The organism is Streptomyces sp. WG7, from assembly GCF_049975785.1.
GTDB lineage: Bacteria > Actinomycetota > Actinomycetes > Streptomycetales > Streptomycetaceae > Streptomyces.
Window position 1 is genome coordinate 56,115 of the sequence record NZ_JBNGGE010000018.1, and the last position, 56,780, is coordinate 112,894.

Genomic DNA, 56,780 nt, shown 5'->3' on the forward strand with positions numbered 1-56,780 from the left:
CATGGCGTGCTGGAGCCGCGCCGAACGGGCCCGCAGGCCCTCGGGGTCGCCGCCCTCCCCGCAGTAGAGCACGAGGTAGGCGTCGACGCAGTCCAGGGTCCGGGCGAGCGCTTCGGGGTCGGTGCAGTGCGAGTCGACGAGCGCCGCGCCGACCGCCCTGGCCTCCTCGGCGTCGAGGCTCCGCGCCCGCAGCACCTCGCTCAGCCGGCGGGCCAGCGGCAGCAGTTCCTCCTCGAACTCGGGCCGGGTCGACGACGTCGAGGTCACCGGGAACACCGCTCGGCTCCAGATCGTCGCGAACCGGCGCAGTCTGCCCTCCGGCCCGTCCGGCTCCGCGATCACGCCGTACGCCCCACGCCGGCGAACCCCGAGAACGCATACGGGTCCTCGTCCTCCGGCACCCCTTCGGGCCGCCAGCGCGGCATCGGAACCAGTCCGGGTTCCACCATGTCGTACCCCTCGAAGAACCGCGCGATCTCGTCGCGCGAACGCATGATCAGCGGATGGCGGATGCCCTTGTACACGTCCACCGCGCCCCCGGCCCGCTCGGCGGGCAGGGGGATTCCCTCGTACGAGGCGTGCGTGAGGACCAGCAGGCTGCCGGGCGCGAGCGCGTCGCTCAGCTCGGCCACCGCCGCGTACGGGTCGTCCGCGTCTTCCACGAAGTGCAGTATGGCAACCAACAGCAGGGCCACCGGCCGATTCAGGTCGATCAGCCGCTCCACCTGCGGGCTGGAGAGGATCTCCCGCGGCTTGAGGAGGTCGGCGGCGACGACGTCCGCGTCGTCGTGGCCCGCCAGGACGGCCTCGCTGTGCGCGACCGCCACCGGGTCGTGGTCGACGTACACGACACGGGCACCGGGGCGGCTGCGCCCGGCCACCTCGTGGACGTTGCCGAAGGTGGGGATGCCGGAGCCGATGTCGAGGAACTGGTCGATGCCCTCGGCGGCCGCGAAGCGCACGGCGCGGCGCATGAACGCCCGGTTCGCCTGCATGATCTTGGGGAGTCCCGGCAGGAACTCCATGGCCTTGCGGGCCGCTTCCCGGTCGACCTCGAAGTTGTGCGAACCGCCCAGGTAGAAGTCGTAGATCCGGGACACGCTGGGCACCGAGATGTCGATGCTGCGGGGGGCCCAGGCGGGACGCTCCATCTAGCTCTCCAAGGCATAGGCGATCCGGTGTTCGAGGTGAGGCTACTGATCGTCCGGCAAAGGGGCGAGCCCAAACGGAAATTGACAGTCCGTTCCCGGTCACTGCCCGGGGCACGTGCCGCGCGCCAAGACACACCAAAGCACGCGAACGGGGCCGCTCCCTCCGCCTTGGTACGGAGGGAGCGGCCCGCTGTCCGCGCTGGGGGCGTCTCCGACGCCCACGGGTCGGTCCGGGGACCGCCCGCGGCGCCGGCCGACGCCAGGTCCTACTTCCTCGGCGCGCCGACCGGCTTCCCGTCGGGCGCGACGGCGTACCAGGTGCCGCCGACGCCCTGGCCGTTGGTGTCGCCGGCCTTCTTGTCACCGGCGAAGGTGTAGACCGGCCAGCAGTCCACCGTCTGCTGCTCGGCGCCGTCGGGCCGGGTGAACGTCATCAGGTCCTTCTTCACGACACCCTCGGTGTCATCGGGCTCCACGGGCGCCACGACCGGCCACTTCTCCAGGCAGGCGCCGGTGCACGCCGAGACCGGCTTCGGCCAGGCCTCGTCCTTCATGAAGCGGTAGACGGTCATGCCGTTCCCGTCGACGACGATCTCGCCGAGCTCCGGATCGTCGCGGGTGGACAGTCCGGGCCGGTCGGCCGCCTCGGCCTTCCCGCCGTCGGCGGCGAGGGCGTACCACGTGCCGCCCACGCCCTGGCCCTTGACGTCCCCGGCGGCGGCGTCCTTGGCGTAGCGGTACGCCGGCCAGCCGCCGATGGTCAGCTGCCGGGTGCCGTCGGGCCGGGTGACCTCGCCGAGCAGCGCCTTGTCGATGCCCTCGCCGGCGAGGGCGTCGTCCGCGGCCACGGGGGGCCATGCGGTGGCGCAGTCGGCCTCGCACGTGGTTTTGGGCGGCTTGGCGGTGTCCTCGTCGAAGCGGTAGAGGGTGCGGCCCGCTCCGTCGGTCACCAGCTCGCCGATCTCGGCGTTCGTGGAGACGGACAGCTTGCCCGCGGGCTGCGGCGGGCTCGCCGGCGCCTGTGCGCCGTCCGTGCCGGTCCCGAGTCCGTCGCCGGCGCCGATGGTGCCGACATCGCCGGGCGCGGCCGTGGCACCCACGTTCTGGCTGCCGGTGGCGCTGCCGCCGTCCTGGCCGCACGCCGTCGTCAGCGCCAGCACCACCGCGGCGCTCGCCACGAGTGAGGCGCTCCGCCAGGAGGTCTTCATCGTCAATCCCCGATCATCACGAAGGTGTTGGGACGGCCGCTGCGCCGCCGCACGACACTGGGTACGCACGGGAGAGCGGGTCGTGTTCAACGGGGCGCGGTTTTCCTTCCGGGGCCTCCCCGGCCCGCTGCCGCGCCCGGTACACCCGGTACGCCCGCTCGTACGCGGGTGCGAGCCGCGGCGCGAGCGGGTGTGCGCCGGTCAAACCGCCAGGTGGCCCGTGTACCTCCTTCGGGTCAATCGTCCGGTAATCGGGCGTGGCCCCGCGCGTCAGGCTTGATGATCTGCGTCGTGCATGGACTCGAACCGACCCGACCCGCCTCTGCCGGACGGGTGCTGGCCCTGGTGACACTGACGTTCACGCTCGTCGGTGCCCCCATCGGCCCGGCGCAGGCCGACGCCTGCGCGTACGTGTCGACCGGACCGGGCGGCATCGACGTGGTGGCGGTCGCCGGAAGCGGCTCCTGGCCGACCTTCCCGCCGTGCCCCGAGCCCTCACCGCCGCCCCCACCCACCCCGACTCCAACTCCGCCGCCCCCACCACCACCGCCTCCCCCTCCCCCTCCGTCTCCGTCACCGTCTCCGCCGAAGCCCACGCCCCCGCCCCCGCCCCCGCCGAAGCCCGAACCGCCGGCGCCGCCCACTCCGAAGCCCGAGCCTCCGCCCGCCCCGCGGCCGGTGCCGGCCCGGCCGACGCCGGCCCCGACGCCCAGCCCCACCCCGACGCCGGTCCGTCCCGCGGCTCCCGCGCCCGCCCCGTCGGCCACGCCCACGCCCCGGCCTTCGCTCAGCCCGGTGCACTACCCGCGCTACCGCGCCGCACGCCAGCAACAGCGCCCCTCACGCGGTGCCACGTCGCCGCTCGTCTTCGTCCTGCTCATCACGGTGCCCGCGGTGGTCGCCGTCGCCGCGCTCCGTGCGCGCTGATCCCTGGAGGCCCTCTTGCCGGAATGGCTTGTTCTCACCCTCGCGATGCTGTCCGCCTGCGTCGTGGTCGTCATCATCACCGTCGTACGGCACCGCAGGGCGTCCGACGACGAGGACATCACCGAGACCCCGGACGTCATCGAGTACATGACGATGTGGATCGGCGTGGTGTACGCCATCGTCCTGGGTCTGGCCATCGCCGGGGTCTGGGAGGCACGCAGCGCCGCACAGGACCACGTACAGGCGGAGGCGGTCGCGCTGCACGAGATCTCGGAACGCGTCCGGGTCTATCCGCCCGACGTCCGTGACCGCATCCGGGAGGATGTCAACGCCTATGTCGGACACGTCGTCACCACCGAGTGGAAGGCCATGGCCGACCGCGGCGAGGTGACCGAACGCGGCACCGAGCTCCTCGACCGCGTCCGCGCGGACGTCACCGACTACGAGCCGAGGTCCGACTTCGAGGCCCAGGCGTACCAGCCGCTCGTCGACCAGGTGACCGCCGCGGACCAGGCCCGCATCGCCCGGGCGGAGTCGACCGGGGCGACCATGCCGGGTGTGGTGTGGTTCGGGCTCGTGACGGGAGGCGTCGTCACGGTCGGCATGGTCTTCGCCCTGCAGATCCGGCGTACGACACGCGAACTGGTGCTCGCCGGGCTGTTCTCGGCGCTGATCGCCTTCCTGCTCTTCCTGATCTGGGATTTCGACGCACCGTTCAGCCGCGGCGTCGCGGCGTCCACGGATCCGTTCCTGAGCCTCTTCCCCGGGGCCGAGGGCTGACGCACCCACCCGTGCGTCCCCCGGCGGCCCCTGCACCGGGAAGCCGCCGGGGGATGCCCGACACACCGTCACGGTCCCCTGAGCGGCCCACACGTTTGCCCCATTCGCGCGACTGCGATCGCGCCGACGCGCACGGCTTCCTAGCGTTTCGGGCATCGAGGTGCATTTCTGGCGCGAGCGGAACAGGTCCGCCGCCGCTCCTCGGGGACCCGGAGGATTCACCATGCGCGCGATACCCGTCGCCTCGGTCGCACTGCTGGGCGCCGCCGCCCTCGCCGCCTGCGTACCGGCCGGGGCGGCCACAGGCGGCAGCCCGACGTTCGGCTTCCTCGTCCACCCCGCCACCGTCGCGCCGGGAGGCGAGGTCACGCTGGGGGTGGGCCGCGGTGCCGACGGCTGCCGGGGACGCGTGACGGTCTCGTCGCCGGTGTTCGACACGGTCACCATCCCGCGGCACGAGTCGTCGGCGACGACGCGGGTCGACCGGGACGCCAGGCGCGGTACGGTCCACCCGGTGAGGTTCGCCTGTGACAGGCGGACCGGGACCGTGAACCTGACCATCGCGGGCGGCCACTCGCACCGCCCGCCCGCCGAATCCCGCCATCCCAAGGGCGTGCACGCCGGCGAGGGCGGCAGCACCGCCGGGTTCGACGTGCGGGAGACCGGGCTCGGCGCCCTGTTCATCGCGGGCTCGGTCGGGGCGGCGTACCACCTCTCGCGCCGGCGCTCCGGCGAGGACGGCGCCTGATCTCCCCGCCCCGCGCGCCGGCACGGCTTCGCCCCGGATCCTCGACGGGTCTGGGGCGAAGCCGTGCCGGCGCGCGACGCGCGGTCCGGCCGTGCGACGCGGGCGCGCGATCGGCAGGGGCCGGACGGGCCCGCCCCCGAAGGGCAGAGCCCGTACGGTGACTGGCCGAAGACGGAAGGGGACCGGGGGCGGCGGGGAACGGGTCAGATCCTCCGCTCGGCCCGGCGGCGCATCCAGAACAGTCCGCCACCGGCGACGGCCGCGGCGACGAGCCCGCCGCCGATCGCGATGTCGGCCGGGGTCGCCCCGCTGGAGCTGCTGCCGCCGAGGCCACCGCGGACACCGCCGATGACGGTGAAGGCGGCCGGACGCGTCAGTCGCCTGCCGGAGCAGTTGACGGTGATGTCGTACGAACCCGGCCGGGCGTCCTCCTTGATGGTGGCGGTGCCCTTGGACGTCTCGTTGGCACCCCTGACCGGGGTCAGGTGGGTCGTCCGGAACGCGTCCGAGGTCATCGTGCCACCCTGCGGGCAGCCGTCGACCGTGACGGTCATCTGCCCACCGCGGGCGATCACGCTGGGCAGGGCGACGATGTTGGACGGCTGGTTGTGGTCGCCGCCGGCGGTGGCCGTGGGGGCGGCCAGCCCGAGGACAGCGACCGCGGCGCCGGCTGCCGCGAGGGCACGAGTGTTACGCATGTGATCCTCCGCGGAAGACGCCCCGGGTCCCGTCCCCGGTCGATCGGCGAGAAAGCGCCTCCCAGAAAGACCCTCAGTTGCCTTGCGCCGCACCGCATTTCGGGAATGGTCCGTCCTGGTGAGGGGGCGTGCCGGGCGGGTGGCGCACGAGTGGATAACGCCGCAGGTCACGGACCGTCAGACAGGTCCTTCCGGGGAAATCCCGGATGGCTCACGGAAGGGCGTCCGCGCCACCCGTTCGCCGCCGCCCCGTCGCCGGTCGGGCGCACGGCGCTTAGCGTGCTCGTATGCGCACGAGACACGGCGACGGCCGGGTCGAGAGGGGATGACGAATGGATGCGTCCGAGTGGGCCGAAGAGGAGGAGCGGCAGAGGAAGCGCGCTCCCTGGGGCGTGATAGCGCTTGTTCTGCTGACCGGACTCGCGCTCATCCGGAACGGTTCGGGGGAGTTCGACGCGGGCCCGCCGCAGCCGGCGTCGGCCGCCGCCTCGAACACCCGCGTCGCCGGTGAGGACAGCGCCGCCGCGGGCATCGCGCCGCTGCCGTACGCCGTACCCGACCGGGTCTCCGTCCCCGCCATCCACGTCGACGCGCCGATCACGCCGGTCGGTCTCGACGCGGACGGCTGGATCGACGCGCCGCCGCCCGAGGACCCGAATCTGGCCGGCTGGTTCACCGGCGCGGTCTCCCCCGGGGAAAAGGGCACCGCGGTCGTCGTCGGCCACGTGGACAACCAGCAGGGGCCTGCTGTCTTCTACGGACTCGGCGCCCTGGAAAAGGGAAACAAGGTGGAAGTGCACCGCCAGGACGGAAAGACGGCGGTCTTCGAGATCTACGGCATCGAAGTGTTCGAGAAGGACAACTTCCCCGGCGACCGGGTCTACGCGTCCAAAGGCAGCCCCGAACTGCGGGTGATCACCTGCGGCGGCGGTTTCTCGAAGCAGGACGGGTACCAGGGGAACGTCGTCGCCTTCGCCCGCATGACCGGGATTCGCTGAGCGCGTCCCGGCCCGGCGGGCGTGCCGGGCGTCAGACGTGGCGTCGCCGGGGGACGGTCAGGTGGTAACCGGAGTCCAGCAGCTCGGGCAGATAGACGCGCAGGGCGCGGACGCTCTGCGAGCGGTCGCCCCCGGCGTCGTGCGAGAGCACCACGACGCCGGGGGCGGCGCCGTCCTCGACCCGGTCGACGATGGTGCCGGTGCCGGGGGTGGTCCAGTCGAGGGTGTCCACCGTCCAGGCGAGCGGTTCCATGCCGAGTTCGGCACCGAGCTGGAAGGCGGCGCGGTTCCACGCTCCGTACGGGGCCCGGAACCAGCGGGGCGGCTCACCGTAGGCCTGTTCGACGACCTCGCTGGTCCGTTCCATCTCGGAGCGGATGCGGCGTCGGCCGAGGCGGGTCAGCAGCGGGTGGGACCACGTGTGGTTGCCGACGACGTGCCCCTCGTCGGCCATCCGGGAGAGCAGGTCCCGGTTGTAGGCCGCCATCTCGCCGCACACGAAGAACGTCGCGCGCACGCCGTACCTCGCCAGCGTGTCCAGGATGTCCGGGGTGTAGCGGGGGTCGGGTCCGTCGTCGAAGGTGAGCATCATGGTGCGTCCACGGCCCGACATGCGCAGGATAGGTTCGCTGCGCACCGGGGGACGCAGAGGTACGGCACGGGGCGCGCCGTATCCGGTCAAGGGCTGGAGGCGGTAGGCGGAGGGTCCCAGCGGCCGGTGCGCCGGAGGGCCCGGGGCGGGGGTGACCGGCCGGACCGGACCGTCCCCCGAGGTCACCGCGAGCGCACCGGCGGTGCCGGCCGCTCCCACGGCGGCGGCGCCGGCGAGCAGTGCGCGGCGCCGGGTGAGCAACTGATCCTTCTTCATGACCCATCAGTCGCCCGGCCGCGGTCCGGCGCACCTGAGCAACACCGGTGCGGCGGCACGGAACCACCCGCACGGCTCAGGACCGGGACGGACCGGATAGCCTCGCCGCGTGACGGAACAGCACTCCCAGCAGTTCGAACGGGGCACGGACGGGCCGAAGGTCATCGTCGCCGGGGTCGACGGCTCCGGCTCCTCGCTCCGGGCCGCGGCCTACGCCGGCGGTCTGGCGCGGCGGCAGCACGCGCTGCTCGCCGTGGTGTACGTGCAGCCGGTGCTGGCGGCGGGGGCGGCGCTGGGGGCGCCGGTGGCGGAGACGACGGACGAGATCGCCGAGGACCTGGTGGCTCAGATCAGGGAGGCGACCGAGCGCACCAGGGGGATATTCGACGTGCGCTGGGAGTTCCACACCTTCCGCGGTGACCCCTACAGCGGGCTGGTGAAGGCGGCCGACGAACTGAAGGCGGACGCCGTGGTCGTGGGCGCCTCGGAGCAGGCCGGGCACCGGTTCGTCGGCTCCGTCGCGGTGCGGCTGGTGAAGGCGGGGCGCTGGCCCGTGACAGTGGTGCCGTAGCGCCCTTCGGGTGGCGCGTTCGTCGTGGCTTCCGGCACGGGCGGGTGTGAGTCGTCATGATCCACCGTCAGTCGTTCGCCGTGCACGAAGAGGTGAGGCCCGTGGCCGGGTTCCGCGTGGGCGAGGGTGTTCTCCGCCGCAAACCCATCGAGCACATCGAGGACACCGAGGGCGGTGAGGGCGCCGGCCTGGTGCGGTCGCTCGGGCTGTGGCAGCTCACCGCGATCGGTGTGGGCGGCATCATCGGGGCGGGCATCTTCACCCTGGCCGGCACGGTCGCGGGCGGCACCGCGGGGCCGGCGGTCCTCGTCTCCTTCCTCGTCGCGGGCGTCGCGAGCGCGGCGGCCGCGCTGTCGTACGCCGAGTTCGCCGGGCTGATCCCGAAGGCGGGCTCCGCCTACACCTACGGCTACGCCGTCCTCGGTGAGCTGGTGGGGTGGTTCATCGGCTGGGACCTGCTGCTGGAGTACACGGCGATCGTGGCGGTGGTCGCGATCGGCATCTCCGGCTACTTCAGCTTCCTGGTCGGTGAGATGGGCGCCGACCTGCCGGACTGGATGCTGGGCGCGCCCGGCACCGGCGACGGCCACCGGGTCGACCTCTTCGCGGCGGTGCTGTGCCTGCTGATCGCGTACCTGCTGACTCTCGGCATCAGGAACGCGGCCCGCTTCGAGATGGTCGTGGTCGTGCTGAAGGTGCTGGTGGTGCTGCTGGTGATCGGGGTCGGCGTCTTCCACATCGACGCCTCGAACTACCACCCGTTCTTCCCGTTCGGGGTCGGCGGGGCGTTCACCGGCGCGGCGACGGTGTTCTTCGCAGTCTTCGGCTACGACGCCATGTCGACGGCGGCCGAGGAGTCGAAGGACGCCCAGCGGCACATGCCGAAGGCGATCGTCTACTCGCTGATCATCTCGATGGTGCTGTACGTGGCGGCCTGCCTGGTGCTGACCGGCATGCAGGACTACGAGGACATCGACCCGGAGAGCGGCTTCTCGACGGCGTTCAAGTCGGTGGGGCTGGGCTCGCTGGCCGACGTCATCGCGGTGGGCGCCATCATCGGCATCCTCACGGTGATGTTCACGTTCATGCTGGGCGTCACCCGGGTGTGGTTCAGCATGAGCCGGGACGGGCTGCTGCCCAGGTGGTTCGCCAAGACCCACCCCACGCGGCACGTGCCGACCCGGGTCACCTGGATCGTCGGGGTCGCCTCGGCCGCGCTCGCCGGGTTCCTGCCGATCGGCGAGGCGGCCGAGCTGACCAACATCGGCATCCTGCTGGCGTTCGTGGTGGTGTGCGCGGCGGTGATCGTGCTGCGTTACCGGCAGCCGGACCTGCCGCGCACCTTCCGTACGCCGTTCATGCCGGTCGTGCCGGCGGTGGGGATCGCCTTCTCGATCTGGCTGATCACGTTCCTGCAGTGGCAGACCTGGGCGCGGTTCGCCGTGTGGTTCGCGGTCGGCCTGGTGATCTACTTCGCGTACTCCTACCGCAAGTCGGAGCTGGCGCGCCGTTAGAGGCCGCGGAGGAAGCCGGCGACGATCTCGCCGAAGACCTCGGGCTTCTCCATGTTCGGGTAGTGCGCGGTGCCTTCGACGGTGACGGAGCGGCCGTCCGGGACCGTACGGGCGAGCCGTTCCGCCTCGGCGATCAGGTCGGGCGCGTCCAGGTCGCCGTTGACGGTGAGGACCGGAACGTCGATCTTCGGGACCCGGGCCCAGGTGTCGGTCAGGGGCACGTGGTGGTTCTCCTCGTCCGGGGTGTGCTTGGAGAGGGTGCCGAAGGCCATCTCCCGCAGCCGGCGCGGGATGTCCGGGTCGATGTCGCCGAGGGTGCGGGACTCCCCGGCCACGAAGCGCAGGAACGCGGTGAGCCAGCCCTCGACGTCGCCCGCGGCCAGTGCGTCGGCCTGCTCGGCCTGCACCCGGCGCACCCACGGGTCGGTGTACTCGAACTCGCTGGTGGCCGCGCCGACGGCCACCACCGCGCGGACCAGCTCCGGATACTCCAGCACCGTGTCGGTGGCGATGGCGCCGCCCATCGACACACCGACGAGCACCGCGGGGCCGGCGTCGAGGTGGCGCAGCAGGCCGGCCAGGTCGTCGGCCCACCGGAACGGCTCGGTCGCGTTGGCCGAGGCTCCGTGGCCGCGGACGTCGGGGGCGATCACGCGGTACCCGGCGGCGGCGAGGGTCGGAATCTGGGCGTCGAAGACCCGGTGGTCCGCGAACCCGGAGTGCAGCAGGACGACCAGGTCCCCGGCACCGGTGTCGCGGTAGGCGAGGTCGCCGTCGGCGGAGTGGAAGAAGCGCAGATCCGAAGCAGCAGTCATGACAACCAAGGTGTCATGACCGGTCGATTTTGGCAACCAGGGTGTCATGATGGCGGGATGAAGGACATCGACGCACCACTCCCCCCGGACGCTCTCGCCCGGCGCCTCACCGAGGTGTACGACCTGGTCGGCCCCCTCTACCGGCGCGCGCAGCGCAGCGTCGAGCAGGGCCTGACCACCGACGGCCTGTCCGTCGGCGTCCGGGCCGTGCTGACTCTGCTGCACCGCAACGGGCCGATGACCGTGCCGCAGATGGGCCGGGCACAGTCGATCAGCCGTCAGTTCGTGCAGCGGATGGTGAACGACGCCGCCGGCCGGAGCCTGGTGGAGAGCGTCCCGAACCCGGCGCACCGGCGGTCGTCGCTGATCCGGCTCACGGACGAGGGCCGGGCGGCGATCACCGGTGTCCTCGACCGGGAGCACCTGCTGTTGCGCGAGGTCGGCGGGAACCTCACGGACACCGACGTCGCCACGTGCCTGCGGGTGCTCGGGGCCATGCTGACGGCCCTCGACCACGTGGACGACGCCTGACCCGCGCGGACATCTCCCCGCCCGCGCGGATGCCACCCGACCCGCACAGACGCCTCCCGACCCCCACAGACGCCGCCCGCCCCACGCGGGCGCCACCCGACCCCCACAGACACCACCCGCCCCACGCGGACGCCACCCGGTCTACTCCCCCATCACCAGCCCGTCCTCGGCCGCGCCCCGGCTGAGTACGACGTCGCGGATGCGGTCGCGCACGGCCCGCACGTCGGCGCCCTCCTTCAGCGCGCGGTTGAGGTTCACCACCCGGCCGGCGTCGACGTCGAACAGCTGCGGGACGAACTCGGCCCTGGTCACCCGCCAGCGTTCGCCGGGCCGGGCGGGCGGGGCGAAGGTGAAGCGGCCGATGGTCGACTGGTTGCCGCGCGGATCGCGGACGCCCTCGTCGTTGATCATCTCGCCCGCGATCTGATCGCCCATCCCGTAGATCACCCAGGTGCCGTTGACCTTCTCGTACGCCTGCGGGACATGGGCGTGGGTGCCGAGGATCAGGTCGATGTCGGGACGGTCGCCGCTGCGTGCGGCGGTCAGGCTCCGGGCCAGGTCCAACTGGTCCCGGTCGGGCTCGTCCTGCCATTCCGTACCCCAGTGCAGGGACACGACGACGATGTCCGCGCCGGACTCCCGGGCGGCCCGGGAGTCCGTGACGATCCGCTCCTCGTCGATCATGCCGACCGCCCAGGGCTGCCCCTCGGGAATCGGGTGACCGTTGGTGTGGAGGGTATAGGCGAGGTGGGCGACCTCGGCCCGGCCCGCGCGCAGGACCGTCACGGTGCGCGCCTCGGCCTCGGTGCGCGCCGTCCCGGCGTGCCGTACGCCGGCGCGGTCGAGGGCGTCCAGGGTGCGGCGGATGCCGTCGGCGCCGTCGTCGACGCTGTGGTTGGAGGCGGTGGAGCAGCCGTCGTAGCCGGTGGCGGCCAGTGCCTCGGCCACCTCGGGCGGGGACTTGAAGAGGGGGTAGCCGCTGTAGTGGCCGGGCGCGCCGTACACGGTCTCCATGTGGCACAGGGCGAGGTCGGCGCGCGAGACGACGGGTTCGGCACCGGCGAGCATCGGGCGGAAGTCGTAGCCGGTGCCGCCCGCGTCGAAGCGCGCCCGCTCGATGATCGAGTCGTGCGGCAGTACGTCGCCGGAGGCGACCAGGGTGAAGACGCCGGTGTCCGCGGCGGACGGGGCCGGGGCCGGTCGTCTCGGCGGTTCGTGGTCGCGGGCCTGACAGGCGGCGCCCGCGGTGAGGAGGGCGGTCAGGGCCAGGGCCACCAGCCGACTGCGTGTGATCATCCGTTCACTCCGCTGTGGTCGCTCACACCAATGAAAAGTCACATTTACTTACAAATAGATAAGGAGGCCGTCTCGTCACGGACGGCTCCGACACGCTCATTAGCCCGTCCGGCGTGCGTGAAGGGGGCGCGCACACGGTTCGAACGGGGCGCGCCGGCAGTACGAACGGGGCGCGCCGCCGGTGCGTACGGGACGCGCCGACCGTTCGTCGAACCGTTCGTCGACGCGATCGACCGTCCGTCGCACGCCCGTGCGCGCGCCCTGTCCCCGGGCGGCGCCCTGGGGTGCCATACGGCCATGACGGCCGGAATCACCCTCATGGACAGGACGAACGGGACGACCGCCGAGCACGAGCTCGCCGCACTGCAGCGCGAGCACGGCCGGCCGCTCTTCGCGCTGCTGCTGCGGCTCAGCGACGGCGACCGGCAACGTGCCGAGGACCTCGTACAGGAGACCCTGGTCCGCGCCTGGCAGCACCCCGAGGCCCTGCGCGCCCACGACTTCGACTCGGTTCGGCCCTGGCTGCTCACCGTGGCCCGGCGCCTCGCGATCGACGCGCGCCGGGCCCGGCAGGCACGGCCCGCCGAGGTCGGTGACGCCGTACTGGAGAACGCCCGGGTCTGCGCCGATCACGCCGAACGGGCCGCCGCGGCCCTGGACGTGCGCGAGGCTGTGAAGACTCTCACTCCGGAGCACCGTGAAGTCCTGGTGCTGGTGTACTTCCAGGGGGCGAGTGTGGCGGAAGCCGCGGCAGCCCTGGGCATCCCGCCCGGTACCGTGAAGTCCCGCGCGTACTACGCGCTGCGCGCCCTGCGCAGGGTGCTACCGGGATACGCCGCCGACCTGCGGTGAAACCGAAGGCAGAGTCAAGCCTTCGCAAAGCGCCTTGCCCTGGACCCCGGTTGGGTAATCGGCTGTCCTCATCCGTGTTTCGGACGGGGGCCCATGACCCGGATCGGGCGACGCGCACGCACCGGAGGAAGGCAGGAAGGGATGCTGCACAGAGGTCAAGAGAGCACGGACGGCGCCGGAAGAGGCGAACTGGCCGTGCCGATGGCGTGGTTCTACGCCGAATACATCGCCGACGAGCTGCTGCGGACCGGTGACCTGATGCCGCCGACGTCCTTCGAGTTCCGCGCCGGACGCGACGCCCTGGCGCTGACCGTCTTCCTGTCCGACACCGACGACGAGCTCAGCGGCATCCGGGTCATCACCCATCTGGAGACCTGGCTGTCACTGACCGCCTACGACCAGCCGTGGCACGAGTGGGTGCGGGAGCGCCTGACCGAGGCCACGGCCGACGCGGTCGCCGCCGGCCGGCACTCGCCGGACCTGGAACTGGCACGGACGGCCTGGCGCTGGCTGGAGGAGACCGAGCTGCTCGCCCCGGACCTGAACGCGGTGCCCGGCGGTGCGCCGGTGACCGGGGAGGACGAGGGACCGAAGGTGTGGACGCCGGCCTGGCAGCTGGGGCTGCCCCTCGGCCATCTCGCCATTCACCTCTTCTAGCCGCCCCGGCCGGTCTCCCCCGGAGCCCGGCCGGTTCACGGACGGTTCCGCGACCGGACCGGTCCGCGGGCCCGGCCGCGTCGGCCCCTCGGTCTCGATTCTGTCCGTGGCTTGAGTGATTCGGCCGTCCGGTGCGTACGGGTGGGAGCAAGGAGCAGCCCCACCCGCACCCAACAGCACGAGGATTCGGCATGAGGTCCCTGGGAAGGCATCGTGACGTCGGCGCCTACGCGCTCGGCGTGCTGGACGAGGCGGACGCGTTCCGCTTCGAGGACCACCTCGTCGAGTGCCACCGGTGCGCGGCGCGGCTGACCGAATTCGGCCCCGCCGCCCGTCAGCTGATGCTGTACCGGCAGGCGACGCCCCGCCTCGTCCACCCCATGGCCGGGCCCGGCACCGGGCTCCTCGACCGGCTGCTGTCCGAGGTGGCGGCACGTCACCGGGCCGGCCGCAGACGGGTGCTGTACGCCGTGACCGCCGCGGTCGTGGGTGCCGTGGCCGGCCCCGGTGTCGTGATCCACGCGAGCCAGGCCGACACGGCGGTGCGGGTCGACGCGACCGACGTGCGCACCGGGGTGTGGGCGCAGGTCACGACCGAGGACGAGGCCTGGGGCACCGGCGTGGAGCTCGAGGTCAGGGACGGGGCGGGCCCGCGCTCCTGCCGGCTGGTCGCCGTCGGCCGCGACGGCACGGAGCAGACGGTCACCAGCTGGAACGTCCCCGGCCACGAGACCCGGCCGAGCATCATGCACGGCGGGGCCGCCCTGCGTCCCGACCAGATCGCCCGCTACGAGGTGCGGACCACGGACGGGAAGCGCCTCGTGACCCTGCCCACCGGATGACCGCTCGACGACCGACCGGCGGCCCGCCACCTGAGCAGCTACTTGAGCAGCCGGGACAGCCTCCGGTCCGCCAGCGGCTTGCCGCCGGTCTGGCAGGTCGGACAGTACTGGAGCGAGGAGTCGCTGAAGGACACCTCCCGCACGGTGTCGCCGCACACCGGGCAGGGTTCGCCGGTGCGGCCGTGGACGCGCAGGCCGCTCTTCTTCTCGGCCTTCAGCCGGCCGGCCGCGATGCCCCGCGAGCGTTCGACCGCCTCGGTGAGCGTCGTGCGCAGGGCCGCGTACAGCAGTGCGGTCTCCTCGTCGGTGAGCGACGCGGCCAGTTTGAACGGGGACATCTTCGCCGCGTGCAGAATCTCGTCACTGTAGGCGTTCCCCACGCCCGCGATGAGGCTCTGGTCGCGCAGGGCTCCCTTGAGCTGCCGTCGCTCGCCGTCGAGGAGGGCGGCGAAGCGCGCCTCGTCGAAGTCGTCGGCGAGCGGGTCGGGCCCGAGCCGGGCCACGCCCGGCACCTCCTGCGGGTCGGCCACGACGTACACGGCGAGCCGCTTCTGGGTGCCGGCCTCCGTCAGGTCGAAGCCGGCACCGGTCTCCAGGGCGACGCGCAGGGCCAGGGGCCCCTTGCCGGGGCGCGGAAGGCCGCCGGGGAGGGCGTCCCTCCAGTGCAGCCAGCCGGCTCGGGCCAGGTGGGTCACCAGGTGCGGGCCCCCGGCGGTCTCGACGTCGAGGAACTTGCCGTGGCGATGCACGGCGGCCACCTGGTGGCCCTCCAGGGCGGTGAGCGGAGGGTCGTACGTCTTCAGGACGCTGATCGCCACGGGCAGCACACGGACGATCTCGCGGCCGGCGAGATGCTCGGTCAGGAAGTCCCTGAGCGCCTCGACCTCGGGCAGTTCGGGCATACGTCCAGGGTGCCACCGGGGCTCCGGAGCGCCAGTGGGGTTCAGCCCGCCCGGTGGGACACCAGGAACTCGGACCACACGCACTTGCCGCCGCCGCGCGCCTCCACCCCCCACCCGTCGGCGAGCGCCTCGACCAGGAGCAGCCCCCGTCCGGAGACACCGGAGTCCCCGGCCTCGCGGCGGCGCGGCAGGGCGCTGGAGGTGTCCTCGACCTCGACCCGCAGCCGGCGGTCGGTGCCGGTGAGCAGCCGCAGGGTGACGATCGCGGAGCCCTCGGTGTGCATGAGGGCGTTGGTGACCAGCTCGTCGGCGACCAGTTCGATCTCGTCGCTCTGGTCCCCGGCGCCCCAGGACCGGACCGCGGCGCGGATCATGTGCCGGGCTTCGGTGAGGGCCTCGGGATCGCCCGGGGAGACATGCTGCTGGAGTCGGCCGAAGGTGCGGGGAGCGCCCGTCCCGTGGCGGTGCAGCAGGAGCAGCGCCACGTCGTCGTCGCCGCGGCGCTCCTCGGCCACGTCGATGAGCCGGTCGGCCAGGTCGCTCACGTCCTTCGGCCCGGAGGCGACCAGCCCCGTGAGGATCTCCGTTCCCTCGTCGAGGTCGGCGCCGGGCTGCTCGACCAGACCGTCGGTGCACAGCAGCAGGGTGCTGCCCGGGTCCAGCTCGACGGTGGCGACCGGGTAGGCGAGGCGCCCGAACTCGGCGGACAGGCCGAGCGGCAGCCCGCCCTCGACGGGGACGCGGCGGCAGGAGCCGTCGCCGTACCGCAGCAGTGGGTCGATGTGGCCGGCGCGGACCACCTGGACCACTCCGGTGGCCAGGTCGGCCTCCGCGTACAGGCAGGTCGCGAAGCGGTCGGTGTCGAGTTCGTGGAGGAAGACGGAGGCGCGCGCCATCACCGTGGCCGGGGGATGGCCCTCGGCGGCGTAGGCGCGCAGCACGATGCGCAGCTGGCCCATGACGGCGGCGGCGTGTGTGTCGTGGCCCTGGACGTCGCCGATGACGGCGCCGACACGTCCGCCGGGCAGTGGGATCACGTCGTACCAGTCGCCGCCGATGTCGCGGCCGAGGGCGCCGCCGATGGTGGCCGCGCGGTAGCGGACGGCGACGTCGCAGCCGGGCACGCTGGGGATGGTGCGCGGCAGCATGGCCTGCTGCAGGCCCTCGGCGAGGTCCATCTCCTGCTCGTAGAGCATGGCCCGCTGGAGGCTCTGCGCGATGCCGCTGCCGAGCGCGACGAGTACGTTGCGGTCCTCCGCGGAGAAGCCGTGCCGGTCGCTGTAGAGCAGCCCGATCGCGCCGATCGGGCGGGCCTGGGCGATCAGCGGCAGGTAGGCGGCCGCGGTGATGTTGAGGTGGGTGATGTCCTTCCACAGACGGGGGTAGCGCTCCGCGAACTCCTCCGGCGACTCGATGAAGCGGGGACTGAGGGTCCGTACGGCCTCGCTCATCGGGTACGGCTCGTCGATCCGGGTGACGCGGGTGCCGGGGACGAAACTGTTGTCGGGGCCGTCGGCGACCAGCCGGATGCGGTCGGCCTCGACCAGGCCCATGACGAGGCTGGCGGCGCCGAGCCGGGTGAGGCCGTGGGTGTCCCGCAGGACGTCGATGACGTCGTCCACGGTACGGGCGTGCGCGAGCGCGGCCGTGGCGAGCTGGACGACGTTGGTGAGCCGGCGGCGGGCCTCGTCCTGTGCGGCCTGCTCGCGGCGGGCCTCGATGTCCGCGACCTCCTGGGTGGCGTCGCGGACGATGCCGATGATGCGGCGCGGCCGGCCGGTCTCGTCGCGGCGGATGTAGCCCTGGGTGCGGGTCCAGCGCAGGGTGCCGTCGCGGCAGCGCAGGCGGAAGTAGGTGCCGTAGTTCTCGCTGCCGTCCTTCATGGCCTGGGCGACCAGGGCGTCCAGGCGGCTGCCCTCCGCCGCGGGAACGCGCGCCGACAGCGACTCGGGGCGCCCGTCGTACTCCTCGGGGCGCAGGTCGAACACCTCGTAGGCCTGGGCGTCCATGTGGAAGAGTCCCGTGTCCAGGTCCCAGTCGAAGCTGCCCATGCGGTTGAGCGCCAGGATGGGGTCCGGGTGGGCGGGCCAGTCGTCCGGGAGTGGCAGGGCACTCGCTCCCCGATCAGCCATGGGCCCCACCTTGCCAGGATTCGCCTGATTCTTCGACTGCTGGTCCGCCACCGGGCCCTGCCTCCGGGAAACCTCCGGCCGGCCGGGGTACACCGAGCGTTATCGTACGAGAGGAGCGCGGCCGTGGAGTGGTTCACCGCACCCGACTACTGGCTGAGCCGGCTGGTCTTCCAGCGGGCCCTGGCCGTCGTGTACCTGGTCGCGTTCCTGACGGCGGCCCTCCAGTTCCGTGCGCTGATGGGCGAGCGCGGCCTGACGCCCGTGCCCCGGTTCGTCGAGCGGGTGCCGTTCGGACGGGCGCCGAGCCTGTTCCAGCTGCGCTACTCGGACCGTCTCTTCGCGGCCGTGGCGTGGGCGGGCTGCGCGGTGTCGGCGGCGCTGGTGGCGGGGCTGGACTCGCTGCTGCCGCTGTGGGGCGCCATGCTGCTGTGGCTGGTGCCGTGGGTCCTGTATCTGTCGATCGTCAACGTCGGGCAGACCTGGTACTCCTTCGGCTGGGAGTCGCTGCTGCTGGAGACCGGCTTCGTCGCGGTGTTCCTCGGCAACGACGAGGTGGCGCCGCCGATCGTCGTGCTGTTCCTGCTGCGCTGGCTGCTGTTCCGGGTCGAGTTCGGAGCGGGGCTGATCAAGATGCGGGGTGACGAGTGCTGGCGGAAGCTGACCTGCCTGGACCACCACCACGAGACCCAGCCGATGCCGGGCCCGCTGAGCTGGTTCTTCCACCACCTCCCGCGGCCCGCGCACCGTGTCGAGGTGGCCGCGAACCATGTCACACAGCTAGTGGTGCCCTTCCTGCTCTTCACTCCGCAGCCCGTGGCGACGGCCGCCGCGGCGCTGATGATCGTGACCCAGCTGTGGCTGGTGCTGTCGGGCAACTTCTCCTGGCTGAACTGGATCACCATCGTGCTGGCCCTGTCGGCGGTGGAGTTCCCGGCCGATCCCCCGTCCGTGGCCGCCGCGCCGCTCTGGTACGAGGTGGTGGTCCTCGCGGTGGCGGCGCTGCTGGTGTTCCTGAGCCACCGGCCGGTCCGCAACATGCTCTCCCGCGGCCAGGTGATGAACCGCTCCTTCGACTCGCTCCACCTGGTCAACACCTACGGTGCCTTCGGAACCGTCAGCCGGGTCCGCTACGAGGTGGTGGTCGAGGGGACCGCCGACGAGGTGGCCCGCGAGGACGGGGACTGGCGGGAGTACGAGTTCAAGGGCAAGCCCGGGGACCCGCGGCGCTGGCCGCGCCAGTTCGCGCCGTACCACCTGCGCCTCGACTGGCTGATGTGGTTCGCCGCGCTGTCGCCCTCGTACGCCGGGTCGTGGTTCGGCACCTTCGTGGAACGGCTGCTGGAGAACGACCGGGCGACGCTGAGGCTGCTGCGCCGCTCCCCGTTCCCGCCCGACGCGCCGCCGCGTTTCGTCCGCGCCCGGCTGTTCCGCTACCGGTACACGACGTGGCGGGAGCTGCGGGAGACGGGCGCGTGCTGGGAGCGGACGTACGTGCGGGAGTATCTGCCGCCGACCCGGCTGGCGGGAACCGCTCGGCGACCATGACGAGGACCCGGCCCGGCCCGTCGGCCGGGCCGGGTCCTCGTCGAGGCGCTACGCGCGCGTCAGCCGCAGCGTCATCAGCTGGAACGGACGCAGTCGTACGGCGATCCGGTCGCCGTCTGCTTCCACCGCGGCCTCCTCCCCGGTGAGCGGGCGTTCCAGCAGGTCGGTGACCGCCACGCCCGCGACCGGGAAACCTGCCGTCAGGGTGGCCCTCGCCCGGCCGCCGTGGGCCTCGTGGAAGCGGACCACCACGTCGCCGCTGCCGTCGTCGGCCAGCTTGACGGCGGTGACCACGACCGCGTCCCGGTCGGCCGCGATCAGCGGCGCGACCTCGCCGGCGCCCGTCACGCGCCGCTCGGGCAGGTTGATCCGCCAGCCCTCGCGCACGGCGTCGCCGATGCCCGCGCCCGGCACCAGCGCGTGCCGGAACCGGTGCACGCCCTGGTCGGTCTCGGGATCCGGAAAACGCGGGGCGCGCAGCAGGGAGACGCGGACGGTGGTGGTCGTACCGGCGTCGCCGTCGGTGCGGACGGTGCGGGTCACGTCGTGGCCGTACGTCGAGTCGTTGACGACGGCGACTCCCCAGCCGGGCTCCTCGAGGTGGACGAAGCGGTGGTTGCAGGCTTCGAACTTGGTCGCCTCCCAGCTGGTGTTGGTGTGCGTGGGCCGGTGGAAGTGCCCGAACTGGGTCTCCGACGCGTACCGCTCGGCGTGTACGTCGAGCGGGAAGGCGAGCTTGAGGAACTTCTCCGTCTCGTGCCAGTCGACCTCGGTGTCCACCTCCAGCCGCCGTTCCCCCGGTGCGAGCGTCAGCACCTGGGTGACGCGGGAGGAGCCGAAGGAGCGGACGATCCGCACCGACGCGCCGTCGTCGCCGGGGACGGCCTCGTCCGCGTCGGTGAGGTCGGTGGCCGTGTTGCGGTAGAACGCGTCGACGTCCCAGGCGTCCCACTTGTTCGGGACGTCGGGGTGGAGCTGGAGCAGGTTGCCCGCACCGCCGGGCGCGATCGTCTCGCGGTCGGCGCCGATGTCGTACGCCGAGACGACCAGCCCCCGGTCGTCGATCCCGACGCGCAGCAGACCGTTGTCCAGGACGTACCCGCCGCCCGGGCGGGGGGTGAGGACGGTGCGGCCCTCGGTGGCGGGGGTCGCGGCGGCTCCCGCCCGGACACCGGCCCGGGTGTGCGGGGCGGCGTTGAAGACCAACGGGGTGTCGCCCTCGCCGGCCAGGGCGCGCTGGGCGGCGTCGATGATCCGGTTCAGCTCGGCGGCGATCCGGTCGTAGGTCGCGCGGGCCTCGCGGTGCACCCAGGCGATGGAGGAGCCCGGCAGGATGTCGTGGAACTGGTGCAGCAGCACTGTCTTCCAGATCCGGTCCAGGTCCTCGTACGGGTAGGGGAACCCGGTGCGCACGGCGGCCGTGGCCGCCCACAGCTCGGCCTCGCGCAGCAGGTGTTCGCTGCGGCGGTTGCCCTGTTTGGTCCTGGCCTGGCTGGTGAGGGTGGCGCGGTGCAGTTCGAGGTACAGCTCGCCGACCCAGACCGGCGGCTCGGGGTTCTCGGCCTCGGCCTTCTCGAAGAAGGCGTGCGGGGTCTCCCATTCGACCGTCGCCGAGCCTTCGAGGTCGCGCAGCCGGGCCGCCTTGGCGATCATCTCGCGGGTGGTGCCGCCCCCTCCGTCACCCCAGCCGGTGGGGGCGAGGGAGTGCCGGGCGACGCCCTTGTCCTTGAAGTTGCGGGCGGCGTGCGCGATCTCGCCGCCGTTCATGGAGCAGTTGTAGGTGTCGACCGGCGGGAAGTGCGTGAAGATCCGGGTGCCGTCGATGCCCTCCCAGCGGAAGGTGTGGTGCGGGAACTTGTTCGTCTGCGACCAGGAGATCTTCTGTGTCAGCAGGTACTTGGTGCCGGCCGCCTTGATGATCTGCGGCAGTCCGGCCGCGAAGCCGAAGGTGTCCGGGAGCCACGCCTCGTCGTTCTCGACGCCGAACTCGTCGAGGAAGAACCGCTTGCCGTGCACGAACTGCCGGGCCATCGCCTCCGAGCCGGGCATGTTGGTGTCCGACTCCACCCACATGCCGCCGGCCGGCACGAACCGGCCGTCCGCGACGGCCTTCTTCACCCCGGCCCACACCTCGGGCCGGTGGTCGCGGATCCACGCCCACTGCTGGGCCTGCGACATGGCGAAGACGAAGTCCGGCTCGTCCGCCAGGAGGGCGGTCATGTTGGAGGCGGTACGGGCCACCTTGCGCACGGTCTCGCGCAGCGGCCACAGCCACGCCGAGTCGATGTGCGCGTGGCCGACGGCGCTGAGGCGGTGCGCGGAGGGGACGGCGGGGGCGGACAGTACCTCGGTGAGGCGGGAACGGGCCTCCTCCGCCGTGCCGTTGACGTCCTGGAGGTCGATGGCGTCCAGTGCCTTGTCCACGGCCCGCAGGATCTCCCAGCGGCGCGGCGATTCCACGGGCAGTTCGGCCATCAGCTCGCCGAGCACCTCCAGGTCGAGCACGAGGTGCCACACCGTCTCGTCGAGGACGGCGAGGTCCATGCGGGTGAGCGTGTACTGCGGTTCGCTGCCCGCGGTGTCCTTGTCGCCGAGCGGCGTGGGCACGAAGGGGCGGTGGCCGAACACGACGGGGTTGGAGGCGGCTTCGATGTGCAGGCGCACCTGCTCGCCGCCCTCCGCGGGAGCGGCGATCCGCACCCACTGGTTGCGCGGGTTGAGGCCCTTCACCGGGGTGCCGTCGGGCCGGTAGACCAGGCCCTCGCACTGGAAGCCGGGCATGTTCTCGTCGAAGCCGAGGTCGAGGACGGCCTCCACCGTCCGGCCGGCCCATTCCTCGGGGACGGTTCCGGTGACGCGGAACCAGCTGGTGCCCCAGGGGGCTCCCCAGCGGGCTCCCACCTCGATGGGGCGGGGGTCGGCCGCGAGTCCCTCGGCGACCGGCACGGGTTCGTCGGGCGCGTGCCACACCGCCACGTCCAGCGGCACGGACTCGGGGTACACGGCAGGGCGGACGCGCTCGTCGAGAACGCGCTCGAGGCGGGCTTCGACCAGGTCGCGGTCGTCGTGCATGCGGGACGCTCCGTGGTTGAGGGGGCGGGTGAGGACGGGGGTGCGGGGGTTACCGGGTGTGTCACGGCGGCGGGTTCCGACGTGGTGTACAGCTCCCCCACCGCACGCGGTTCGAACCGTGCGGCGCGCTCGCTCCGCTCGGGGGAAAGCCGCCGGCGAACCAGGCACGCCGGCAACGGCAGAGCCGCCGAGGGCGCGGCGGGCGCCGGGCGGACGGACACGGTGGAGGGTGCGGTGGCGTACGTCGTCACCGTGCGCGTGGTTCCAGGGCGAAGCGCGGGTCGCCGGGGGCTCGCCGCGGTGATCCGCAGGACCGTGGGCGCGGCGGGTGCTGTCGTCCAGCCGGTGCGGACGGCGAGGCCGCCGGTCCGCCTGTGCGCGGGGCCGGGCCTCTCGGCCGCGGGGAGCCGCACGCCGATCGCGTGCAGAATGCCGGACAGGCCCGGGAGCGGTACGGTCACCGGCGAGGGCCGGGAGGCCGCGCCGGCGCCTGGCGCCGTTCCCGGCCGGGTACGACGTCCTGCCCACCCCGGCGCCGGCCCACCGCTCCCCCGGGGCGGGCCCTGGCACGAGCGGGGCCGGCGGGGGGAATGGCGGCCAACTCGGCGTACTCGCCCTGCACTCCGTCCTGGAACCTGACCGGCCGGCCCGCGACGGTGGTCCCGTTCGGTCGTGCGGCACCCTGCGCCTCGGGCCCGCGCCCCCGCGCCGTACGGCTGGTGGGGCTCCCGGGGCCGGAGGCCGCGCCGCCGGAGCGTGCGGGGCGGATCGAGGCGCCGCGTCCGTGGCGGCGGCCGGCCCCGCCGGCCTGAGGGTCCCTACAGCGCGCGGTGCATGACGTGCAGGCCGACCCGCCCGTGCCGCGGGTGGTCGAAGGCGTCCGGCACCGTGCCCAGGACGGTGAAACCGAGGGAGGTCCAGAGCTTCACGGCGGGGTTGGTCTCGACGACGGCGTTGAAGACCATGCCCCGGTACCCGTCGGCCCTGGCGGCGGCCAGGACGTGTTCGGCGAGGGCCCGGCCGGTGCCCCGTCCGGCCCGGTCGGGGTCGACCATGAATCCGGCGTTCGCGATGCGTGCGGCGGGGCCGCCGTAGTTGGGGGTGACGTAGGCGGAGGCGACGACGGTGCCGGTGTCGTCCTCCGTGACGTAGACGCGTTTGGCGGGGTTCATCCACAGGGCCCGGGCGTCCTCCTCGGACGTGTCCGGGTCCCAGGCGTAGGTCTCGCCGGCCGCGACGATGCGGTGCCAGAACGGCCAGATGTGCGGCCAGTCGTCGGCCGTCGCTTCCCTGATCAGCATGGGCGCGAGTCTCGCACGCCCATGCGTCCGGCACGTCCTGAGGGTGGTGGCGCGGGTCAGTCCACGCTGGGCAGGATGTGGGGCTCGGCGAGGTCCTCCTCGTATCCCGCGAGTCGGATCGGGGCGGACCGGGCCCACACGTCGAGGCTGCCGATCTCTCCGGGCCGGCGGACCGCGCGCTCGGTGCGTTCCTCGGGGCGTTGCTCTGGACTCGTCGTCGTCTCCGGTGTCACCGCGCACTCCTTATGTGTCGGGTCACCCTCGGGGCCTGTCGGCCAGTCTCCTGTCCGGCACCCGGCGCCCGCTCGGGTGTGGGTCGAATGCAGTTCGGACGCGGTGGCGCCGGCAACTCGTGCGAGAGCAGGCCGTTGTGAACCGGCTGCCCCATGACGGACCTTGGGTGTGGGTAGTGCCCTGGTACTGCCGTCCATCCGCTCCAGATTAACCAGATGAGCGGGGGTGCGCTCTATGGGGCTCAAAACATGAGAGAAGCATTGCCCTTCGTTCCGCGCACAGTTGGCCCCAGTTCGCCCCGGTTCACCCGCTTGTGCACCGCTCACAGCTCACCCGTTCGGCCCACATCATCGACCTGACCTTCGAATGCCGTCGGCGGCGGGTCGCGCAGTTAAGTTGCCGTTGGCTGCGGCGCAAGCTCGCCATGGTCTGCTGCTGGTCGGCAACGGCTGTCTCGTGGGAGGACCGAGGCATGGAACTGCGCAGCGTCGAGGAGCTGATGGACCTGCTGTACACCTGCCGGGGCGAACGGTCCTCGGCGGAGCACGGCAGCGAGCCCGTGGACCTGCACGGACACGCACTGCGGACCGCCGCGCTGCTGCGCCGGCGCCGCCCCGCCGACAAGGAACTCCAAGTGGCCGGCCTGGTGTCGCCCGTGGGCCGGCTGTTGTGGCCCGGCAACCCGGCCGGCCGGACGGCGGACGCGGTGCGGCCGCTGCTCGGCTCACGCGTCGCCCGCCTGGTGCGCCGGCACGCCCACCCGGACGCCTGGGCCCACGACGACGACCTGGCCAGCCTGCGCCAGGCCGACGAGGAGGCCCGCACCACCGTCTTCGACGCCGGGGTGCTGGAGGACTGGCGCACGATACTCGAGCTGACGGCGGCGCGGCACTCGCGGCTCGGCGCCGTCGACTTCAGACGCCCCTGAGGGTTCGCGCGCGAGCGCGCGAGGGGCGCCCGGGATCCCGGAGGCCATGCGGTGGCCCCGACGGGCCGCGGGCGCGCGGCGGGGTCTGTACGGGATCACGTCGCGCAGTACGCGTGACCGACGCGCCGGGCACACCGGCGTTCGCCCCGACGGTGGCCGGGGGCCCGGCTGGCGGCCTCCGGATCGGACACCGTCAGCCCGTCACCACGATCACCACGGGCCGGGTGGGTGGCCCTTCGTGATCACCACGGGCCGGGTGCGTGGTCCTTCGTGATCACCACGGGCCGGGTGGTGGTCCCCGGCGATCACCATCCGGGTGCGTCAGTCCCCCGCGGTCACCACTTGCCGGGTGCGTAGTCCTTGAGGAAGACGCCGTACAGGTCCTCGCCCGCCTCGCCGCGCACGATCGGGTCGTAGACGCGGGCCGCGCCGTCGACCAGGTCGAGCGGGGCGTGGAAACCGGCGTCGGCCAGGCGCAGCTTGTCGTAGTGGGGACGCTCGTCGGTGATCCAGCCGGTGTCGACCGAGGTCATCAGGATGCCGTCGGTGTCGAACATCTCCTGGGCACTGGTCCGGGTCACCATGTTCATCGCCGCCTTGGCCGCGTTGGTGTTCGGGTGGCCCGCGCCCTTGTAGCCGCGGGCGAACACGCCCTCCATCGCGGAGACGTTGACGACATAGGCGCGCCCCGCGGGCGCCTTGCGCGCGGCCTCGGCCATCGACGACCGCAGCGCGCTGATGAGGATGAACGGCGAGGTGTAGTTGCACAACTGCGTCTCGAGCAGTTCCACCGGGGAGATCTGCTCGATGGTCTGGACCCAGGTGTTGGTGTCGACGACGTCGGGGACCAGACCGCCCGCGTCGATGGCGGTGCCCTCCCGGTGCCGGACCACACTGGCGTTGCCGGCGACCAGGGCGAGGTCGGCCACCTGCTGCGCGTCGAGCCCCGTGACACCCGCGGGCAGCGCGGCCAGTCCGTCCACCGCACCGGAGTTGAAAGCGCCGATGACGTGGTGGGCGGGGAGCTCACCGGCCGGCAGCGGGGCGCTCTCGCCCTCGACGAGCGCGGCGTACGCGGAGGGCAGGCGGCGCACGGTCTGCGTCGCGTTGTTGATCAGGATGTCGAGCGGGCCCTGCTCGGTGACCTGCTCGGCGAGGGCCACGGCCTGGGCCGGGTCGCGCAGGTCGATGCCGACGACCTCCAGGCGGTGCATCCAGTCCGCGGAGTCCTCCATCGCCTTGAAGCGGCGGATGGCGTCCTTGGGGAAGCGGGTCGTGATCGTGGTGTGCGCGCCGTCGCGCAGCAGCCGCAGCGCGATGTACATGCCGATCTTGGCCCGGCCGCCGGTGAGCAGCGCCCGCTTGCCGGTGAGGTCGGCGCGGGCGTCGCGGCGGGCCCGGTTCTCGGCGGCGCAGCTCTGGCAGAGCTGGTGGTAGAAGTAGTCGACCTCGGTGTACCGCTGCTTGCAGATGTAGCAGGAGCGGGGACGCTGGAGTATCCCCGCGATGCTGCCCTCCTCGGTGCGGGAGGAGGGCAGGAGGCCTTCGGTCTCGTCGTCGATGCGTTCGGCGGAGCCGGTGGCGGTGGCCTCGGTCACCGCCTTGTCGTGCGCGGTCTTCGCGGCCCGGCGCTCCTGGCGCCGGCGCTGCTTGACCATCCGGTAGATGTGCGAGGTGGCCCGGCGGACCCGGACGGCGTCCGGGTGGTCGACGTCGAGTCCGTCGAGTTCCTCCAGCACACTCAGGCAGACGGCGAGCCGCTCCGGGTCGATACCGGGGCCGTACCCCGCCTCGTTCCCGGGCTCCTGCGCCACCTCGTCCGTGGTCGCCGAACCGTCCTGTGTCACCGTCATCGCCGCTGCCGTTCCCTGGTCACCGTCGCGGCGCTCCGAGACGCGTCCGCTTTCGAACAGCGGATTTTATTCGGCGCCGGGGCACGGAGCCAAACCCGTCCGCCTCAGGGAGCGCAGGCGGTGAGCAATGTCTCCACCTCCTCCGCCAGGGCCAGGGCGAACCGGTCGAGGTCCGGCACCGCCTCGGCGTCGGCGACCAGGCCGTAGTGGACCTGCCCCCGGTAGGTCGAGACGGCCACCGCCATGGAGTGGCCCCGGGCCAGCGGCGCCAGCGGGTAGACCTCGGTGAGCGGGTGGCCGCCGAGCCGCAGGCCGAGGCTGGGCAGGGGGACACTGGTGACCAGGATGTCGAACCACAGACGGGCTGCCTGTCCGACCAGCGGTCCGCCGAGCCGGTGGCCGAGCGCGGGGACGTGATCGGCGAGCAGGGCGACGGCGCCGGCTCCCCGGCCGGGTCCCGCGTCCTTGTTGCGGTCCATGGCCGCGCGGACCGTGCCGAGGCGGGACAGCGGGTCGGGGTCGCCGACCGGAAGCCGTATCAGGTAGCCCGAGAGCCGGTTGCCCTGTGGGTGGGCGGCACGCGGGCGGCGTTGGGACACGGGGATCAGGGCGCGGGGCGCGACGCCCTCGCTTCCGTCGCCGCGCTCGTCCAGCCAGCGGCGCAGGGCGCCGGCGACGACCGCGATCAGGACGTCGTTGACGGTGCCGCCGACGGCCTTGCGCACGCGGTGGACGTCGTCGAGGTCGACGGCGACGCCGGCGGTGCGGCGGGTGCCGGAGGATCCGGCGGTGAGCGCGGCCGAAGAGCGCACGTCGAGGGTGGACAGGGCCGCGGCGGCGCCGATGTCGAGGGCGCGGCCCGCGTCGGACAGGGCGCCGCGCACCCTGCCCGGCAGTCCGCGCACGTCCGGCAGGAGACCGCGCGGGGGCCGCGCGGGGCGGGGCCTGGGCGCGGGAAGGTCGATCGGGTCGAGGACGCCCGCGGCGAGGGTCAGGGCCCGCAGGCCGTCGGCGAGGGCGTGGTGGAACTTGAACAGCACGGCGAAGGAGCCGCCGTCCGCGCCGGGCAGCACGTGCGCTTCCCACGGTGGCCGGCCTCGCTCCAGCGGGCGCTCCATGAGGCGGCCCGCCCGGGCGTGGAAGTCCGTCGTCGGCGCGTGCAGCCGGACGTGGTCGAGCGGGTCGAAGCCGGGGTCGGGTTCACGGGTGGCGCCACCGAACGCGAACGGCCGCCGCAGGGCGAGCGGCGGCTGCCAGGTGTCCCGGATCCGCATCCGCAGTCCGGGCACGGAGGGGGCGCGGGCGGCGAGCAGGTCCGCCGCGTGGGCGCCCGCCGTGGACGAGTGGGCCGTGAACACCCCGAGCGCGCCGAGGTGCATGGGGTGCTCGGCGGACTCGATGTTCCAGAACGCGAGGTCGAGGGGAGCGAGCGGGTCGGGAGTCAAGGGCTTGCCTCGCAAGGACGACGCATGGACGACGGATGGACAAGCAGTCAATCGCCCTCCGCCGATTACGGTCAAGTACGATCAGGCTACGCACAGTTAACAACAGATTAAAGTCCCGCCCCTGTGTGAAGGGCGGGACTCCAGGGACTCATGGGGTGTCTGCGCTCAGGTCAGGGGGTGGCGGCGCCGCCGCCGCGGGGGTTCCCCACCCGGACGGCTGCGGGCCGACCGTGGACCCGCGCGACCGGAAGGAGCGCAGGGCGTCGGCCGTCAGGCAGGTCCGGTCGTAGGCCGCGCCGTCGGTGCGTGGCGACGGGACATAGCGGTCGGTGTCTCCGAGGTGCCGGGCGCCGTGACGGTCGGGGCAGCCTCGTTCTCCGTCCCGACGAACGGGTTCACCAGGTCGGTGAGGTGCTGGTGGGCGGCTGTGCGGCCCGGGCCGCCGGGGCGGTGACCAGCGCGGACGCTGCCACCACCCCGGCCACGCACAGGCGCAGACGCCGGATGCCTCCCGTGTGCGGTGCCCTCCGGAAGGTCTGCGGTGTCGTGCGGGATGCCGTGCGCGGGCTCAGCCGGCCGGGCACCCCGCCGGGGTGGGCTGGGACGCGTCGTGGATCAGGGCCTCGTGGGCGGCCTTCACCCGCTCGACGTCCGGCTTGAGGACCTTGCGGTCGTAGGTCGTCAGGCCGTTGAGCTCGCCCTCGACGTCCGAGATCTGGGTGTAGACGGCGCCGTTGCTTCCCCGGCAGACCAGGGCGCGCACCTCGTCGAGCTTGGTGAGGTAGCCGTCGGTGTAGGCCTGGGGGTCGACGTCGACGTACGACTGCTGCACGGACCAGGCGTGTCCGGGCACCGCGAGACCGAGGCCGCCGTACTCGCCGCTGACCAGGGCGCGTTCGCCGTCCGGCGAGGGCGGCAGGGCGGGGCTCGGGTAGCCGTGCTCGTCCATGATGTCGCCGGCGCCTCCGTCGGCCCCGAGGTTCAGGCCCGACTGGTTGTTGACGAGGCGGGTCGGGTCCCAGGCCTTGGCCTGCTCGGCGACGCGCTTGATGTCGTACTGGCCCCAGCCCTCGTTGAAGGTGACCCACATGATGATCGACGGGTGGCTGATGTGTTCGTCGATCATCTCCTTCATCTCACGCTCGAACTCGGCCCGGGAGGCGGCGTTCGGGTTCACCCCCGGCGTCATCGAGGGCATGTCCTGCCACACCAGCAGACCCAGCTTGTCGGCCCAGTAGAACCAGCGGTCCGGCTCGACCTTGATGTGCTTGCGCACGGAGTTGAAGCCGAGCTGCTTGTGCAGCTTCAGGTCGTGCGCGAGGGCCTCGTCGGTGGGCGCGGTGTGCAGGCCGTCCGGCCAGAAGCCCTGGTCGAGGGTGGCCATCATGAAGACCGGTTCACCGTTGAGCATCGTGCGCGGCACGCCGTTCACCTTCTCGACGGCGATGGAACGCATCCCGAAGTAGCTCTCGACGCGGTCGTGTCCGACGGTGACCTTCAGGTCGTACAGGAACGGGTCGTCGGGCGACCACAGGCGCGGGTCGTGGATCCTCAGCGTCAGCGGCTCGCCGGTGCGTCCGCTCGCCGTGGCGACCTTGCGGTGTCCGGCATACGCCGTCGCGCGGACCCGTACACCGTCGCGCACGCCCTTCGGCTCGACGGTCAGGGTGCCCGCCTCCCCGTCGATGTGCGGGGTCAGCTTCAGCGAGTCGACGTGGTCCCGGGCGACCGGCTCCATCCAGACCGTCTGCCAGATGCCGGAGCTGGGTGTGTACCAGATGCCGCTCGGGTCCAGGCTCTGCTTGCCGACCGGCGGGTTCTCGGCGCCCCGCGCGTCGGTCGGGTCGTAGACGCCGACGATCAGCTCCTGGGTGCGGCCGGGCTTGAGCGCGTCGGTGACGTCGGCGCTGAACTTGTCGTAACCGCCCTTGTGGTCGGCGACCTTGACGCCGTTGACGTACACCTCGGACTGCCAGTCCACGGCACCGAAGTTGAGCTTGAGGCGCTGGCCGCGGCCGATGTGCCAGTCGCGGGGCACGGTGAAGGTGCGGCGGTACCACATGCGGTCCTCGTGCCGCTGGATGCCGGAGAGCTGGGACTCCACCGGGTACGGGACGAGGATGCGCTCCTTCAGGTTCTTGCCCACCGGCGGCTGCTCGCCGGCCTCGGCGGCGGCGAACTGCCAGCGGCCGTTGAGGTTCCGCCAGTCGTCGCGGGTCAGCTGCGGACGCGGGTACTCCGGGAGGGCGTTGTCCGGGCCCACCTCGTCGGCCCAGTCGGTGCGCAGCTCGTACGTGGAGTGGTTGCCGCCACTGCTCCAGAAGGCGTTGACAACGTTGCCTTCCGCATCGGTGAGGCCGCCCTCCCCGTCGTAGCGGACGTCGGCGGTGCCGGGCGCGTCGCCGTCCTTGTTGCCGACGACGGGCTGGTCGAGGGCCACGAGGAGGGCGGTGGGGTCGGCGGGGTCGACCTGGGCCTCGCCCAGGGGCCACGTGGCGCCGCCGATCACCGCTTCGAGGTGGTCGGTGAGACCGGCCGGGGCCGCGGCGAGCGGGCGGGGGAAGTCGAGCTTGAGGGTGCGGCCGGTGGACTGGACGGCGGTCGCCGTCGCGCCGTCGTAGTCGAAGCCGTCGGGCAGGCGGAACGCCGACTGCGGGACCGGCTCCTTGCTGCCACCGGGCTCGGTCCAGCGCAGGTGCAGGTTGGAGCCGCCGTAGTGCTCGAAGTACTCCAGCTTGATGTCGTAGGACTGGCCGGCCGTCAGCTCGATGGGCTCGGCGGTCTGCTCACGGTCCCAGTCGTCGACCCAGTGGTCGATGGCGAGCTGTCCGCCGATCCAGAGGCGGAAGCCGTTGTCGCCGATGACCGAGAAGGTGTGGGCACCGGTCTTCTCCGGCACCAGTTTGCCGGTCCAGCGGACGCTGACGTCGTCCGACTGCCCGGTGGCGAAGGCCAGCCGCGGCTCCAGGGTGTTGAAGTCGAGCTGCGGGTCGAAGCCGGTGGCCTTGAGTTCGTGGAAGTCGAAGGCGCCGGGGGCCGAGTGGGTGTAGTACTCGCCCTTCAGCCCGTGGATCTCCGCGGCGTCGTCGGCCGCGCTCGCGTTCGGCACGGCGGCGAGTCCGGTGACGCCGAGTGCGGCGGCGAGCAGTAGTGCCAGTCGGTCTCTGAGTCGTTTGGTGCGCACTGACCCTCTCCTCGAGAACGGGTGGTGGCTGATGGCTCAGGACATCGATGTCATACATCGATGTAACAGCATGGTGCAGAGGCATGACAGCACGGATTGCGCCTGGCGTCCAGGGACATGACAACGGTCCCGGAGGTGTCGCGGGTATCGCGCGCATCGCACGCCCCCGGGGCCGCCCCACAGCCGTCAACCGGTCGCCAACCCTTCGTCACAACACCCGCTGTCCCTTGCCCAGCGCGATCACGCCACCCTTGGAGACGGTGTACAACTCGGCGTCCCGCTCCGGGTTGACGCCGATCGTCGCCCCCGGCGGCACGTCCACGTTCTTGTCCAGCACCGCCCCGCGCACGACCGCGCCCCGGCCGATGTGCACGTTGTCGTGCAGCACCGAGCCCTGCACGACCGCTCCCGGGTCGACCACCACGCCCGGCGAGAGCACCGACCGGGTGACCTGCCCGCGGACCAGAGCGCCCGCGCTGACGATCGACTCGCCCGCGATGCCGCCGGCGTTGAAGCGCGCGGGCGAGAGCTGCGCGGCGTGGGTGTAGATCGGCCAGTCCCGGTTGTAGAGGTTGAAGGCGGGCCGCTCGGCGATCAGGTCCATGTGGGCGTCGTAGTAGGCGTCGAGGGTGCCGACGTCCCGCCAGTACCCCTGGTCCCGGGTGGTCTCCCCCGGCACGTGGTTGGCGCTGAAGTCGTACAGCGCGGCCTCGCCCCGGTCGGTGAGCCGGGGCAGGATGGAACCGCCCATGTCGTGCACGGAGTTCTCGTCCTCGGCATCGCGGTGCAGGGCTTCGACGAGGGCCTTGGTGGTGAAGACGTAGTTGCCCATCGAGGCGAAGACGCGCTCGGGGTCGCCGGGCAGCCCGGGAGGGTCGGCGGGCTTCTCCAGGAAGCCGGTGACGGTCCGGCCGTCGGAGCCCGGGGTGATCACCCCGAAGGACGGCGACTCGGTGCGCGGCACCCGTATCCCGGCCACGGTCACGCCCGCGCCGGACTCGATGTGCTGGGCGAGCATCTGGCGCGGGTCCATCCGGTAGACGTGGTCGGCGCCGAAGACCGCGACGTACTCGGGCTGTTCGTCGTGGACCAGGTTCAGGGACTGCAGGATGGCGTCTGCGCTGCCCAGGTACCAGCGCGGGCCCAGGCGCTGCTGGGCGGGGACGGGGGTGACGTAGTTGCCGAGCAGGCTGGACATCCGCCAGGTGGTGGTGATGTGCCGGTCCAGGGAGTGCGACTTGTACTGCGTGAGGACGCAGATCCGCAGGATGTCGCCGTTGACCAGGTTGGACAGCACGAAGTCGACCAGCCGGTACGTGCCGCCGAAGGTGACCGCGGGTTTGGCGCGGTCCGCGGTCAGGGGCATCAGGCGCTTGCCCTCCCCGCCCGCCAGTACGATCCCGAGCACCGAAGGACCTCCACGACGCATGGCCGCTCCCCTCACCCTCGTTCACCCCCGGCCGCCCCGGGCGGGGCGGCCTCAAGCCTGCTTGACGATCTCCTCGTAGAGCCGGACCGTGCGGCGGGCGACAGCGTCCCAGCCGAACTCCTCCACCGCGCGCTGCCGGCCCGCCTCGCCCATCCTCCGGGCGGCCTCCGGGGCGCCGAGGACGGAGTCCAGTGCCCGGGCGAGACCCGCCTCGAAGACGTCGTCGCCGTCGCCGTCGCCGTTGCCGTCCTTGGGGACGAGGACCCCCGTTTCGCCGTCCGCCACGACCTCGGGGATGCCGCCGACCTCGGAGGCGACCACCGGCGTACCGCAGGCCATCGCCTCCAGGTTGACGATGCCGAGGGGCTCGTACACCGAGGGGCAGACGAAGACCGCGGCATGGGTCAGCAGCTGGATCACCTCCGGGCGCGGCAGCATGCGCGGGATCCAGTGCACCCCCTTCCGGGCGCGGCTCAGTTCGGCGAAGAGGTCGCGGAACTCCTGGTCGATCCCCGGGGTGTCCGGGGCGCCGGCGCACAGCACGATCTGCGCGGCCGGATCGATGCCCCGTACGGCGCGCAGCAGGTGGGGCACGCCCTTCTGACGGGTGATGCGGCCGACGAACAGGACGTACGGACGGGAGCGGTCCAGGCCGATCCGGTCCAGGACGCCGGTGCCGGGGTCGGGGCGGTAGAGGGTGGTGTCGATGCCGTTGTGGAGGACGTGGACCCGGGAGGCGTCCAGCGCCGGGTAGCAGCCGAGGATGTCCTCGCGCATGGCGCCGGACACGGCTATCACCGCGTCCGCGCTCTCGACCGCGGTGCGCTCGGCCCAGCCGGAGAGGGCGTAGCCGCCGCCGAGCTGCTCGGCCTTCCAGGGCCGCAGCGGCTCCAGGGAGTGCGCGGTCATCACGTGCGGGACGCCGTGCAGGAGCTTGGCGAGGTGGCCGCCGAGGCCCGCGTACCAGGTGTGGGAGTGGACCAGTTCGCGGTCTTCGAGGGCGGCGGCCATGGCGAGGTCCACGGAGAAGGTGCGCAACGCGTCGTTGGCGCCGTCGAGCGCGGACCAGGGGCGGTGGCGGAGCACGCCGCCGGTGCGGCCCTCGCCCCAGCAGTGCACATCCAGGTCGACGAGGCGGGCGAGCTCCCGGGCGAGGAACTCCACGTGGACCCCCGCTCCGCCGTACACGTCCGGCGGGTACTCCCGGGTCAGCAGTCCCACACGCACCCGGAACCTCCCGTCTCGGCGGCTGGTCCCTTCATGGTCACTCAGACGGGCCGCCCGGGGAAGGGCGCGGGGGCCGCGGAGACCGGGGAGACCCCGGCGGCCGGGAGAAGCAGCAGTCGCCGCAGACCCCTGCGCCGGGCGCCCGGTAGTACAGGCAGCAGCTGCGGCGCCGGAACGCGGTGCCGGTGAGGACGCCGGTCCCGGCGAGCAGGGGGTGGGCGAGCAGACCGGTGGTCAGGGAACGGGCGCGAGCGGCGGTGTCCCCGCGGCCGTGGCGGCGCACCCAGCGGTCCAGTTCCCGGCCGGCGCCGGCCAGCGCGGAGGCGGCGTTGCCCCACAGCAGCCCGGCCGCGACGCGGTAGCGGGCGTGCAGGGCCGCCGTCAGCGGCACCAGATGGCCGTGGAGCACGAGCTCCGCGATCGCGGCGACGTCGCCCGGCAGGGGACGTACCTCGGCGAGCCACAGGTCGTCGGGGGCGGCGGCGTCGGGGTCCCAGCGCAGCAGCGGCGGGGCGAGGTCGGGGACGCCGCCGTAGAGGGCGGCGCACCCCAGCGTCACCGACCACAGGCGGGCCGCGAGCCCCTGATGGGCCACGGAGGCGGCCACGCGGGTCTCGGGGACGCCGAGTGCGGCGGCGACCTTCTGGACGCGGAAGGCCAGTGGGTCCTCCCGCATCTGGATCCGAACCTGCGCCCGCGCGTCCGTCGTCGCGTCTCCGTGCCCCGGCGCGTGTCCCGGCGCGTAGGCGTGTGCGAGGGTGGGGAGCGGCCGCGTCGGCGACGGCCGCGACGGGTGCGGGGACGCGTGCAGGACGGAGAAGCCGCCCAGCGGGCGGAGGGCGGCGAGGCCGGGGTCGAGGTCCACGAAGAGCAGTAGTACCAAGGCCCCTGGGGACCCGGGTCAGGGGGCCCACACCTGAAGTCGCCCACCCTGGGGAGGACGGCACCGCCGTCCTACTCCATCGGCAGTATGACCCAATGAGTGCTCAGGGACGACGACGGGAAGACGCGGAGACGGCATCGTGTTGTCCATGGAAGACGACCGTTCGCCGCGCCGGGCCCAGGGCCCCCGCCTCACGCAGAGGAGCAGCCGATGAGCGCCCTCGCGTTGTCCGTGCTGCTCTCGCTCGTCTCCGCCGTGGCGTACGCGGGCGGAGCGATCGTGCAGGAGCAGGTCGCGGCGTCCTCCCCGGGTGCTCAGTACGCTCCGCTGCGCCGGCCCGGCTGGTGGGCGGCGGTCGGACTCAACGGCCTCGGTGGCCTCCTGCACGTCGTGGCCCTCGCCCTCGGGCCGCTGAGCCTGGTGCAGCCGCTGGGCGCGCTCACCATCGTGTTCGCCCTGCCCATGGCAGCGCTGTTCGTGGGCCGCAAGGCCGGCGCGACGGCCTGGCGGGGCGCGCTCATGGCGACGGTCGGTCTCGCGGGTCTGCTGTCCCTGGTCGGCGCGTCCGACGCGCAGTCACTGGACACGGAGCAGCGGATCGGGGCGTCCGTCGTCACCGGTGGTGTGGTCGTGGCCCTGATGATCGCCGGCCGGGCCGTGCACCGGCACCCGGCGGTGCGCAGCATCCTGCTGGCGACCGCGTCCGGCATAGCCTTCGGCATGTCCTCCGTCTTCACCAAGACGGTCGCGGTCGACTGGACCGGTGGTGTTTCAGCCGCCGACCTGCCGTCCCTGGCCGTGATCGGCGTGCTCGCCACGGCCGGCATGCTGCTGTCGCAGGCCTCCTACCGGGGCGCCGGTCTGGCAGCCCCGCTGGCCACGCTGACGGTGGTGAACCCGGTGGTGGCCGCCGCGGTCGGCATCACGATGTTCGGTGAAACCTTCCGCTACGGCACGACCGGCACCGCGCTCGCCCTGAGCTGCGGCGTGGTGGCCGCGGGCGGGCTCATCCTGCTGACGACGGAACGGATCGCGCGGGAGGCCGCCGGGGAAGCCCCGGCGCCCGCCGGCGACGAGGCCCCTGCGACGCCTCCCGGACCAGGGCCGGAGCCGGGCGAGGACACGCCTGCGCGGGAAGAGGCCGGGCAGCGGGTCACCCCGCTGCCCGACAAGGTCTTCGTGCCCTCGAGCGTGCCCGGGCCACGGCGACCGGTGTCCTCGCAGGTCCCGGACACCGTCCCCGCCGAGGAGACGTACGAGGCCCGGGAACCGGCGGAGAGCGACGACGCGCCGCTCTCCTACGGCCCCTTCTACGGTGGCCCGTTCGTCCCGCCGCCCGTTCTCGGCCGGCATCGGGTGCGGATCAGATCCTGACCCCGCCGGCCCGCAGGTACGCCACCGGGTCGACGTCCGAGCCGAAGCCGGGCCCCGTCCGCACCTCGAAGTGCAGATGCGGGCCCGTGCTGTTGCCGGTGGAGCCCGAGCGGCCGATGCGCTGTCCGGCGCCCACCGACTGGCCGTCCTTCACGGAGATCGCCGAGAGGTGCGCGTACTGGGAGTACCGGCCGTCGCCGTGCCGGACGACCACCTGGTATCCGTAGGAGCCGCCCCAGCCCGCGCTGACGACCTGGCCCGCCGCGACCGACTTCACCGAGGTGCCGGTGGCGACGGGGAAGTCGACGCCGGTGTGGTAGCCCTTCGACCAGGAGGAGCCCGCCTGGTGGTACGGCGTGCCGGTGGGAGCGTCGACGGGGGCGACGAAGCTGTGGCGGGTGGTGGCCTTGTTCGCCTTGGACGCCTTCTCCGCCTTGTCTGCCTTGTTGTTCTTGGCCTTGCCGCTGTCCGGAGACGACTTCTTCGGCTGCTTCTGCTGCGGCTTGGCGGGCGACTGCTTGGCGGGCGACTGTCCGGTCGCCTTCGTCTTGGGCTTCGCGGCCGTCCCCGACTCGCCGCGGGACGCCGTAGCGGTCCCCTCGCCACGCAACTTCAGGTGCTGGCCCGGAAGAATCACGTCGGGATCCGCGCCGATCGAGCCGCGGTTGGCGTCGTACAGCCGCTGCCAGCCGCCCCGGACCTGCTGTGCGTCGGCGATGCCGGACAGGGTGTCGCCGGTGACCACCGTGTACATCTTGGCCTTGCCGGCCCGGGACTGCGGGGTGGTCTGGGGCTGGACGTCCTTCATGGAGTCGGACTTCCCGGCGGATTTCCCAGTGGGCTTCCCGGCGGATTTCCCGGTGGCCCGCTCCGGACTCTTCCCGGCCTTCGCGTCCCCGGCCGGCCGGATGTCCGGCGTGTCACCGCCCCGGGTCAGTCCGGCCCGCTGCGAGCACACCGGCCAGGCACCGGGTCCCTGGCCGTCGAGTACCTTCTCGGCGACGGCGATCTGCTGGTCCTTGGTGGCCAGGTCCGCGCGCGGGGCGTACCGGGTGCCGCCGAACGCCTCCCAGGTGGACTGGGTGAACTGCAACCCGCCGTAGTAGCCGTTGCCGGTGTTGATGTCCCAGTCATTGGTGGACTCGCAGGCGGCGACCTTGTCCCAGGTCTCCACGTCGGCCGCCTGCGCCGTGCCGGTACCGATGAGCGGGAGCGCCAGTCCCGCACCGCCGGCGGTGACGGTCAGTGAGGCGCGGTTGATCCTGTTCGGCTGATACCGGCGGTGCCGGCCGCGTACGGCCATGGATATCCCCCTCGACATTGCGTCAGGAGGGGCAAAAGTAAGCGCTGCGAACAGGCCAGGACAAGACGGCAATCGGCCGGTTGGTCACGCCAAGTGGCCGGGAAAGAACCCCCGTTGGCCGAATGCGCCGTCCTCCGGCTGAGGCACCGGACCCCTCCGGCGCGTACTGGAGTCCGCCGGTCCAGAACGTGCGACCTGCGGACCGGCACGTCAGGATGGTCGTGCGGCGAAACCGGCGATACTGGCGGGCACGACCGGCGCCACGGACACACAGGCATCCCGGCGCACAGACACACAGACACACGAGGCACCGGCGCACGGACGCACAGGACACAAGGCACAGGCGCACAGACACACACGGCATGGGCGTACTGACGCACAGGGCACGGGCGTACGGACGCACAAGCGCACAGAGGCAGACACCGACACAGGGCATCACCCCCACCAAGGTCACCAGGAGCCAACTCGATGAGCACTACAGCGCAGATCGGCGTCACGGGTCTCGCGGTCATGGGCCGCAACCTCGCCCGCAACTTCGCCCGCAACGGCTACACGGTGGCGCTGCACAACCGGACCGCGTCGCGCACGCACGCGCTGGTGGAGGAGTTCGGGCGCGAGGGCGACTTCGTCGCGACCGAGACCGCCAAGGAGTTCGTGGCCGCGCTGGAGCGGCCACGGCGCCTGGTGATCATGGTGAAGGCCGGTGACCCGACAGACGCGGTGATCCAGGAGTTCGCGCCGCTGCTGGAACCCGGCGACATGATCATCGACGGGGGCAACGCCCACTTCGCGGACACCCGGCGCCGGGAACGCGAACTGCGCGAGCAGGGCATCCACTTCGTCGGCACCGGCATCTCCGGCGGCGAGGAGGGCGCGCTCAACGGCCCGAGCATCATGCCGGGCGGCTCGAGGGAGTCGTACGGCTCGCTCGGCCCGATGCTGGAGAAGATCTCCGCGAAGGCGGCGGACGGGACGCCCTGTGTCACGCACGTCGGTCCCGACGGCGCCGGACACTTCGTGAAGATGGTGCACAACGGCATCGAGTACGCCGACATGCAGCTGATCGGCGAGGCGTACCAGCTGCTGCGCGATGTCGCCGGGTACTCCCCCGCGCAGATCGCGGACATCTTCCGCACCTGGAACACCGGCCGCCTGGACTCGTACCTGATCGAGATCACGGCGGAGGTGCTGTCGCACGTGGACGGGGCGACGGGGGAGCCGTTCGTGGACGTGGTGGCCGACCGGGCGGAGCAGAAGGGCACGGGCCGCTGGACGGTGCAGATCGCGCTGGACCTGGGCGTTCCGGTGTCCGGCATCGCGGAGGCGGTCTTCGCCCGCTCCCTGTCCGGGCACGCGGCGCTACGGGAGGCCTCACGCGGCCTGGCGGGCCCGAAGGCGTCGCCGCTCGGCGAATCGGAGGCGGCCGCCTTCGCCGACCGCGTCGAGCAGGCGCTGTACGCGTCGAAGATCGTGTCGTACACGCAGGGCTTCCACGAGATCGCGGCGGGCAGCGAGGAGTACGGCTGGGACATCGACCTGGGCGCGGTCTCCGCACTGTGGCGCGGCGGCTGCATCATCCGCGCGGCCTTCCTGGACCGCATCCGCGCCGCGTACGACGCCCGGCCGGACCTGCCGAGCCTGCTGTCGGACGGGACGTTCGCGCAGGAGATCGCCGACGCCCAGGACGACTGGCGCGAGGTCATCGTCGCCGCGACCCGGCAGGGCGTCCCGACACCCGGCTTCGCCGCGGCCCTCGCCTACTACGACGCCCTGCGCGCGGAGCGGCTGCCGGCCGCGCTGACGCAGGGGCAGCGGGACTTCTTCGGGGCGCACACGTACCGGCGGACCGACCGGGACGGTGCGTTCCACACGCTGTGGGGCGGGGACCGGTCGGAGGTCACCGCGTAGGCGTACCAGGCGGGTAACGGGCGGGCGGGCGGCGCGGTGAGCGAGCGCCGGCTACTGGCGGTGGGCGGCCGTGCGGTCGCCCACCGCCAGTGCCCTCCTTCCGTTCGTGCGGCCGTTGCCCGCGGCTCAGGTGAGCGGTGGTCCCGGTTCCGGGTTGGGCACCGGCTCCGGCCCCGGCGGGATCGGCGACGGGGAGGGCTCGGGCGGACCGGGGTGCGGGGGCGGCGGGGTCGGCTGCGGGGGCGCCGGCTCCGGACCCGGGCCGGGCGGAGGCGGGGGTGTCGGGGCGGGGCCCGGCGGCGGCACCGGGTGTGGCTGTGGCTCCGGGTCCGGACCGGGGGCGGGTCCCGGGGTGGGCCCTGGTGGAACGGGATCCGGATACGGGTTCGTCATGACGCTGTCCTCCGGCCAGTCGGTCGACATCGGCTCTGGACTTGTCCCCCGCCTACCCGACGGCCGTCCCCTCACTCACTCCCCCGCAGGAACGGCCGGGCCCAGGTGGCCCACCATCCCGGGTGACACGGCGGCGGAAGAGTACTACCCGAGACGTGCGGCCACCGCCCCGGCGGCCAGTCCGGGCGCGGGACTGGCCAGTACCGGGACCGCGGACCTGGTCGCCGCCCGGGCCGGCGCCATGGATGCCTGGGCCAGGACGATCACGTCCGCGCCGGTCACGGCGTCGGCAGCCTCGGCCACCAGCCGCAGGTAGCCCTCGGTGTCCCCGGCCTCGAACCGCGGCCAGGCGCCGTCGACCAGGAGGGTACGCACGTCGACGCGGCGGCCGGCCTCCCGGGCCTCCTCTCCGATCAGTGCCGTCGTCGGCGCGAGCGTGCTCTCCAGGGCGGCGAGGACGACGACACGCGGACCGGCGGCCACCGCGGCGGCGGCCATCGGCCGGTCGACCCGCAGCACCGGCACCCCGGCCCGGCCGGCGGCCGCCTCGGCGACACCACCGATGGTCGAGCACGTGCACACAACGGCCCGCGCCCCCTCTGCGACGGCCTGCCGCAGCACGGCCCGTACGGCTTCCGTCACCGCCTCCGGCCCCTCGCGCCGCGCCCGCTCCAGCAGCTCGGCGTGGACGTGGTGCCGCAGTTCCAGACCCGGGTGCGCCTCGTCACGCAGGGCGTCGAAGACCGGAACGTGAACGGGCGAGGTGTGCAGCAGCGCCAGCACGCGCGGCCCCTTCTTCGTGGTTGCTCGTGGTCCTCGCCATCCCCGGTTCAGAACCGCTCGGGATGCGCCGCGAGCCATTCCCTCGCCGCACGCAGCAGCTCGGGACCGGCCACGGGTGCCTCGTCCGGGTGGCGCTCGGCCCACTTCGCGACGTACGAACACAGCGGGGCGACGGCGACGCCCTCGCGCCGCGCGCCGGCGTACAGCTCACGTGCCAGCGAGCCCGCGACGCCCCGGCCCTCGTGGGCCGGCTCGACGACGGTGTGCACGGGGACGAGGGCGCGCTCGGGCTCGTCCAGCACGAAGTACTCGATGCGCCCGACGACCTCACCGCCTGCGACCGCCTCCAGACGGCCCGCCGCCCGCTCGTCACGGATCTCGATGTCGCTCACGGCCACGCTCCTCGTCCGCGCAGGGTCGGTACGTCAGGCCGACACGGCCTGCGGGCTGCGTTCCTGGTCCGAGCCCGGTACCGGCTCGGACGCATCGGCGCCCAGGGCGACGATACGGTTGTCGCCGTCCACGTGCACGACCCGCGGCTTCAGCGACCGCGCCTCGGCGTCGGTGACCTGGGCGTAGCTGATGATGATCACCAGGTCACCGGGGTGGACGAGGTGAGCGGCGGCCCCGTTGATCCCGACCACGCCGGAACCCCGCTCGCCCTCGATGACGTACGTCTCCAGCCGGGCACCGTTCGTGACGTCCACGATGTGCACGAGCTCACCGGGCAGCAGGTCGGCGGCGTCCAGCAGATCGGCGTCGATGGTCACCGAACCGACGTAGTGCAGGTCGGCCTGGGTGACGGTGGCTCGGTGGATCTTGGACTTGAACATTGTACGCAACATCGGGGCACTCCCACAAGTAGGCTCCCTGCCTGCGTTTTTGCAGGTCAAGGGCTGTTTCGACACCCTACAACGAGTCGCATGTTCGGGCAGCTGTCCCCAGGTTTTTCAGGACTCATGCTGACCACTTGCTGACTTTCCTGACGCCCCGTCAGGTGACTGGAGGAGGGCTTCGCCCACTCTCGCGGACCCCACCGCGGCGACGATCCAAGCCTACGCAGCACCCCCGAAGGACGTCCGTGATCACCGTCACGCGGACGGTCTGGACGGCGGTCAGGAGCGAAGGCGCTCGACCGGAAGTCGGACCACGCGCCGCCATGGGTTAGTACTGCAACGGTGCTTGCCGTGACTGCTGGCCAGCTCGTTCGTTGATGTGGTCATGGGTGGGGACCTTGCTGATGCCAGGTTGTGGGCTGGTGAACTCGAGGCCGTGCATGAGCGGTTCGTGCACCGGTTCAACCGGGAGGAGCCGCGTCAGTCAGCGCTTGCCTATATGCGGGGGCTGGTAGCTCCGTTGGAGCGGAAGAACGGCTGGACGCTGGCGGAGGAGGCCGGACATGAGGGTCCCGACCGCATCCACCGACTGCTGAACCGCATCGAGTGGGACGCCGACGAGGTCCTGGACGACGTACGCGACTACGTCGTCGAACACCTCGGAGACCCAGATGCCGTCCTGATCGTCGACGACACCGGGTTCCTCAAGAAGGGCATCCGCTCGGCCGGTGTGCAAAGGCAGTACTCCGGTACCGCCGGACGCACCGAGAACTGCCAGATCGGCGTCTTCCTCGCATACGCCACGAGCCGCGGACGCACTCTGATCGACCGGCGGCTCTACCTGCCCACCTCCTGGACGGACGACCGGGAACGCTGCCGCCGGGGCGGCATCGACGACAGTGTCGCCTTCGAGACGAAAGTGGCGATGGCCAAGACGATGGTCCGCCGGGCTGCCTGAGGAGATCTCCTACTACATCGCCTACTGCCCCGCCGGCACCACACTGGACGAGCTGATTCGCATCGCGGGCAGCCGCTGGGCGGTGGAGGAATGCTTCCAGACCGCCAAGCAGGAGTGCGGCCTGGACGACTACCAGGTCCGCCGCTATCCCGGCTGGCACCGTCACATGACCCTGGCCATGGCCGCCCACGCCTGCCTGACCGTCCTGCGGGCCCGACAGCTGGACACGGACAAAGCAGAAACGGATCCTCCCAGCTCATCAACCTCAGCCTTGCCGAGATCAGACGCCTGATCACCCGACTCACCAACCGCCGTCCCACCCCAGGCGACCACATCCTGCACTGGTCGACATGGCGCCGCAGACGGCAGTATCAAGCTCGGCTCAGTCACTACAAACGCCGTGGACACAGCCCCTGAAAACTGCCCAGCACTCAGAACAAGCACCGTTGCAGTACTAAAGGGTGTCGCACAAGACTGTGAACTGGGCATCTCCGGTGTATGGCTGGGGTGTTGAGGGCTGAACGCGTGTGGGTGGAGACGTTCACGGGGCTGCGGTTGGAGCAGTTCGAGCGGCTGCTGAAGGCGGTCCGTGACCGCGGTGGCAACGGGACTCTGCGGGGCCGACCGTGGTGTCCTCCGCTGGCCAAGCGGGTCCTGCTGGTAGCCGTGTACTACCGCACGAATCTGACCATGCGGCAGCTCGGGCCGCTGTTCGGGATCTCGTCCTCGACGGTGTGCCGGGTGATCCAACGGCTCGGTCCACTGATCGCGCTCGAGCCGTCCCGGGCCACCACCGATGCCGCCGACCGGTTGTGGATCGTAGACGGCACCCTCGTCCCCGTCCGTGACCGCAAGGTCGGCTCCTCGTCACGCAACTACCGCTTCTCGGCAAACGTGCAGGTCATCGTGGACGCCGACACCCGCCTGGTGATCGCCGCGGCCCGGCCGGTGCCGGGCACCACCGCGGACGCGCATGCCTGGCGGAACTCCGGCCTGGCCCAGCATTGCGAGGGCGTGACAGTCCTCGGCGACGGCGCCTACATCAACACCAGCCTGATCGTCCCACACCGCAAACGCCCCCGACGCGAGCTGCTGCCGGGCGAGGAAGACGACAACGCGGCGCACCGCAAGGTCCGTGCAAGGGTGGAGCATGTGATCGGCCGGATGAAGAACTACAAGATCCTCCGCGACTGCCGGCAACGCGGCGACGGCCTCCACCACGCCGTCCAGGCCGTTGCCCACATGCACAACCTCGCCCTCGCATCATGACCAGAGGACCGTCTCCACCCGCCCTGGCCTGCCCAAACACAGTCTTGTGCAACACCCTTTAGGCGGAGGCGTCCTGGAGAGCGGGGTGGGGGGAAGGAGGTTGGACCCCGAGGCGGGACTGGAGCTGCACTCGTGAACTGACCCCCAGTTTGCGGTAGATCCGGGTCAGGTGCTGCTCCACCGTGCTGGTCGTGAGGTGGAGCTTGCCGGCTATCTCCCGGTTGGTCAGGCCCCTTGCCGCGGCCTTGGCGACCCTCCGCTCCGCATCGCTGAGCGCGAGCATGTCGACTTCCGTCTCCTCCAGCACGTCCGGCGCGCCGACCCGCCGAGCGGGCTGCTCCGCGAAATACGCCTGCCTGATGCTGTTGGTCTTGCGGGCCACCGACCGCGCCCGGCCGGCGTCCCCGAGCTGGGTGTACGCATCGTGCAGCGCGGCGAGCGCACTCGCCAGCTCGAACATGTCCCCGCTCCGGTGCAGCACGTCCACAGCCTCGCGCAGCATCGGTGGCCGGCGGTGCAGTTCGCGGGTCGCCGCCAGCAGCCGCATGGTGCGCCCGCGCACCCGCAGGTGGCAGTCCGTGCCGATCCGGCGCAGCTGCTCGCGGGCGTAGCGCGCGGCCGTCTCGTGGTTCCCGAGTTGCAGGTGGGCGGCGGCCATCTCCGTGCGCCACGACAGTGTCTCGGTCCGGGCCATCCCCCACTGGTCGAGCAGGTCCGCGACGGCCTGGAAGTCGTCGAGGGCGACCTGGGCGAGACCGCGCTCGACGTAGTGACGGCCGCGCGCCAGCAGGTAGGACAGCCCGAACGGCGTCTCGAACATCACGTCCGGCACCCGCAGGGCCAGCGTGCGTGCCGCTTCGTCGTGTTTGCCCTGCAGCGTCTGGGCCGTCAGCAGGGTACTCAGCGGTTCAGCGGCCAGTACGCCCCAGTCGGCGACCGGCAGGAGTTCGAGCGCGGCACTCGCCCGGGAGGCCGCAACGCCGAGCGAGCCCCGGCGCAGGGAGATGTCCGCCGCGATCGCGCAGAACAGCGCACGCCAGGTGGGTGCCTGGAGATCGAGGCAGGCCTGCATCAGCTCCCGGCACCGCTGCTCGGCCTCCTCCAACCGCTCGGCATACACCATCGTGCGCAACGCGAGAATGAGCGGCAACAGGTTGATCTCGGTCAGCGGCTGCTGCCACAGCGCCTCGTCGGCCTGGCCCAGCCGCTCCGCGGTCGCCCCCTGATGGTGGGAGCTCTGGAAGTGCTCGAGCAACCGATAACCGATGGCGCCCGGAGGCGTGATCGGCGTGCCGTTCGTCCTGCTCTCGCAGGCCACGCGCCGGAAGATGCCGGGATACACGTCGGCCAGCCACATCCGTACCATCTCGAACTCCCACGAGGGCGGGGAGCCCGGCGGCACGTCTGCCGCCAGCCGGGAGAGCACCGAGCAGGCGTCCTCCACCCGGCCCTGGAGCAGCAGCATGATCACGGGCAGCGTCGTGTCCCGGCCCCGGAGCCGGCCGCTCAGCATCGCCTCGGTCAGCTCGGGCAGATGCCCGACCGAGGCTCGCAGATCATCCCGCCACCCCGCCCGCAGCAGCAGGGCCAGGATCTCCACCCGACGCCGGCCGCCGGTATCCACCTGGTACGCCAGGCGCAGCAGCTCCGTGGCCCGCCGCGCGTGGCCCTCCTTCAGCGCCTGCTTCGCCCCCTCCACCAGGTTCAGCACGGCCGACGGGTCGTCGAGACGGCCGGAGGCGACGAAGTGCTCCGCGATCGTCAGGGAGTCCGCACCGCACGCCTTGAGCAGATCCGCAGCGCGTCGGCTCAGCTCGGAGCGGTCCGCGGCCGAGAAGGTGTTGAGCACGACGCCGGCCATGACCGGGTGCCGCATCCGGCCGGCCTCCACCAGACCCGTGCGGGTCAGTACCTGCATGGCGACGGCGACCCGGTCCGACGGGACGCCGACCAGCCGGTCGAGGTACGCGAACCGCGACGGCTCACCGACGACCGAGATCGCACCGGCGACCCGCAACGTCACCGGATCGCAGCGGGCCAGGACGACCTGGACCGCCCGCTCGAACTCGGGCCCGGTCTTCAGCTCGGCCGGCGGGCCGTCGCCACCGGTGGCGGCCCGGCTGTCCTCCAGTAACGCATGCAGCAGGAGCAGATTGCCACCGGTGAGCCGATGGGCCTGCGCGGCCAGCTCCGTCGAACCGGACTCGAGGAGTCTCCCGGCCATGATCCGCGCGACGCCGCTGGACGACAGTGGGGCCAGCAGCAACCGCCGCAGATAGGCCTGCTGGTAGAGCTCGGCGCACAGGAGGCGGGAGTTGTCCTCGGACATCTCGACGTCGTCGTCGCGCCAGCCGAAGACGATCAGGATGCGGGCGTGCCCGGCACGACGGAGCAGATAGATCAGCCAGTCCTGGGAGAACGCGTCGAGATACTGCGTGTCGTCGATGGCGATCACCACCGTGCTCTGCTCGGCCAACTCCAGAACCGCCGTCGCCAACCCGTCCAGCACCCGGGACCGGCTCACCCCGTCGCACGCCGCATCGGCGAGCAGCTGGTGGTCGAGCAGACCACGCACGGTCGCCGCCCTCTCGCGGTCGAAAACCTCACCGGCGAGCAACTGCCGCACCATGCCCAGCGACAGCGAGCTCTCGGTCGGCGCCCCACTCGCCCGCAGCAGCCGCGCCCCCGCCTCACGAACCCGGACCCCGAACTCCTCCAACAACGCCGTCTTACCGGTTCCGACAACCCCGTGAAGCACGACAACCCGCACGCCCCCGGCGACGGACTCCGCAAAAGCTGCAGCCAACTCAGCGAGCTCGGACTCTCGCTCGATCATGCACGATCCCCTGACTCTCATGAAGCTGTACGTCGCGAGCACCGACATGCCACTCGGAACAAGGATTAGGAATACGGAAATCGATGGGTTGAGACCGGACATCAATGCCACAAATTCAATGCGACCGACCACTCCTGCGGGCCGACATTTGCCACCACGACGGCCATACTCATATCTACCCCAGCCGATCACGCCGTTGAACCTATGGGCAGAATAAGGAACCGCCCTGGTTTCAACCTCAGTTGGTGCTGCGAGCTGGGGGTTCGTAGTCGCTCGGTAGCGGTTTCCGGTCGGCGCGACAGGCGATGTGCCCTATCTCACCGCGCAGGCAACGGTGGTCGCGGGAGTCGACCCCATCCGGCGGTGGCGATCTCTTCGTGCGAACTCGACACCGGAGCCGAGGGGTATACCGAGAGCAGAACTTCCGTCACCCGGAGTCACAACAGGTTCTTACGCAATGAGGCCATACCTTCCAAGACCAAGGCCGGGCCCGCGAGGTTGACAGAGCCAGAATTTCTTTGTCTTGGATACTGCGTACATTGAAAGTCGAAACGTCCATGACAAACGTTCCGCCTCATCTACGAACGGCGCCGTGACGGCCGCGAGAGAGTGACTTTCACCGCGACACCGGCCGCGTCGAGGTGCTCGGCGACGGGGGTGCTGATGCCGTGCGCTGCCCGCACAGCGCAGATCGGCTCCACACCGCCGAGGCGGTCCCCCATCCCGGCGGTGAACACTACGAGCGCGGGTGTACGTCCGGCGTCACCGGACGGAATCCCGGTGCACCTGACGGAAGGCGTTGATGCTGCCGAGGTGCCGGGCACGCTTTTCCCTGTTCCGCACGCCGAGGCCCTCTTCCGGCGCGAGGCACAGCACGCCGACCTTGCCGTGGTGCACGTTGCGGTGCACGTCGAGCGTGGCCCGGCCGGTGTCCTCCAGCGCGTAGGACTTCGAGAGCGTCGGGTGGATGAGCCCCTTGTCGATCAGCCGGTTGGCTTCCCACGACTCCCGGTAGTTCGCGAAGTGCGATCCGACGATCCGCTTGAGGTTCATCCACAGGTACCGGTTGTCGAACTGGTGCGTGAACCCCGAGGTGGACGCGCAGGTCACGATCGTGCCGCCCTTGCGGGCCGCGTAGACCGAAGCGCCGAACGTCTCCCGGCCCGGGTGCTCGAACACGATGTCCGCGTCGTCGCCGCCGGTCAGCTCCCTGATGCGGGCGCCGAACCGCTGCCACTCCTTCGGGTCCTGGGTGTGCTCGTCCCGCCAGAACCGGTACCCCTCGGCGCTGCGGTCGATGACCAGCTCCGCACCGAGGCGGTGGCAGATCTCCGCCTTCTCCGGACTGGACACGACGCACACCGGGATGCCGCCGCCATTGAGCACGTACTGCGTGGCGTACGAGCCGAGCCCGCCGGAAGCGCCCCAGACCAGGACCACGTCGCCCTGCTTCATGTTCGCACCGTTGCGCGACACCAGCTGCCGGTACGCGGTCGAGTTGACCAGCCCGGGGCTCGCCGCCTCCTCCCACGTCAGGTGTGCGGGTTTGGGCATCAGCTGGTTCGCCTTCACCAGGGAGATCTCGGCGAGGCCACCGAAGTTGGTCTCGAAACCCCAGATCCGCTGCTGGGGGTCGAGCATCGTGTCGTCGTGACCCTCGGGGCCTTCCAGCTCGACGCTGAGGCAGTGCGCCACGACTTCGTCGCCGGGCTTCCAGCGGTGCACCCCGGGCCCGGTGCGCAGCACGACACCCGAGGCGTCCGAGCCGACCACGTGGTGGGGCAGGTCGTGCCGCTTCGACAGCGGGGACAGCTTCCCGTAGCGCCGGAGGAACTTGAAGGTGGGCAGGGGTTCGAAGATCGAGGTCCAGACCGTGTTGTAGTTGATCGCGCTCGCCATCACCGCGATCAGCGCCTCACCGGGCCCGAGTTCCGGTGTCGGGACCTCCTCCACGTGCAGCGACTTGCGCGGGTCCTTGTCCGCGCTGGCGATGCCCTCGAACATCTCGGTCTCCTCGGCGTGTACGGTCACGCCGCGGTAGCTCTCCGGCACCCGCAGCCCGGCCAGCGCGCCCGGGTCCCCGGTCACGACGGCCTGCTGAATCTCCTTGAGCTCTGCGTTCGGCACGGCTTTCCTTCCTTGGCTGGTCCGGTTCACGACAGGAGGCCCGCGTCGGCCTCGTCGTCCTCGCCTGCGGCTCGCTCGTCCGGGTGCCACCAGTCGTTCCCGTTCTCCGGCGGCCGTCCGGCCGCGGAGTCGAGGAGGTTGTCACCGGGCCTGCTGAGCCACTCCCGCAGCGCTTCGGCCCACCAAGCCGTGTCGACGACCCAGTCGAGCGCCGGCTGGTCCGCCAGGTGCACCTGTCCCGCGCGGACGCGCGCCAGCTCTTCGGCCCAGCCGGCGACTGCGGGGCCGAAAGCGGCCTCCGGGTCGGCGACCCCGAGCGCCTCGCCGATGACCGGCCAGCCGATCCCCTCGGCCCGTGCGGCCACGACGGCCCTCCCCACATAGCGGGAGACCAGCTCGGTCAGTGCTCGTCCGGCGCGCAGCGCGGCGAGATCGGTTTCGTCCGGCCAGTGGTGTTCCGGCACGACCGTGTGCCGCGCGCAGCGAGCAACCGCCCACGCTGCCTGGGCGGCGGCGACTTTCGCATGCAGTGCTACGGGAAGTCCGTCGAGTCCGGCGTCCGCGCGTGGCTCGGCCACGGCCTTCACCGGTCCCCGGTCCGGATCATGCCGACCGGCAGCGGTACCGTCACCGCGACCGCATCTCGCGCGCTGATAACCAAAGTGTGCACACGCTCTCCCTTGCCACTACTCACAGGCCGGCGGGCCCGACTTCCGGATCACGGACTCGACCGCGTCCACCCCGCAGGCCTGGGCGGCACAGCCGGGGGACGTTCGTGCCGCGGGGCAGGGCCTGGGACCGCGGCGCGATGCGAAACGGTCGGACTCAGTCGCGGTGCGCGGTGTCCAGCGCCTTGCCGCGCCACGGGGCGATGTGCTCGGCAACCAGCGCGTTCTTGGCCTCGAGGCGCTCGTAGGCGTCGCTGCCCACGAGCAGGTGCGAGGGCAGCGTCTCGCCGTCGGTCACCTCGACGATCAGCGCCGCGCCCTTGACCGGGTCCCCGGGCTGGGCGTGGTTGGCCGCGCCGACCCCGTCGCGCACGAGGTGGGCGGGGGTGCCGTCGTAGGCTGCCAGCCGCGCCTCGGAGACCGCCAGGGAGCTGGGGTCGAAGAGGTCGGTGCGGAACGCCCCTGGCTCGACGACCATGCTCTGGATTCCCAACGGGCCCAGCTCCGCGGCGAGGGCTTCGCTGATGCCGGCGACCGCGAACTTCGAGGCGCTGTACAGGCTCACCCCGGGCTCGCCCTCGAACCCCGCCCGGGAGCCGATGTGCACGATCTTGCCCTTGCCGGCAGCACGCATCGTCGGCAGGACCGCTCGCGTCACGTTGATCAGACCGAAGACGTTGACGTCGAACAGCGATCTGGCCTCGGCGTCGGTGACCTCCTCCAGCGCGCCCACCAGTACGCGGCCCGCGTTGTTGACCAGCACGTCGATCGTGGCGAACCGATCGACGACCTCCGCGACGGCACGGTCGATCTGGGCCTGGTCGGTGACGTCGAGGGTGACCGGATGGCATCGCTCGGCGGCGCGCAGGTCGTCGGGCAACGCGTCGAGTCGCCGGGCGCCGACGGCGACGTCGTGTCCCGCTTTCAGGGCATGCCGGGCTGTCTCGGCGCCCAGCCCCCGGGCGGCTCCGGTGATGAACCATGTCGCCATGACGGAAACGTCTCCTTCTGCAGGCATCGGTGCTCGCTGCCGGGCCGCGGTCCACGGCCCGGCGAAGTTCCTTCTTGGTCTGGCGGTGTCGCTCGCAGTGGGCGGTGGGTGCCCAGCCGAGGTCGGTGTCCCGGACGGGACCCGGGGAGTGTTCGGCCCGGGTTCCGTCCGATCCGACGGTGCAGCGGCTCACCGCGCCGGTCGGCGACCCGGTGCGGGGCCTCACTCCGGGGCGCCGGCGGCGCCGCGGCCCGCAGGGCCGTGTGGTGATGCGCCGGTCCCACAGCCCCGGACCATGAGATCCTCCGGCCGTGGTCGTCGACCGCGGCCAGGCGGGTCACGACGGCACGGTCAGGACCCTCCGGCCACCTCGTCGGCGTACTTGCGGTTCATGTGCTCGAGCGCCGCGCCGGCCGCGACGGTAGCCTCCTCGCGCCGCGCGAGGATCCGGTCCCGGGCGTCGTAGGACGCCTGGGCGTGGCTGGTTCCCGCTCCCTGGAAGTGCGGGGCGACCTGACGAGCGACGAGTTCCCACGAGCGCCACTTCGCCGTCGGGGCGGCCCAGTCGTGCGCCAGCAGCAGTACGGTGCCGAACCCCCCGGACTGGTCGACCATGCGCTGGATCTGGCGGCGAACGTCGTCGGCCGTGCCGATCGCGCCCAGGCCCGATTCGTTGACGAAGTCGATCAGCTCCCGCGTACTGCCGTCGGGCAGCGCGAGCCCAGGCGTGGCAGCGTTGTCATTCAGATGCCTCAGCCAGTCCCGCAGCCCGAACTCGACGTCGTGATAGGCCTGTTCCCGGGTCTCGGCGACGTGCACGTTCGTGACCAGCCGCCAGGTCCTGCGGTCGGGCGCCGGCCGTCCCGCGTGGGCGGCGCGCTCGGTGGCGATCCCCCAGTGGTACGCCAGCGCGTCGAACCCGTCCTGGCTCATGGTCGCCCCGAGCGAGATCAGGCTCACACCGCGGCTGCCGGCCAGGCGCGCGCCGGTCGGCGACGCCGTCGCGGCCACCGCGATCTCGAAGCACGGTTCGGTGTACGGGCGCAGTTGCAGCGTCGCGTCGACCAGCGTGTGGGTCCCGACCGTCGTGGTGACCGACTCGCCGGCCAGCAACCGCTGAATGACGTCCAGATGGGTCTCGAGGAGCTCACGGCTCTCGGTGGGGGTCATGCCGATCATGGCGACGTCGGAGGGCAGGGAGCCGGGACCGACCCCGAGCATCACCCGGCCCTGCGTGAGGTGGTCGAGCATCACCATCCGGTCGGCCACCCATAGCGGATGGTGGTACGGGATCGAGGTCATGCCGGTCCCGAGGCGGATTCGGGTGGTGCGCTCCGCTGCTGCCGCGATGAAGATCTCGGGCGAGGCGATGAGGTCCCTACCGGTCGAGTGGTGCTCCCCGATCCAGGCCTCGTCGAAGCCCAGCCGGTCGAGGTGTGCCATGAAGTCCAGGTCGTGGCGGAGCCACCACGTCGGGCTCTCCCCCAGCGGGTGGATCGGGGGCAGGAACGCGCCGAAGCGCAGAGTAGTCACAAGTTCTCCACCAGGTCGGCGTCCACATCAGTCACTCGCGGCCGCAGCGCTTCCACACGACGGGCGGTACGTGCGCCAGCGAAGAGCCGACGCGGACGGGTGTGCTCGGTCGGGTCGGTCGGCACCTGGCGCGCGTCCTCGTGGCGCGTGGCCGGCCGACCGGTCTTGTCGTAAGCGAGCCGGAACCGGGTGACCGGCCGGTCCCGTCGCAGCTCGTCCGGCTCCGGCGGGGGATGGATGAGTGAGGGCGCGGGCGGAGAAGGGGTCAAAACAGGCGCTTGGTCGGCGTGAGCCATGCATCAACCTCCGGGAAGCTGCGTGCGCCCCACGATAGGTTCTGCGACTCGGCGAACCATCCCCTAGTTTTCCCGGTGGCCCCTCCCCTAGTTGTCACCCGCCATCTCTGGGGTCTCCGGGTCACCCTCCCCGTGCCCGACCCGGCGGCGGGACTCGACATGCGGAGGTGGGCAGGCCCGCCGCCCGGTGAGCAGCTCGCTGGAGTCACCGCGCGCCCGCCGGTGGCGACGTCCGCAGCCGCGTTCCGCGGTTGGCAGCGCGGCCTCGCTCGACGAGCGGAGGCCGCACCTCATCACCGCTGGTGCGGGTGTCGCAACGGGTCCGCCCCGGCAACGAGTTCACGTGCCCGGTTGAGTCATGCCGCGCTGATCTGGATCCCCCGAAGGCCCCGCAGTGTGAAGTCGGGGCCAAAGTCGACATCGCCCGCGATCTCGAAGTCCGGCAGCTTGTCCAGCAGGCGATTCAACCAGATACGCATCTCCATCCGGGCCATGTGGATGCCAAGGCAGATGTGGGGACCGAAACCGAAGCCCAGATGCGCTTTACGGGTACGGGAGATGTCGAAGGAGTCCGGGTCGTCCCAGCGAGCGGGATCGCGGTTCGCGCAGCCCAGAAGAGACACGACCGCGGAACCTTCGGGGATCGTGAATCCCCCGACCTTCGACTCGTCGCTGCAGGAGAAGCGCAGGACCGACTGCGTGAGAGTCGACCAGCGGTGGACCTCTTCGAGTGCGGCCGGAACAAGCGACCTGTCGGCGACCAGCGCGCGGCGTTGATCAGGATGGCGTCCCAGCGCGTACAGCATCATCGCCATCACCTGCGCCGTACTCTCGTTCGCCGCGACCGTCAACATCGTCCCGTTCGCCAGTATCTCCCGGTCGGGCATGGACGGCGCGAAATCGTCGAACACCATCTGGGCCATGAGCGATCCGTCGCTCACCCCCCGGGCACGGTGCTTCTCGATGAGGCCGGCGATGTACGAGTTCAGAGCGATCGACGCCGCAGCGCCGTCCGCGACGATCTCCTGCCCCCTCGGGGTCGGGTCCAGCCTTGCGCCGAGAACCGCCGCCGTTGCGTCACTCCACTTGATGAAGTCCTCGTACACGTCCTCTTCGGCGCCCAGCAGTTGGGCGGTGACAACAGTGGGAATGATCCGCGTCATCTCCGCGAGCGCGTCGAGAGGTTCGCCGGAGCGAAGGCGTTCAACGAATTGATCCACATATACGTCCACCACTCGCTGTATCCGCGCCGCCCAGTCGACTTCGACAGTCCTGCGCTCGAAGTCCGGCTCCCAGATTCCGCGGACCGTCTGGTGCCGCACACCATCGGTGCCGAGAAAGGTCGGTCCGCCGAACGCTTTCTCCATCTCGGGGAGCACGTTTGCGGAGTTGAAATGGCGGATGTCACCGAGTACTCGCGCGCAGTTGCGATGCGACGTCACCATGTACTGGTCGTGGTGGGAGTTGTAGACAACCGGCCCCAGGGTCCGCCACGCGGCCATGGTCTCATAGGGGTCCTGCACGAAGTCGGAATCAAGCATGTTCACGTCCACGGTGGGACATTCCGCCGCCGCAGATTTCATTGCACATCCTCTCCCTGGCCGGGATCTGTGTCACCGGGCGTCATCGAGGCCAACACGTGTTCAGCGGGAACGTTGTAGCGGTGGGCGTCCATCGTGTGCAGCTGGGACAAGCGGATCAGCTCGTCCTTGTCTGCCGCCTCGATGAGACCTCCGCACATCGGGCAGCTCACTTCAAGGCCGACGTCCATGGCCGGCTCCCCCTTCCGGTCGCAGCGGTCGAGTGCGTTCGGAACCGAGGCCCAGGAGCACACGCCTCACGCAGTCGGCTATCTCGGCGACGTGCTCATGTATGAAGAAGTGACCTCCGGTCAGGACCTTCAGTTCGAAGGATCCCGCTGCATGCCCTCGCCAGGCACGAGCTTCCTCGAGCGACACGCTCGGATCGCGATCGCCAGTTATCGCCGTGATCGGCACGTTCAACCTGGTCTCGGTCGTTGGCGCGCGATATGTCTCGACGGCCCGGTAATCGGCACGGACAACGGGGAGGATCATACGCCTCATCTCGTCGTCGTCGAGAAGAGCCGGATCGGTTCCTCCCAGCGATCGAAGGTTGGCGATGATACTTTCGTCGTCGGCCGCGTGGAAATCCTCGGCTCGATGACACGACGGGGCGCGACGTCCGGACGCGAACAGCGCGAGCGGCATGCGGCGATTGTCCCGCTGAAGGCGACGCGCCACCTCGAAGGCCACCACCGATCCCATGCTGTGACCGAAGAACGCGAGCGGTTCCGTTCCCCACGGGATCAACTCCTCGCAGATCTCGTCGGCGAGCCGACCGATGTCCTCGATCAAGGGCTCGTGACGCCGGTCCTGCCTCCCTGGATACTGGACCCCGAGCACCGATACATCCGGTTCGAGTGAGTTCGCCAGCGAACGGAAGTATCCTGCGGAACCGCCCGCGAACGGGAAGCAGACGAGGTGTACTTGACCGCGCCGAGCCGAGCTTCGCAGGGGCCTGATCCATGATCCGTCACTCGTGGTTGATGCGTGCACGTTCCTTCTTCCTCAGGCCCTGCGACCGGAATGCCGCTGATCGTCCCGTAACCTTCCAGCCTACTGATCGAACGGGTTCTGCCCTGCCGGGAATTCGAAGGTACCGATCTCCGGCCTGGTCAACGGGATCACCTTGCGACTGGAGAACTTCCAGACCCCCGCCTCGCGCACGTATTCGTCCTGGTAGTACGCGGTGGCCCGGGAGAACCCACCGGCCCGTACATCGCCCTGGGCGAAGACATGGCAGTTGCCGGACGCCCGGTCGCCGCGAATCTCGTTGACCACGTGGTTGACCGTCATGTGACAGAGGTTCTCCATCTGTCCGTAGATGTCGGCCTCGAAGTGGTGCCGGATCTCGTCCTTCCCCGTGAACTTGCCCAGCCCGAAGCCTTCTTCGTCGAAAACCGGGCTGTCGTCGCTGAACAGCTCCATCAGAGAATCGAACTGGCGAGTGTCGAGTCGAAAGGCGTATTTGGCCGTCAACTCAATGATGTCGAGTCGATCGACCGTCAGAGGAAGTGCGCTTTCCGTCATCGTGAGTAGCCCTCCGGTAGCTTGTTTCGCGTGCGCCTGAGACGCTGACAGTTCTTTGGTGGACCGATGAGCGATTCGCCGCGAGCCGGCGCCTATCGCATCTTGTTGGGGAGCATCATTCCGGCGTCCACCGGAAGCGTGATTCCGGTGATGTGACGCGCCTCTTCCGACGCCAGGTAGACCACGGCGTCGCTGACCCCTTGCGGGTCCAGCCAGCCGGTGGGCAACGCGCTCATTTCCTTCATCACTTCGTTCGCGTCCTCCGGTGTCGGATCGGAGACTTCGGGCAGGTAGATCTTTCGCATCTGAGCGTTGTTGACCATCGGCGTGTCGACGTTTCCAGGGTTCACCGAGTTCACCCGGATGTTGTGTGGTGCCAGCTCGACCGCCAAGGCCCGCATCAGCCCGACCACGCCGTGCTTGGATGCGGTGTAGTGCGCCATGGTCGGCACGCCGATCAAGCCCGCCGTCGAGCTGATGAAGACCAGCGATCCGCCTTCATTCCGTTCGATCATGTGGGGGATCACCGCCTTGACGGTCTTCCACGACCCCGTCAGATTGACGTCGATGATCTCTTGCCAGGCCTCGTCGGTAAGTTCCCACGAGAACCCGAAGCTGGACATTCCGGCATTCGCGCACACGACGTCGATGTGCCCGAACTCGGCTATCGCCTCGTCGACGACATCCTGCAGTTCGTCGGAGTTGCGCGTATCTGCCCGGCGCGCAAGGATCCGCCGCCCCAACTGTTCGACCAACTGCGTCGTCGAGGAGAGATCCTGACCGTCCGCGCCCGGATACGGCGCGGTTTCGAGGTCTGCGCACAGGTCGACGGCTACGATGTCCGCACCCTGTTGGGCGAGGCGCACCGCATGCGAACGTCCCATTCCACGCGCAGCGCCAGTGACCAGTGCGACTTTCCCGGCGACCCGGCCCATTTCTCAACCTCCACGTCAGAGAACAAAGGTGTCCGATTCGCGGCGTGATGCCACGAATACTGAGAGGTGAGTGTCCTCACCCCGTCACGGCATCGCCCGGTCGTTCACTCGGCGGAGGCGAACATGATCAGTTTCACGTCGGCCCCTTCCACCTTGCCGAGGTCGTAAGGACGCCAGGCCATGAAGCCCGTCTGGCCGACGTACCGGCCGCTGGTACCCACGCTCGGGTAGTAGGCCCACTCCCCCGAGAGGAGGGAGCCGAGATCGATCCAGCCGGCGACCCTGATCGTTCCGGACCCGTCCTCGAAGACGACTTCGTTGGTCAGATAGGCCATGAACTGCTGGTCGGACTCTCGCCGATAGTGAATCTTGTAGCCACCCGAGGTAGTGGCCACCCTCTCACCGGACTTGGTGAACAGGGCGTGCTCGTAACTACCACCCTGGCCGACCTGGATGTTCTCGAAGTCCTCGATGTCGGTGGTGGCGCTGATCGTTGTCTCGACCAGTTCCTCGTAGCTGTTGATCACGTCTTCGACCCTTTCTTGAGTGAGTTTTTCAGGCCTTGCGGAAGACGTCTTTGAGCACAATCTTCCCGTCGCTCAGGACGAAGAGGTCAACACCACGGTTGACCACCTTCCCGTCATCCGTCTCGACGGTCCACCGAACCATCCCCATGTTGTCGTCGAACATGATCGGCGATTCGAACTTCCCGTCGACCCCCGAGGCGACCATCTTTTCGCGCATCGCGTTCATACTGATGATCAGATCGCCGATCTGCTCCTTGGTGTGCACCGTCCCGATTCCGTCTCCGTCGGGCGTTATCCACTTCCCGTCGTCGGCAAAACACGCGACGGCGGTCTCGATGTCGC

At 71.2% G+C, this 56,780-nt stretch carries 49 protein-coding genes and 2 pseudogenes (2 of these 51 cut by a window edge); 16 read left to right on the plus strand and 35 right to left on the minus strand.

Annotation, left to right across the window (positions count from 1 at the left end):
- The 3 genes from rmdA to ACP4J0_RS19710 form a co-directional block, all read right to left on the minus strand.
- A protein-coding gene (gene rmdA, locus ACP4J0_RS19700) for a cyclic Di-GMP phosphodiesterase RmdA (RefSeq protein WP_426599983.1) crosses the window boundary here: on the minus strand, positions 1 to 342 show its beginning. 1,806 nt of this gene lie to the left of the window's left edge; 342 of the gene's 2,148 nt are visible here — the first part of the coding sequence; its start codon is at positions 340 to 342; its stop codon lies off the left edge, out of view.
- The gene (locus ACP4J0_RS19705; RefSeq protein WP_426599984.1) at positions 339 to 1,151 is read right to left on the minus strand and encodes an SAM-dependent methyltransferase; all 813 of its coding nucleotides are present in this window, start codon (positions 1,149 to 1,151) and stop codon (positions 339 to 341) included. The genes rmdA and ACP4J0_RS19705 overlap by 4 nt, the downstream gene beginning before the upstream one ends.
- Positions 1,152 to 1,417: 266 nt before the next feature.
- The gene (locus ACP4J0_RS19710; protein ID WP_426600027.1) at positions 1,418 to 2,359 is read right to left on the minus strand and encodes an SCO0930 family lipoprotein; all 942 of its coding nucleotides are present in this window, start codon (positions 2,357 to 2,359) and stop codon (positions 1,418 to 1,420) included.
- Positions 2,360 to 3,154: 795 nt separating this feature from the next.
- On the opposite strand from ACP4J0_RS19710, the gene ACP4J0_RS19715 reads away from it, so the two are divergent.
- The 3 genes from ACP4J0_RS19715 (at position 3,155) to ACP4J0_RS19725 (ending at position 4,814) form a co-directional block, all read left to right on the plus strand.
- The gene (locus tag ACP4J0_RS19715; protein ID WP_345590120.1) at positions 3,155 to 3,286 is read left to right on the plus strand and encodes a hypothetical protein; all 132 of its coding nucleotides are present in this window, start codon (positions 3,155 to 3,157) and stop codon (positions 3,284 to 3,286) included.
- A 15-nt stretch (positions 3,287 to 3,301) separates the two neighbouring features.
- Positions 3,302 to 4,066, plus strand: a complete 765-nt coding sequence (locus ACP4J0_RS19720) for a DUF4239 domain-containing protein (RefSeq protein WP_426599985.1) — start codon at positions 3,302 to 3,304, stop codon at positions 4,064 to 4,066.
- A 223-nt stretch (positions 4,067 to 4,289) separates the two neighbouring features.
- Positions 4,290 to 4,814, plus strand: coding sequence for a hypothetical protein (locus ACP4J0_RS19725; protein WP_426599986.1), 525 nt, complete (start codon positions 4,290 to 4,292; stop codon positions 4,812 to 4,814).
- 203 nt (positions 4,815 to 5,017) lie between these two features.
- On the opposite strand, the gene ACP4J0_RS19730 is transcribed toward ACP4J0_RS19725, so the two are convergent.
- On the minus strand, positions 5,018 to 5,512 hold the full coding sequence (locus ACP4J0_RS19730; protein WP_426599987.1) for a hypothetical protein: 495 nt from the start codon (positions 5,510 to 5,512) through the stop codon (positions 5,018 to 5,020).
- Positions 5,513 to 5,844: 332 nt separating this feature from the next.
- Between ACP4J0_RS19730 and ACP4J0_RS19735 the strand changes: the two genes are divergently transcribed.
- The gene (locus tag ACP4J0_RS19735; RefSeq protein ID WP_426599988.1) at positions 5,845 to 6,510 is read left to right on the plus strand and encodes a class F sortase; all 666 of its coding nucleotides are present in this window, start codon (positions 5,845 to 5,847) and stop codon (positions 6,508 to 6,510) included.
- Between the two features lie 31 nt (positions 6,511 to 6,541).
- On the opposite strand, the gene ACP4J0_RS19740 is transcribed toward ACP4J0_RS19735, so the two are convergent.
- Complete coding sequence (locus tag ACP4J0_RS19740) at positions 6,542 to 7,378, minus strand: polysaccharide deacetylase family protein (protein WP_426599989.1); 837 nt, start codon at positions 7,376 to 7,378, stop codon at positions 6,542 to 6,544.
- Positions 7,379 to 7,487: 109 nt separating this feature from the next.
- Here ACP4J0_RS19740 and ACP4J0_RS19745 point away from each other — a divergent pair, with 109 nt between their 5' ends.
- Both ACP4J0_RS19745 and ACP4J0_RS19750 read left to right on the plus strand, forming a co-directional pair.
- Positions 7,488 to 7,949, plus strand: a complete 462-nt coding sequence (locus tag ACP4J0_RS19745; protein ID WP_426599990.1) for a universal stress protein — start codon at positions 7,488 to 7,490, stop codon at positions 7,947 to 7,949.
- 101 nt (positions 7,950 to 8,050) lie between these two features.
- Entirely contained in the window at positions 8,051 to 9,463 is a 1,413-nt protein-coding gene (locus tag ACP4J0_RS19750) for an amino acid permease (protein ID WP_426600028.1), read from the plus strand.
- Here ACP4J0_RS19750 and ACP4J0_RS19755 read toward each other — a convergent pair.
- On the minus strand, positions 9,460 to 10,278 hold the full coding sequence (locus ACP4J0_RS19755) for an alpha/beta fold hydrolase (protein ID WP_426599991.1): 819 nt from the start codon (positions 10,276 to 10,278) through the stop codon (positions 9,460 to 9,462). The two genes, ACP4J0_RS19750 and ACP4J0_RS19755, sit on opposite strands and share 4 nt — an antisense overlap.
- Positions 10,279 to 10,335: 57 nt before the next feature.
- Between ACP4J0_RS19755 and ACP4J0_RS19760 the strand changes: the two genes are divergently transcribed.
- Entirely contained in the window at positions 10,336 to 10,809 is a 474-nt protein-coding gene (locus ACP4J0_RS19760) for a MarR family winged helix-turn-helix transcriptional regulator (protein ID WP_426599992.1), read from the plus strand.
- A 141-nt stretch (positions 10,810 to 10,950) separates the two neighbouring features.
- Here ACP4J0_RS19760 and ACP4J0_RS19765 read toward each other — a convergent pair whose 3' ends face one another.
- On the minus strand, positions 10,951 to 12,105 hold the full coding sequence (locus tag ACP4J0_RS19765; protein ID WP_426599993.1) for a CapA family protein: 1,155 nt from the start codon (positions 12,103 to 12,105) through the stop codon (positions 10,951 to 10,953).
- Between the two features lie 297 nt (positions 12,106 to 12,402).
- On the opposite strand from ACP4J0_RS19765, the gene ACP4J0_RS19770 reads away from it, so the two are divergent.
- From ACP4J0_RS19770 to ACP4J0_RS19780, 3 genes are all read left to right on the plus strand, one after another.
- Positions 12,403 to 12,957: a sigma-70 family RNA polymerase sigma factor gene (locus ACP4J0_RS19770; RefSeq protein WP_426599994.1), complete on the plus strand. Its 555-nt coding sequence runs from the start codon at positions 12,403 to 12,405 to the stop codon at positions 12,955 to 12,957.
- Positions 12,958 to 13,098: 141 nt separating this feature from the next.
- On the plus strand, positions 13,099 to 13,614 hold the full coding sequence (locus tag ACP4J0_RS19775; RefSeq protein ID WP_426599995.1) for a hypothetical protein: 516 nt from the start codon (positions 13,099 to 13,101) through the stop codon (positions 13,612 to 13,614).
- Between the two features lie 191 nt (positions 13,615 to 13,805).
- Complete coding sequence (locus ACP4J0_RS19780) at positions 13,806 to 14,456, plus strand: zf-HC2 domain-containing protein (protein ID WP_426599996.1); 651 nt, start codon at positions 13,806 to 13,808, stop codon at positions 14,454 to 14,456.
- A 38-nt stretch (positions 14,457 to 14,494) separates the two neighbouring features.
- Here ACP4J0_RS19780 and ACP4J0_RS19785 read toward each other — a convergent pair whose 3' ends face one another.
- Positions 14,495 to 15,358: an Fpg/Nei family DNA glycosylase gene (locus ACP4J0_RS19785; protein ID WP_426599997.1), complete on the minus strand. Its 864-nt coding sequence runs from the start codon at positions 15,356 to 15,358 to the stop codon at positions 14,495 to 14,497.
- Positions 15,359 to 15,399: 41 nt separating this feature from the next.
- Positions 15,400 to 17,490, minus strand: a complete 2,091-nt coding sequence (locus ACP4J0_RS19790; protein WP_426599998.1) for a SpoIIE family protein phosphatase — start codon at positions 17,488 to 17,490, stop codon at positions 15,400 to 15,402.
- Between the two features lie 123 nt (positions 17,491 to 17,613).
- On the opposite strand from ACP4J0_RS19790, the gene ACP4J0_RS19795 reads away from it, so the two are divergent.
- A complete protein-coding gene (locus tag ACP4J0_RS19795) occupies positions 17,614 to 19,035 on the plus strand; it encodes a lipase maturation factor family protein (RefSeq protein WP_426599999.1) in 1,422 nt (473 codons plus the stop codon).
- A 48-nt stretch (positions 19,036 to 19,083) separates the two neighbouring features.
- On the opposite strand, the gene ACP4J0_RS19800 is transcribed toward ACP4J0_RS19795, so the two are convergent.
- The 3 genes from ACP4J0_RS19800 to ACP4J0_RS19810 form a co-directional block, all read right to left on the minus strand.
- The gene (locus ACP4J0_RS19800; RefSeq protein ID WP_426600000.1) at positions 19,084 to 22,107 is read right to left on the minus strand and encodes an alpha-mannosidase; all 3,024 of its coding nucleotides are present in this window, start codon (positions 22,105 to 22,107) and stop codon (positions 19,084 to 19,086) included.
- An 818-nt stretch (positions 22,108 to 22,925) separates the two neighbouring features.
- Positions 22,926 to 23,408 (minus strand): N-acetyltransferase family protein, encoded by a 483-nt coding sequence (locus tag ACP4J0_RS19805; protein ID WP_426600001.1) that lies wholly within the window; start codon positions 23,406 to 23,408, stop codon positions 22,926 to 22,928.
- Positions 23,409 to 23,464: 56 nt separating this feature from the next.
- Positions 23,465 to 23,641, minus strand: a complete 177-nt coding sequence (locus ACP4J0_RS19810) for a hypothetical protein (protein WP_426600002.1) — start codon at positions 23,639 to 23,641, stop codon at positions 23,465 to 23,467.
- Positions 23,642 to 24,114: 473 nt separating this feature from the next.
- Between ACP4J0_RS19810 and ACP4J0_RS19815 the strand changes: the two genes are divergently transcribed.
- On the plus strand, positions 24,115 to 24,570 hold the full coding sequence (locus ACP4J0_RS19815; RefSeq protein ID WP_426600003.1) for a hypothetical protein: 456 nt from the start codon (positions 24,115 to 24,117) through the stop codon (positions 24,568 to 24,570).
- A 335-nt stretch (positions 24,571 to 24,905) separates the two neighbouring features.
- Here the strand turns inward: ACP4J0_RS19815 and ACP4J0_RS19820 are convergent, their stop codons facing one another.
- From ACP4J0_RS19820 to ACP4J0_RS19850, 7 genes and pseudogenes are all read right to left on the minus strand, one after another.
- Positions 24,906 to 26,423, minus strand: a complete 1,518-nt coding sequence (locus ACP4J0_RS19820; protein WP_426600004.1) for an SDR family NAD(P)-dependent oxidoreductase — start codon at positions 26,421 to 26,423, stop codon at positions 24,906 to 24,908.
- Between the two features lie 104 nt (positions 26,424 to 26,527).
- Positions 26,528 to 27,868, minus strand: coding sequence for a wax ester/triacylglycerol synthase family O-acyltransferase (locus tag ACP4J0_RS19825; protein ID WP_426600005.1), 1,341 nt, complete (start codon positions 27,866 to 27,868; stop codon positions 26,528 to 26,530).
- A 148-nt stretch (positions 27,869 to 28,016) separates the two neighbouring features.
- Positions 28,017 to 28,353 (minus strand): annotated as a pseudogene (locus ACP4J0_RS19830) (hypothetical protein).
- Positions 28,354 to 28,436: 83 nt separating this feature from the next.
- A complete protein-coding gene (locus ACP4J0_RS19835) occupies positions 28,437 to 31,052 on the minus strand; it encodes a PA14 domain-containing protein (RefSeq protein WP_426600006.1) in 2,616 nt (871 codons plus the stop codon).
- Positions 31,053 to 31,260: 208 nt separating this feature from the next.
- Positions 31,261 to 32,481, minus strand: coding sequence for a glucose-1-phosphate adenylyltransferase (glgC, locus tag ACP4J0_RS19840; protein WP_426600007.1), 1,221 nt, complete (start codon positions 32,479 to 32,481; stop codon positions 31,261 to 31,263).
- Positions 32,482 to 32,532: 51 nt separating this feature from the next.
- Entirely contained in the window at positions 32,533 to 33,708 is a 1,176-nt protein-coding gene (glgA, locus tag ACP4J0_RS19845; RefSeq protein WP_426600008.1) for a glycogen synthase, read from the minus strand.
- A 37-nt stretch (positions 33,709 to 33,745) separates the two neighbouring features.
- Positions 33,746 to 34,573, minus strand: a complete 828-nt coding sequence (locus ACP4J0_RS19850) for a (2Fe-2S)-binding protein (protein WP_426600009.1) — start codon at positions 34,571 to 34,573, stop codon at positions 33,746 to 33,748.
- Between the two features lie 228 nt (positions 34,574 to 34,801).
- On the opposite strand from ACP4J0_RS19850, the gene ACP4J0_RS19855 reads away from it, so the two are divergent.
- A complete protein-coding gene (locus tag ACP4J0_RS19855) occupies positions 34,802 to 35,965 on the plus strand; it encodes a DMT family transporter (protein ID WP_426600010.1) in 1,164 nt (387 codons plus the stop codon).
- Here the strand turns inward: ACP4J0_RS19855 and ACP4J0_RS19860 are convergent.
- Positions 35,955 to 37,268, minus strand: a complete 1,314-nt coding sequence (locus ACP4J0_RS19860) for a transglycosylase family protein (protein WP_426600011.1) — start codon at positions 37,266 to 37,268, stop codon at positions 35,955 to 35,957. The genes ACP4J0_RS19855 and ACP4J0_RS19860 overlap by 11 nt on opposite strands.
- Positions 37,269 to 37,736: 468 nt before the next feature.
- Between ACP4J0_RS19860 and gndA the strand changes: the two genes are divergently transcribed.
- Positions 37,737 to 39,176 carry an NADP-dependent phosphogluconate dehydrogenase gene (gene gndA, locus ACP4J0_RS19865; RefSeq protein ID WP_426600012.1) on the plus strand — a complete coding sequence of 480 codons (1,440 nt, stop codon included), beginning with the start codon at positions 37,737 to 37,739 and terminating at the stop codon, positions 39,174 to 39,176.
- A gap of 537 nt (positions 39,177 to 39,713) precedes the next feature.
- On the opposite strand, the gene ACP4J0_RS19870 is transcribed toward gndA, so the two are convergent.
- Genes ACP4J0_RS19870 through panD form a run of 3 tightly spaced genes read right to left on the minus strand, consistent with a single transcriptional unit; the run spans position 39,714 to position 41,197 of the window.
- Positions 39,714 to 40,352: an aspartate/glutamate racemase family protein gene (locus ACP4J0_RS19870; RefSeq protein WP_426600013.1), complete on the minus strand. Its 639-nt coding sequence runs from the start codon at positions 40,350 to 40,352 to the stop codon at positions 39,714 to 39,716.
- A 47-nt stretch (positions 40,353 to 40,399) separates the two neighbouring features.
- Positions 40,400 to 40,744 carry a GNAT family N-acetyltransferase gene (locus tag ACP4J0_RS19875; protein WP_426600014.1) on the minus strand — a complete coding sequence of 115 codons (345 nt, stop codon included), beginning with the start codon at positions 40,742 to 40,744 and terminating at the stop codon, positions 40,400 to 40,402.
- 33 nt (positions 40,745 to 40,777) lie between these two features.
- Positions 40,778 to 41,197, minus strand: a complete 420-nt coding sequence (gene panD / locus ACP4J0_RS19880) for an aspartate 1-decarboxylase (RefSeq protein ID WP_426600015.1) — start codon at positions 41,195 to 41,197, stop codon at positions 40,778 to 40,780.
- A gap of 376 nt (positions 41,198 to 41,573) precedes the next feature.
- Between panD and ACP4J0_RS19885 the strand changes: the two are divergent.
- A pseudogene (locus ACP4J0_RS19885) lies at positions 41,574 to 42,438 on the plus strand (IS701 family transposase).
- Between the two features lie 206 nt (positions 42,439 to 42,644).
- Complete coding sequence (locus ACP4J0_RS19890; protein WP_426600016.1) at positions 42,645 to 43,415, plus strand: transposase family protein; 771 nt, start codon at positions 42,645 to 42,647, stop codon at positions 43,413 to 43,415.
- A 58-nt stretch (positions 43,416 to 43,473) separates the two neighbouring features.
- On the opposite strand, the gene ACP4J0_RS19895 is transcribed toward ACP4J0_RS19890, so the two are convergent.
- The 12 genes from ACP4J0_RS19895 to ACP4J0_RS19950 all read right to left on the minus strand — a co-directional run.
- The gene (locus ACP4J0_RS19895; protein WP_426600017.1) at positions 43,474 to 46,299 is read right to left on the minus strand and encodes an AAA family ATPase; all 2,826 of its coding nucleotides are present in this window, start codon (positions 46,297 to 46,299) and stop codon (positions 43,474 to 43,476) included.
- 714 nt (positions 46,300 to 47,013) lie between these two features.
- Positions 47,014 to 48,354 (minus strand): crotonyl-CoA carboxylase/reductase, encoded by a 1,341-nt coding sequence (gene ccrA, locus ACP4J0_RS19900; protein WP_426600029.1) that lies wholly within the window; start codon positions 48,352 to 48,354, stop codon positions 47,014 to 47,016.
- Between the two features lie 50 nt (positions 48,355 to 48,404).
- Entirely contained in the window at positions 48,405 to 48,956 is a 552-nt protein-coding gene (locus tag ACP4J0_RS19905; protein ID WP_426600018.1) for a hypothetical protein, read from the minus strand.
- 247 nt (positions 48,957 to 49,203) lie between these two features.
- The gene (locus ACP4J0_RS19910; RefSeq protein ID WP_358747082.1) at positions 49,204 to 50,037 is read right to left on the minus strand and encodes an SDR family oxidoreductase; all 834 of its coding nucleotides are present in this window, start codon (positions 50,035 to 50,037) and stop codon (positions 49,204 to 49,206) included.
- Positions 50,038 to 50,388: 351 nt separating this feature from the next.
- Complete coding sequence (locus tag ACP4J0_RS19915; RefSeq protein WP_426600019.1) at positions 50,389 to 51,570, minus strand: LLM class flavin-dependent oxidoreductase; 1,182 nt, start codon at positions 51,568 to 51,570, stop codon at positions 50,389 to 50,391.
- Positions 51,571 to 52,222: 652 nt separating this feature from the next.
- A complete protein-coding gene (locus ACP4J0_RS19920; RefSeq protein WP_362024177.1) occupies positions 52,223 to 53,419 on the minus strand; it encodes a cytochrome P450 in 1,197 nt (398 codons plus the stop codon).
- A 26-nt stretch (positions 53,420 to 53,445) separates the two neighbouring features.
- Complete coding sequence (locus ACP4J0_RS19925; RefSeq protein ID WP_333748777.1) at positions 53,446 to 53,637, minus strand: hypothetical protein; 192 nt, start codon at positions 53,635 to 53,637, stop codon at positions 53,446 to 53,448.
- On the minus strand, positions 53,621 to 54,442 hold the full coding sequence (locus ACP4J0_RS19930) for a thioesterase II family protein (protein ID WP_426600020.1): 822 nt from the start codon (positions 54,440 to 54,442) through the stop codon (positions 53,621 to 53,623). Before ACP4J0_RS19930 ends, ACP4J0_RS19925 begins: the two co-directional genes overlap by 17 nt.
- Before the next feature lie 60 nt (positions 54,443 to 54,502).
- A complete protein-coding gene (locus ACP4J0_RS19935; protein ID WP_333748775.1) occupies positions 54,503 to 54,976 on the minus strand; it encodes a nuclear transport factor 2 family protein in 474 nt (157 codons plus the stop codon).
- A 92-nt stretch (positions 54,977 to 55,068) separates the two neighbouring features.
- Positions 55,069 to 55,911, minus strand: coding sequence for a mycofactocin-coupled SDR family oxidoreductase (locus ACP4J0_RS19940; protein ID WP_333748774.1), 843 nt, complete (start codon positions 55,909 to 55,911; stop codon positions 55,069 to 55,071).
- Between the two features lie 104 nt (positions 55,912 to 56,015).
- A complete protein-coding gene (locus ACP4J0_RS19945) occupies positions 56,016 to 56,438 on the minus strand; it encodes an allene oxide cyclase barrel-like domain-containing protein (protein ID WP_426600021.1) in 423 nt (140 codons plus the stop codon).
- 28 nt (positions 56,439 to 56,466) lie between these two features.
- A protein-coding gene (locus ACP4J0_RS19950) for a nuclear transport factor 2 family protein (RefSeq protein WP_426600022.1) crosses the window boundary here: on the minus strand, positions 56,467 to 56,780 show its 3' portion. 46 nt of this gene lie beyond the right edge of the window; the window shows 314 of its 360 coding nt (coding positions 47-360); its start codon lies beyond the right edge, outside the window; its stop codon occupies positions 56,467 to 56,469.

What these genes read in the sequence shown, in the direction of transcription:
- ACP4J0_RS19705 (WP_426599984.1), bottom strand. Translation starts at nt 1,151, where the DNA reads ATGGAGCGTCCCGCCTGGGCCCCCCGCAGCATCGACATCTCGGTGCCC.
- ACP4J0_RS19710 (WP_426600027.1), bottom strand. Translation starts at nt 2,359, where the DNA reads ATGAAGACCTCCTGGCGGAGCGCCTCACTCGTGGCGAGCGCCGCGGTG.
- ACP4J0_RS19725 (WP_426599986.1), top strand. Translation starts at nt 4,290, where the DNA reads ATGCGCGCGATACCCGTCGCCTCGGTCGCACTGCTGGGCGCCGCCGCC.
- ACP4J0_RS19730 (WP_426599987.1), bottom strand. Translation starts at nt 5,512, where the DNA reads ATGCGTAACACTCGTGCCCTCGCGGCAGCCGGCGCCGCGGTCGCTGTC.
- ACP4J0_RS19735 (WP_426599988.1), top strand. Translation starts at nt 5,845, where the DNA reads ATGGATGCGTCCGAGTGGGCCGAAGAGGAGGAGCGGCAGAGGAAGCGC.
- ACP4J0_RS19740 (WP_426599989.1), bottom strand. Translation starts at nt 7,378, where the DNA reads ATGAAGAAGGATCAGTTGCTCACCCGGCGCCGCGCACTGCTCGCCGGC.
- ACP4J0_RS19755 (WP_426599991.1), bottom strand. Translation starts at nt 10,278, where the DNA reads ATGACTGCTGCTTCGGATCTGCGCTTCTTCCACTCCGCCGACGGCGAC.
- ACP4J0_RS19760 (WP_426599992.1), top strand. Translation starts at nt 10,336, where the DNA reads ATGAAGGACATCGACGCACCACTCCCCCCGGACGCTCTCGCCCGGCGC.
- ACP4J0_RS19765 (WP_426599993.1), bottom strand. Translation starts at nt 12,105, where the DNA reads ATGATCACACGCAGTCGGCTGGTGGCCCTGGCCCTGACCGCCCTCCTC.
- ACP4J0_RS19770 (WP_426599994.1), top strand. Translation starts at nt 12,403, where the DNA reads ATGACGGCCGGAATCACCCTCATGGACAGGACGAACGGGACGACCGCC.
- ACP4J0_RS19775 (WP_426599995.1), top strand. Translation starts at nt 13,099, where the DNA reads ATGCTGCACAGAGGTCAAGAGAGCACGGACGGCGCCGGAAGAGGCGAA.
- ACP4J0_RS19780 (WP_426599996.1), top strand. Translation starts at nt 13,806, where the DNA reads ATGAGGTCCCTGGGAAGGCATCGTGACGTCGGCGCCTACGCGCTCGGC.
- ACP4J0_RS19785 (WP_426599997.1), bottom strand. Translation starts at nt 15,358, where the DNA reads ATGCCCGAACTGCCCGAGGTCGAGGCGCTCAGGGACTTCCTGACCGAG.
- ACP4J0_RS19790 (WP_426599998.1), bottom strand. Translation starts at nt 17,490, where the DNA reads ATGGCTGATCGGGGAGCGAGTGCCCTGCCACTCCCGGACGACTGGCCC.
- ACP4J0_RS19800 (WP_426600000.1), bottom strand. Translation starts at nt 22,107, where the DNA reads ATGCACGACGACCGCGACCTGGTCGAAGCCCGCCTCGAGCGCGTTCTC.
- ACP4J0_RS19805 (WP_426600001.1), bottom strand. Translation starts at nt 23,408, where the DNA reads ATGCTGATCAGGGAAGCGACGGCCGACGACTGGCCGCACATCTGGCCG.
- ACP4J0_RS19815 (WP_426600003.1), top strand. Translation starts at nt 24,115, where the DNA reads ATGGAACTGCGCAGCGTCGAGGAGCTGATGGACCTGCTGTACACCTGC.
- ACP4J0_RS19820 (WP_426600004.1), bottom strand. Translation starts at nt 26,423, where the DNA reads ATGACGGTGACACAGGACGGTTCGGCGACCACGGACGAGGTGGCGCAG.
- glgC (WP_426600007.1), bottom strand. Translation starts at nt 32,481, where the DNA reads ATGCGTCGTGGAGGTCCTTCGGTGCTCGGGATCGTACTGGCGGGCGGG.
- ACP4J0_RS19855 (WP_426600010.1), top strand. Translation starts at nt 34,802, where the DNA reads ATGAGCGCCCTCGCGTTGTCCGTGCTGCTCTCGCTCGTCTCCGCCGTG.
- ACP4J0_RS19860 (WP_426600011.1), bottom strand. Translation starts at nt 37,268, where the DNA reads ATGGCCGTACGCGGCCGGCACCGCCGGTATCAGCCGAACAGGATCAAC.
- gndA (WP_426600012.1), top strand. Translation starts at nt 37,737, where the DNA reads ATGAGCACTACAGCGCAGATCGGCGTCACGGGTCTCGCGGTCATGGGC.
- panD (WP_426600015.1), bottom strand. Translation starts at nt 41,197, where the DNA reads ATGTTGCGTACAATGTTCAAGTCCAAGATCCACCGAGCCACCGTCACC.
- ACP4J0_RS19890 (WP_426600016.1), top strand. Translation starts at nt 42,645, where the DNA reads ATGGCTGGGGTGTTGAGGGCTGAACGCGTGTGGGTGGAGACGTTCACG.
- ACP4J0_RS19895 (WP_426600017.1), bottom strand. Translation starts at nt 46,299, where the DNA reads ATGTCGGTGCTCGCGACGTACAGCTTCATGAGAGTCAGGGGATCGTGC.
- ACP4J0_RS19910 (WP_358747082.1), bottom strand. Translation starts at nt 50,037, where the DNA reads ATGGCGACATGGTTCATCACCGGAGCCGCCCGGGGGCTGGGCGCCGAG.
- ACP4J0_RS19925 (WP_333748777.1), bottom strand. Translation starts at nt 53,637, where the DNA reads ATGGACGTCGGCCTTGAAGTGAGCTGCCCGATGTGCGGAGGTCTCATC.
- ACP4J0_RS19935 (WP_333748775.1), bottom strand. Translation starts at nt 54,976, where the DNA reads ATGACGGAAAGCGCACTTCCTCTGACGGTCGATCGACTCGACATCATT.
- ACP4J0_RS19940 (WP_333748774.1), bottom strand. Translation starts at nt 55,911, where the DNA reads ATGGGCCGGGTCGCCGGGAAAGTCGCACTGGTCACTGGCGCTGCGCGT.